This is a genomic window from Actinoplanes sp. NPDC051411 (assembly GCF_040682075.1).
GTDB lineage: Bacteria > Actinomycetota > Actinomycetes > Mycobacteriales > Micromonosporaceae > Actinoplanes.
Genome location: NZ_JBFBAD010000078.1, coordinates 1 through 48,052, shown reverse-complemented (window position 1 = coordinate 48,052; position 48,052 = coordinate 1). Strand labels below are relative to the sequence as shown.

Sequence of the window (48,052 nt, the reverse complement as noted above, 5' to 3'; positions counted from 1 at the left end):
TCGTCATACGACGGCGCGGACTCGGCAGGCACGAATAGTCAACGCTTTCAGAGCCCTCCGCGGCACTGAAAGATCAACGACACCTATCCAGTTACATCTTTTCACCGTTATCCACAGGATGAACCTCGGCACCCGGAGCCCCTAAGAACCCTCGCACCGAACCAAGACGACCGGAGCCGGCGACCTGTGGATAAGCGCGAAAAATGTCAGACCTGATGGGTTCACTTGCCCCCACCCAAACGAGGGCGGGAACGCGGGCTGGCGGGAACGCGGGCTGGCGGCCCGTGAGTCAGAACGAGGATGGGGCTGCAGACGGGCGAGAGCTGGGTGAAAGAGCAGAGACGCCGTGGGACGGAGCGCGGAGGGTGCCTTGAAGACACTGCGCCAGCCTCTGGGGCTGGGAGGCGCACGGAAAGGAAGTGCGACCGACCAGCGGCGCAGGACAGGGCACCGTGGATGCGGCGCCAGGCAGAAAAGAAGGGCAAGACGGGCAGGTGCAAAGCCACGGCGGGAAGGGCCAGGTCAGGAACGGCCAGACAAGGCGGGGCCGAGCCGGCCCAAGCTGGGCGGAGCGGGGCAGGCCGAGCAGGGCGGCGCAGGACCAAGCGGCGCAGGCCAAGCGGCGCGGGCCGGGGGAATGAGTGGCCAAGGTAACGATGCGATGGCGCCGCGGACCGGCTGAAAAGGAGCATGCGAAGCCGGCGGCGATCATCGGGGGTCAGGTGTCGATGGCCAGGCGGGACTCGAGGTGGGTTCGGGTGGCAGGCCAGTCGGCGGCCACTATCGAGTACATCGCGGAGTCGCGTAGGCGGCCCGTCTCGCCTGGGGCCCACGAGCGGGACCAGGAGCGGAGGACGCCTTCGAAGTGGGTGCCGGCCGCGGTCAGGGCGGCCCGGCAGCGGGTGTTGCGGGCGTCGGTTTTGAGGTCGAGGCGGGCTACCCGCCACTGTTCGAAGGCGTGGCGGAAGAGCAGGTATTTGGCTTCGGTGTTGATGCCGGTGCCCTGGGCGGAGGCGGCCAGCCAGGTGAAGCCGACCTCGACCGCGCACAGGTCGGTGCTGTCGGGCCATGGCCGGGGGTCCCAGTAGGCCGTGGCGCCGACCGCTTGGCCGGAGGTGAGGGAGATCTGGGCGTACGGCATCAGTGAGCCGGCGGCGGCTCGGCCCAGCTGTTCGTCGATGTAGGCGGGAACCGAGGCGGCGGCGGGGACCCACGTGAACTGGTAGGTGTCTCGGTTTTCGGAGGCTGCCAGAGCCAGCGCCGGGGCGTGCTGGTGGGTGAGCGGCTCCAGGCGGACCCGGCGGCCCTGGAGGACAGGCGCGGTCAGGGTGGAGGGAAACGGCACGGGCTTGCTCCAGGCGGTCGCGGCTTGCCCGAGCGCACCTCGCGCCGGGCCGCGTCTTTCACCCGGGGCACCCCGCCCACGACGCGGAGGGTTGCCGGCCAGCAAGCCGGGGCTTGTTGCTGGCACTCATGACGCCCCACAACCCTAGCGGATAAACCTCATGAACCCGGCCCCGCCGCCGATCGGGCGAGAGCGAAGCCGAGGAGGATCATGCGGATACGCCTGTTGAGTGACTCGTGCGCCAAGGGCTGGGCGGGCTGGGGCCACGGCGAGTTGTGGCTGACCGAGGACGCCCTGGTCCGGGTCGGTAAGCGGGCGCCCGCCTCGGCGATCATGCGGGCGCTCACCACCGGGCCTGAGGAGATGGACGTGCGGTGGGATTCGTGGGCCCACTATCTGGCCACGCACGACGACGTGCAGGTGCTGGCCTTCGACCAGATCGTCGGGGCGAGGCTCACGGCAGGGCTGGCCACCAGCGGCCTGGCCGTCCGGCTGCGGCACGGCCCGAGGATCCGGCTGTTGTGGAAGCGCCGGCCGGGCACGCTGCAGACGATCCGGGCCGTGTTGCCCGCTTGACCGGCCGGCCGGCGGAAGAACGCTGAGAGGAGATCTAACCCGCGCTCAAGGCGTTGGCCACGATGGCGTCGACGATCGGCGGCCAGGCGCCGCGCGGCAGGTCGTGGCCCATGCCGGGGATGACGAGCAGGGTGGCGCCGGGGACGGCGGCCGCCGTGGCCCGGCCGCCGCTCACGTCGATCAGCGGGTCGCCCTCGCCGTGGACGACCAGCGTCGGGGCCGTGACCGCGCCGAGGGCCGCCGTGCGGTCGGTCGAGGCGGCGATCGCGCCGTACTGCCGGGCGGTGCCGGCCGGGTGGAAGGCCCGGTCGTATTTGGCGGCGGCCTTGCGGACCATGTCGTCCTCGGGGACGTCGAAGACGCCGAGGGACCCGGACCCGATCGCCTTGGAGCCGGCGACCGCGCCCGCGATCGCGTCGTCGCGGTTGGTGGCGGCCGGGCGCATCAGTGCGGCGGCGGCCTCGGGCGTGGGGTGCCCGACCGTGCGGTCGCCGGTCGTCGACATGATCGAGCACAGGCTGGCGACCAGGTCGGGGCGGTCGATCGCCAGCTGCTGGGCGATCATGCCGCCCATCGAGGCGCCGACCACGTGCGCCCGCTGGACGCCCAGTTCCTTGAGCAGACCGGCGGTGTCGGCCGCCATGTCGCCCAACTGGTAGGGCACGGTCGTGAAGTCGCCGGCGAAGATCTCGCCCAGGTCGGGGAGCGGCAGGTCGTCGAGCCAGGTCGACAGCCCGATGTCGCGGTTGTCGAAGCGGATCACGTGGAAGCCGCGGGCGGCGAGCAGGTCGCAGAACTCGTCGGGCCAGTCGACCAGCTGCGCGCCCAAGCCCATGATCAGCAGCAGGGCCGGATCGGACGGATCGCCGAGCGTCTCATAGCTGATCGTCATCCCGTTGGAGCGCACCTCAGGCATGCGGCCAACCTATATCACCGGATCAGGCGCAGCGTCCGCCGGCCGGACAGCACGGCGACCAGCGCGAGCACCAGGAACATCACGACTCCGGCGGCCGCCAGCACGAGCGGGTGCGGCGAGCCGGGCAGCGGGATCGGCGGCGGGTCGAGCCCGGCCAGCGGTAGCGCCCATCCGGTCAGCAGCCAGCCGAGCCGGGCGATCAGCACGCCGGCCACGACCGCCACGGCGACCAGCACCGGGTAGGTCCACAGTGTCGCGGTGCGCAGCGCCGACCGGCTCAGGCCCTGGCCGCGCAGCGCCGACAGGTCTTCGACCCGGCGGGCCCGGTCGACCGCGGCCGACAGCACGAGCGCGCCCGCCGCCAGCGCCGTCGCGAGCACGGCCACGATGACGTAGAACCAGAGCGCCAGGGCCGGCCCCTGTTCGTCGAGCTGGCGGCGCACCTGGGCCGAGGTCAGGTCGTCGGTGATCACCAGCCCGGCCTTGGCGAGCCCGTCGCGCACCGACGGCGGGGCGTCCGAGGTCAACCAGACCTCGGAGATGCTCTGCGCGCCGTCGTCCGCCATCTTGGCGAGGTAGTCGAGGTCGACCAGGGTCGCCGGCGCGCCGAGGCCGGGCACGGCCGGGATTTGCGCGACGTGGCTGATCGGGACGTCGCGGGTGTCGAGCCCGGAGGTGACCGGGCCGTCGCTGTTCCCGGCCGAGGCGACCGGCAGCGGCAGCGGGGTGTCGGCCGGCTGCACGTGCATGCCGTCCGGGAGCCCGTTCAGCGAGGTCACGTTGAAGAGCACGCCGCCGGTCGCCGGCTGGACGGTGCCACCGGCCCCGCCCCACCACCGGCCGGGCGCGGTCATGGGGCCGGCCGGCGTGCCCGACATCCCGTGCAGTGTCAGCTTTCCCGAGACGTCGGTCGACCCCTCGCCGCCCTCGATCTGCATCGAGTTGAGGTAGCAGCCCGGCGCGCACTGCGGCAGTTCGTACGAGTACGTGTGCCGGCCGGCCCGCATCACCCCGAGCCGGACGAACTCGTCGGACAGGTCGCCGATCGGCGAGACGACGGCGGTGACCGTGACCTCCTTGCCGTCCGGGAAGCCCTCGGTGGTGATGTCGAAGCTCAGGTTGTCGCCCTTGAGCAGCGGCGCCGGGGCGACCGCCGGGTGCAGCAGTCTGGCCGCCTCGGCCACGCGGGGACCGTCGGCCGGCCAGTCGGCGACCGCGGCCAGCCGGGTGCTGTCGACCGCGAGCACCGGCGGGTGCCGCTTGTCGGGGGTGACCCGGACGACGCCCATGGCGTACCGGCCGGTGGGGTCGGCCGTGCGAACCGCTTCGAGCAGGGCCTGACGCCCCACCGGCGCGACGGTCAGCACCCGGTCGGCGCCGGTGCCCAGCCCGGCCTGCACGCCCCGGCCGCGGTTCGCCACGTCGACCGCCCCGGCCGCGTAGCCGGCCACCGCGACCGCCGCGACGAGCAGCGCGAACAGCCGGATCGCGCCGGGACGCCGGGAGAGCTGGAAGCCGGCCAGGCCGGCCCCGAGGCGGCCGTCGCGCAGGGCCCGCCGGGCGATCACGGTCGCCCAGGGCAGCAGCAGGCGGCCGGCGACCAGCGCGGCGGCGAGCACGACCAGGCCGGTGGCGAACGAGCCGACCCCGGTCAGTTCGCCGCCGGTCAGCGAGAGCTGGACCACCGCGACGGCGGCCAGCAGCACGACCACGACCTCGGCCGCGATCGCCCGGCCGGTGCGGGCGGCCAGCGGCACCCGGCGCAGCAGCTCGGCGACCGGGGTGGCGAGCTGGCGGCGTTCGGCGGCGAGCGCCGTGAGCAGCGCCGCGCCCGCCGCGACCGGTGCCCAGCGCAGCGACGAGAGCCCGGCGTCGGCGCCGACCCCGGGGAAACGCCAGGCCGCGAATACATTGACCACGAGCTGGCCGGTCAGGCAGCCGACGATCGAGCCGATCAGGATCGCGACCAGGTTTTCGCCGGTCGCCAGCCACCAGCGCTGGCCCCAGCGGGCGCCGCGCAGCGCGACTACGGCCAGCTCGGGCCGCCGGCCCTCGGTGCCGTAGCCGACGGCCAGGAAGATGGTCAGGCAGGTGAGCAGCACCAGGCAGACGGCGAGGACCGGGACGATGCTGTGCGCCGCGGTGCGGCCCTGGTCGATGCGGGTCATCAGCGTGCTGAGGCCGGACGACAGCTGCAGCCCCGGCCCGAGCTGGGTGGCGTTGGCCCGCAACTGGACCAGCCCGGCGCGGATGGCCGGGAGCCGGTCGACCGACAGGGCGCCCGGGCCGGCGTACCCGTCGAGGGTGGTCTCGACGCCGCCCTTGTCCATCGAGGTGAGCGAGGCCGAGCCGGCGAAGGCCGGCTCGCCGCCGGCGGTGAAGTAGTCGTGCGGGCCCCAGTAGACGTCGTCCGGGTGGGCCACCTTGTAGATGCCGGCGACCAGGAAGCTCTTCGGCGCGCCGTCGGCGACGAAGGCGGGCGGTGGGCCCTTGACGTGGACCGCGAAGGACAGCGCGATCGAGTCGCCGGCCTTGACGTGGAGTCTGGCCGCCGTCTCCGCGCCGATGACCAGGTCGGACTCGCCGGCCAGGCAGCGCCCGGCGACGATCGTCACGTGCTCGCAGACCTGCTGGCGATAGACGAAGCGGGTGCGGTTCTGGTCGTTGGGGTCGAGGCCGACGGTCGGGTATTCGACCGCGTAGACGTACTTGAATCCCGGCATATTGGTCAGCGCCGCGCCGGTGTTGGGCAGGCTGACGTCGGAGGTCGGCGTGCCCGGCGCGTCGTGCCGGTGGTCGAGCTGCTGGGAGAGGATCTCCAGGCTGAGCTCGGACGGCTGGGCGTTGGCGACCTGACCGGCCGCGACCGCGCGGTCGGCGGCCCGCAGGAAGGCCGGGGCGGCGACCGCCGCGGTCACCCCGAAGAGCGCGAGCAGGGCGAGCACGGTGGCCTGGCCGCGGCGGTTCCAGACCATGGTGAGGACGAGCGCGATCATCGGGCGGTCTCCCGCATCTGGCGCACGAGCGGGCGGACGGAGATCACGGCGACGATGGCGAGCGCGACCGCGGCCACCGCGGCGGCCAGACCGAGCGCACCCGGGCCGAGCGGGTCGGGCGGCGGGATCAGCCGCCAGTGGTCGGGGAACGCTGGCGCGGTCACGCCGACGATCACCCGGGCCAGGAGGGCGGCGAGGAGACCGGCGAGGAGACCGGCCGCGACGAGCGCGGCCACCCCGGCGTACGCGGAGGTGACCGCGACCCGCCGATCGAGGCCCTGCACCCGCAGCGCCCGGAGCTGTTCGGCCTGCGGCTCCCGCTCGACGATCGCCACGACCGCGACCATCGTGGCCGCGACCAGCACCGCGAGCAGCACGGTGAACAGCTCGAACGGCGCGCTGATCACGTCGGCCTGGGCGGCCCATCGGGCGGCCAGCCCGGCCGTGGTGCGGTCGGCGAGCACGGTCAGTCCCTGCTTCTCGAGCGCGTCGACGATGCCGGGCGGGGCGTCGGCCGTCAGCCAGACCTGGGCCTGGCCGCCGAGCTGGGCGTCGGCCGCGATCCGGCGCACCGAGTCGAGGTCGGCCAGGATGCCGAGGGTGCCGAGCACGGGCAGGACGTGCGGCTGGTCGGCGAGCGTGATCGGCACGGTCTGGCCACCGAACCGGTTGGTCGACGCGTCCTCGAACCGCCAGTCGGTGATCGGATCGCCGGCGAAGGCGATCGGCAGCGGCAGCGGGGTGTCGACCGGATAGATCTTGGTGCCCGAGACCTGGGCGGACTGCTCGGCGACGACCGACCGCGCGACCAGCCCCTTCGGGGTCGCCTGGAGGCGCAGGGCGAGGCCGCCGAAGTCGCCCCGCCAGCGCCGGACGTCGCCCAGCGACGACCCGTCGAGGATCGTCGCGGCCGGGCCCGACTGGGTGAGCGACTCGATGGTCAGCGGGTCGGTCACCGGCTCGCCGTTGACGTCGGTGGTGGTGAACAGCTCGAAGCTGACCAGCCGGCACCCGGGGGCGGTGGTGCAGCCCTTCAGGGGCAGGGTGAGGCTCTGCTCGCCGGTCCGGATCTGCTGGAACTCGAGCCGGGTGACCGCGCCGGTGGCCTCGTTCTGGACGGTGAGGCCGAGCAGCGACTCCTGGGTGCGGGCACTGTCGACGCGCACGGTCACCGCGTTGCCGGTGATCGCGGGCAGCGGCCGGGGCGGCGCCAGATCGCCCGGCCCGAGCGCGGTCACCGGGCCGTATTCGGGGCGCCAGGTCGCGACCGAGGCCAGCCGGGTGCTGTCGACCGCGAGCAGGGGCGGGCTGCTGGTGCTGTCGAGCAGCACGGCCATGGCGTAGTGACCGGACGGGTCGGCCTGGCGGACGGCGTGTTCCAGGGCGGTCGCGGTGGTCTGCTTGACGTCGAGCACGCGCGGCGCGCCGAGCTCCACCTGGGCCCGGTCGGTCCGCTCGACGCGCCCGGCCGACAGGCCGCCGGCCGCGATCGCGACCATCGCGACGGCGACGGTGACCAGGGCGAACGCGCGGTCGGCGCCGGGCTGCCGGGAGATCTGCACCGCGGTCAGGCCGGCCCGCAGCCGGCCGGCCCGCACGGCGGCGCCGCCCGCGCGGTCGGCGGTCCAGCGCAGCAGCCGGGCCAGCACCAGCCCGATGGCCAGCGCGACCAGGGCCGGGGCGACCACGCCGAGGCCGCTGCCGGAACCGCCGGTGCGGGCCTGGTAGACCGCTCCCCCGGCGAGCGCGACGAACGCCAGGTCGACCACGCCGGACCGCCAGTCGCGGCGGGCCGACGGCACCCGGCGCAGCAGCGTGGCGACCGGCGCCCGCTGGGCGATCGCGTCGGCGGCGACCAGGGCGGCCAGCGCGCCGAGCACGACCACGGCGGCCGCGCCGACCGAGAACAGCAGGCCGGGCCACCACTCCGAGCGCACGGGCAGCCGGCCGGCCACGATCCAGGCGCCGGCGACGCCCAGCGGCAGGCCGGCCACCGCGGCGATGAGCAGCGGGATCAGGTGCTGTCCGGTGACCAGCCGCAGGATCGCGCCGCGGGACGTGCCGCGCAGCTTGAGCAGGCCGGCGTCGGCCCGGCGGTCACGGCCGGTGAACCGCCCGGCCAGCCCGATCGCGAACCAGCCCAGCACGACGAGTTGGCCGAGGGCGATCAGGACGTCCTTGAGGACGGTGGCGCGCTGGGCGCGTACCCGGTCGAAGAGCTTGCCGGCCGGATTGCCCATCTGCAGCTGGGCGGCGGCGAAACGCGGCTCGGCCGCGTTGAGCACGCCGTTGAGGTCGTAGAGGTCGTCGCCGCGCAGCAGCGGCGCCGGGATCGGCAGGTCGTAGGAGAGGGTCGGCTGGGCGAGCGCCGGGTCGCGGAAGGTGTCGAGGGTGGTGAACGCCGGGTCGAAGTCGCCGTGGGACAGGAACAGCTTGTCGGTCCAGTAGATGCCGGCGGGGTCCTTCACCGTGTAGACCGCGGTGATGCGCAGCGGCACCGCGCCCGCGCCGGCGGCCGGGTTGACGACCATCCGGTCGCCCGGCTTGAGCTGGGTGCGCTGGGCGACGTCGGCGCTGATCGCGGTGTCGCCGGTGGCGGCCGGGCAGGAGCCGGTCAGCCGCACGTGGGCACAGAAGTCGTCGCGATAGGTCAGCGGCAGCCCGGTGAAGGTGCCCGCGGTGTTCTTGCCGGCCTGGGTGTACGTCATGTCGGCCTCGAGGCCGGTCAGCGGCACCGCGCCGGGAAGCGTGAGCAGGCCGCGGATCTGGGTGCCGAACGCGTCCAGCGCGGCCCTCGGGTCGCCGGCCGTGTCGGCCTGCTTCTGGGCCGAGACGACGCGCTCGGCGGCCGGCGCCGCGTCGACCACTGCGCCCGCCGCCCGTGAGGCGATCGCAAGCGCGTACCAGCAGGCGGCGACCGAGGCCGTCGTCAGAATCGCGGCCAGCACCGCCACCAGCACGGCCTGGCCGGTACGCCGGCGGACCGCGCCGAAGCTCACGTAGTACATCTGCCCCCGTCCAGTGCCTGAATCATCAGACAGCCTGTCGTGGGCCGGCCCGCAAAGGAAACCCCGTTGCCAGACCGTTATGTGAGACGGGCGGCCCGCATGGTCAAGTACCGCCTTTCCGGAAGGCTGGTGGTCGCCGCCGCGGCCGCCCGGTAGGCCTCGACCGCCGCCCCGGTCTCGCCGGCCCGTTCGAGCAGGTGCGCGCGCACGGCGTCCCGGCGGTGCCCGGCCGCCGCCCGATCGCCCAACTCGTCGAGCAGCTTCAACCCGGCCCGCGGACCGTCCACCATGGCCGCCGCGACGACCCGGTTGAGCGCCACCACCGGGTTGCCGGTCATGCGTTCCAGCAGCTCGTAGAGGGCGTGGATCTGCCGCCAGTCGGTCTCGGCGGCGGTCGGGGCCCGGTCGTGCAGCGCGGCGATCGCCGCCTGGAGCTGATATTCGCCGACGGCGCCGCGGCGCACCGCGGCGTCGATCAGGGCGGTGCCCTGGGCGATCAGGTCACGGTCCCATTTCGTACGGTCCTGCTCGTCGAGCGGGATCAGGTCTCCGCCGGCGTCGGACCGGGCCGGCCGGCGCGCGTCGGTGAGCAGCATCAGCGCCAGCAGCCCGGCCGCCTCGCCGTCCTCGGGCAGCAGCCGGTGGACGAGACGGGCGAGCCGGATCGCCTCGGCCGACAGTTCGACGCGGTGCAGGGCCGGTCCGGCGCTCGTCGCGTACCCCTCGTTGAACAGCAGGTAGAGCACGTGCAGTACCGATGGCACCCGGGCCGCCGACGGCCGGCCGAAGGGCCGGCCGGAGTCCTTGATCTTCTGCTTGGCCCGGCTGATCCGCTGGCCCATGGTCGCCTCGGGTACGCCGAAGGCGGCCGCGATCTCGGCCGTCGTCAGGCCGCCGACCGCGCGCAGGGTGAGCGCGATCGCCGAGGCCGGGCTGAGCGCCGGATGGCAGCAGAGGAAGAGCACGGTCAGCGTGTCGTCGTGGTCGCCCACCCGGGCCGGAACGGAGAGCCGGGCCGCCGTCTCCTCCCGGCGGCGCCGCGCCTCGTCGCCGCGGGCCTGGTCGATCAGCTTGCGGTGGGCGGCCCGCAGCAGCCAGCCCCGCGGGTTGTCCGGCACGCCCTCGGCCGGCCAGTGCCGCGCGGCGGCGAGCAGCGCCTCCTGCACCGCGTCCTCCGCCGCGGCGAAGTCGCCGGTGCGCCGGGCGAGCGCGCCGAGCACCGGCGCGGCGCACTCCCGCAGGACGTCCTCGATCACTCGCCGGCCATCAGCCGGTCGAAGTCACCCGCGTCCATCACCCGCCGCACGGTGATCGGCTGCTGGAGCGGCACCCCGCCCGGCCCGGGCACGGCCGAGACCCGGGCGGCGATCTCGAGCGCGCGGGCCTCCGAGTCGACCACGACGGTCTGGAAGCCGGCCAGCATCTCCTTGAACTCGGCGTACGGGCCGTCGGTGACCACCGGGGCGGTGCGGCCGTCGGCGGTGACCACCTTGGCGTACTCGGGGCCGGTGAGCGCCTCGCCGCCGACCAGTTCGCCGCTCGCGGTGAGCTCGGCGTTGAGGGCGTCGTAGTAGTCCATGTGCGCCTTGATCTCGTCCGGCTGCCATTTCTCCATCGGGGTGTCGATGACGCCGGGCTGGTAGTCGACGATCAACAGGTAACGCGGCATGAGGGACATCTTCCTTCCCGGGGTGTGGGTCTCTCTACTTGGGGACGACGCGGCCGCGAGGTTTTCGACATGCTTCGCGGGTTAAGTTGTTGACCATGAGCGTGCGCTTCGGAGTCTTTGTCCCGCAGGGCTGGAAAATGGACCTGGTCGAGATCGCCGACCCGGTCGAGCAGTACGAGGCGATGACCGCGGTCGCCAAGGCGGCGGACGCCGGGCCGTGGGACTCGATCTGGCTCTACGACCACTTCCACACCGTGCCCGAGCCGACCCCCAACACGACCTTCGAGTGCTGGACCGCCACCGCGACCCTGGCCCGCGACACCCAGCGGATCAACATCGGTCAGATGGTCGGCTGCAACGGCTACCGCCAGCCCTCCCTCTACGCCAAGATCGCGTCGACCGTCGACGTGGCGAGCCACGGGCGGCTCTACGCCGGCATCGGCGCCGGATGGTACGAGCACGAGTGGAAGGCCTACGGCTACCGCTGGACCGACGTGCCCGAGCGGATGGCCGAGTTCAAGGAGGCGGTCCAGATCATCAAGAAGATGTGGACCGAGGACGAGCCGGTCTTCCAGGGCCGGCACTACTCGATCGACAAGCCGATCAACGAGCCCAAGGGCGTCCGCCAGCCGCACCCGTCGTTCTGGATCGGCGGTGGCGGCGAGAAGGTCACCCTCAAGCTGGTCGCGCAGTATGCCGACGCGGCCAACATCGGCGGCGGCGACCCGGAGCTGCTCGCCCGCAAGTGCGCGGTCCTGCGCGAGCACTGCGACAAGCTGGGCCGCGACTACGACAGCATCATCAAGTCGACCAACATCGACCTCGACCTGGCGGCCTCCTCGGCCGACAACATCGCCCGGGTCGAGAAGCTGGTCGAGGCCGGCGCCGACTACGTCAACTTCTACATCCCGCGGGTCGCCTACGACCACGACCCGATGCTGAAGCTGGCCGCGGAGGTCCTCCCCCAGTTCGCCTAGAGAGCTGCCAGTAAGCGCTGATGAGCGGCGTCCAGGTCGGCCGCCGGGACGCCGCTCTGCACTCTCCGGAAGTCGAAGTCGGCCATCTCCCAGGCCGGGAAGACGTGCACGTGGGCGTGCGGCACCTCGAAGCCGGCGACGATGAGCCCGGCCCGCGGCGCGTCGAACGCCTTGCGGACCGCGGCGCCGACCACGCGGCTCACCTCCATGACCCGGGCCCACAGCGCCGGGTCGAGCCGGGTCCAGTCGTCGACCTCGATGCGCGGGACGACGAGCGTGTGCCCGGCGGTCAGCGGGGCGATGGTGAGGAACGCGGCGACCTCGTCGTCGGACCAGACGATGCGGCCCGGCAGGTCCCCGTTGATGATCTGCGTGAAGACGGTTGGCATGCCCTCCATCTTCAGGCAGCGGGCAGGACCACCGTGAAACTGGTCCCGCCGCCCGGCGCCGGGGTGGCCGCGATGCTGCCGCCGTGCGCCTCGACGATCGCCTTGGTGATGGCCAGGCCGAGCCCGGTTCCCTTGATGCCCTTCTGCACCGCGTTGCTGGCCCGGAAGAACCGCTCGAACACCTGCGAGTACTGCTCGGCCGGAATGCCGATGCCGTTGTCCGACACGGTCACCGCGGTGGTCTCGGGCCGCGGTCCGGCGCCGGCTTCCACGCGTACGGCACCCCCGTCGGGCGTGTACTTGATGGCGTTCGCGAGGAGGTTGTCGAGCACCTGCCGAAGGCGTACGGGATCGGCCTGCACCGGCAGGTGCCGCGGCGTTCCGATCGTGACCGTGACCGATTTCGCGGCCGCCGCCGGCCGTTGGGCGTCGACCACCTCCCGGATCATCCGGGTCGCCGAGATCGGCTGCGGGTCGAGGTGGAGCTGGCCGGTCTCCAGCTTCGCCGCGTCGAGCAGGTCGTCGACCAGGTGCTGCATGTGGCCGCTGCGCCGGTCGATCACCTCGGTCAGGTGCCGCTGGTCGGCGGTCAGGTCGGGGTCCTCGAGCAGCGTCTCGGCATAGCTGCGGATGGCCGCCAGCGGGTTGCGCAGCTCGTGGCTGACCAGCGCGACCACCTCGTCCTTGAGCCGGTCGAGGCGGCGCAGCTGGCGGTTCTGGGCCTGCTGGTCGGCGAGCAGCTGGGCCTGCTGCTCGGCCAGCCGGCGGCGCTCGGTCACGTTGGTGCTGATGCCGTCGATGAGCAGCCGGTCCTGGTCGCGGCGGGGCACCGCCCGGGTCCACACCCAGCGGATGCCGCCGTCCGGTCCGATCACCCGCAGCTCGTACTCGGCCGGCTCGCCGCTGAGCACCCGGGCGCAGAAGCCGTCGAAGATGTGCCGGTCGTCGGGGTGCACGCGGCGTTGCACCGCCTCGATCACGTCGCCTTCCAGGCCGAGCGCGGTCTCGCCGAAGACACCGCTGGCGTCCGGGCTGGCGAAGCGGGAGACGACCGCCCCGCCTTCGATCGCCTCGACGGTCCAGACATAGTCCTTGACCTGGGCGATCACCCGGTCGAAGTCGCGCCGCGCGGCGATCAGGGCGAGCGTCAGCTGTTCGGCCCGGCGGCGCTCGATGTGCCGGCCCAGGTGGGCGCAGACGCCGTCGAGGGCGACGATCAGCTCCTCGTCCGGCTCGTCGGCCGAAACCGAGAAGAACAGCAGGACGCCCAGGATGCGGTCGTCCGAGCGCACCGGTACGCCGATCGCGGTGTGCAGCCCGGCCGCCCGCACCTGCTCCTCGCGGACCGCGATGCGCGGGTCGTCGGCCACCTCGGTCGCCCACAGCTCGCTCTCGGCGGCCCAGATGTTGCCGGCCAGCCCCTCCCCGCGGTCCAGGGTGAACGGCCGGTCGCCGGTGACCGCGGACAGGTCGTAGGCCGGGTCGCACCAGTGGCCGACCCGCGAGATCGTCCCGGCCACGTCGTCGACCTGCCAGAACTCGCCGAACGCCCAGCCCATCGCGCGGGCGACCGCCTCGGTGGTGCCGTCGGCCGCCTGCTCGGCCGTGGTCGCGTCGGCCAGCACCCGGGCCACCCCGAGCTGCAGGTCGCGGACGACCTCGGCGCGGTGCTGGCGGGCCAGCGCGCGCTCGCTGAGGCGGGCGGCGGCGCGCAGCTCGATCTCGTTCTCGGCCGCCGCGGCCAGGTCCTCGATCAGCAGCAGGTCGCGGGGCTCCCACTCGCGCGGCCGGCCGTCGAGCACGCAGAACGTCCCCAGCATGTGACCGTCGGGGCTGCGGAGCGGGAAACCGGCGTACGCGATCACCCCGTCGCCGATCGCCGGATGCTCGCCGATCCGCTCGTCGGTGCGCGCGTCGCCGATCAGCACCGGCGCGTCGGCGTCGAGGACCACCCGGCAGAACGTGTGGGCGGGCACCGGACCGGCCGAGCCGGCGATCACCCGGCGGTCGGCGTCGAGCAGGGAGATCAGGGCCCAGTCGGCGCGTAGCTGGTGGGCGGCGGCGCGGGCGAGGCGGTCGAGCGAGGCGTACGGCGCACCGCACAGCATGCCGGTCTCCCGCAGGCGCCGGAGGCGTACGGCGTCGGAGAGCCGGCCGTCGGCATCGGTCACCGCGTGTGTCCAGCTCACTCAAGGCAGTTCGGCCGACCATGCCCCGGACTGAGCGCGATGACGGAAGTCGTGGGTCGGGGGGCTTGTCAGCTACGGAATCAGTGCAAAGATGGGGCCTCAAGTGTCCTTTCCCGCGTCTGGAGCCCCCGGTGCCTGACAACAAAACCGTGCTGCACAACTTCATCGGCGGCGCCGCGGCGGCGCCCGCCGAGGGACGGTACGAGGATCTGGTCGACCCGGCGACCGGCGAGGTGTTCGCAGCAGCGCCCGTGTCCGGCAAGCCCGACGTCGACCGCGCGATGGAGGCGGCCGCGTCCGCGTTCGAGTCGTGGCGCAACACGACGCCGAGCGAGCGGCAGCAGGCCCTGCTCAAGTTCGCCGACGCGGTCGAGGCCAGGACCGACGAGCTGGTGCGCGCCGAGTCGCAGAACACCGGCAAGCCGATCGGGTTGACCACCAGCGAGGAGATGCCGCCGGCGATCGACCAGATCCGCTTCTTCGCCGGCGCCGCCCGGCTGCTCGAGGGCCGCTCGGCGGGGCAATATCTGGCCGGCTTCGAGAGCTACGTCCGGCGCGAGCCGATCGGCGTCTGCGCCCAGGTCACGCCGTGGAACTACCCGCTCATGATGGCGGTCTGGAAGCTCGCGCCGGCCATCGCGGCCGGCAACACGGTTGTGCTCAAGCCGTCCGACACCACCCCGGTCAGCACCGTGATGCTGGCCGAGATCGCGGCCGAGTTCCTGCCGCCGGGCGTGCTCAACGTGATCGTCGGTGACCGCGAGACCGGCCGCGCCCTGGTCAGCCACCCGACCCCGCAGCAGGTTTCGATCACCGGCTCGGTGCGGGCCGGCATGGAGGTCGCCACCGCCGCCGCGGCCGACCTCAAGCGCACCCACCTCGAGCTGGGCGGCAAGGCCCCGGTCGTGGTCTTCGACGACGCCGACGTCGAGGCCGCCGCGGCCGCGATCGCCGAGGCCGGCTACTTCAACGCCGGGCAGGACTGCACGGCCGCGACCCGCGTGCTGGCCGGCCCGGGCGTGCACGACGACTTCGTGGCCGCGCTGGCCGAGGCGGCCCAGGGCACCCGCACCGGCGGTCCGGACGACGAGGACGCGTTCTACGGCCCGCTCAACAACGCCAACCAGCTGTCCCGGGTCGGCGGCTTCGTCGACCGGCTGCCCGACCACGCCGCGCTCAACGCCGGCGGCGCGCGGGTCGGCGACCGGGGCTTCTTCTACGCCCCGACGGTCGTGTCCGGGCTGCGCCAGCAGGACGAGCTGATCCAGGACGAGGTGTTCGGCCCGCTGATCACCGTGCAGCGGTTCACCGACGAGGACGAGGCGGTCCGCTGGGCCAACGGCGTGCAGTACGGCCTGGCGTCCTCGGTCTGGACGAAGGACCACGGGCGGGCGATGCGGATGACGCAGCGGCTCGACTTCGGCTGCGTCTGGGTCAACTGCCACATCCCGCTGGTCGCCGAGATGCCGCACGGCGGTTTCAAGCACTCCGGGCACGGCAAGGACCTGTCGGTGTACGGCCTGGAGGACTACACCCGCATCAAGCACGTCATGCACTCGCTGGGCTGATCCCGCGGGACGGCTTTACGAGAGGGGCCCGGGACATGGCGGTGGCCCGGACCTCTCCCTGCCCCTTGCGAATAAAGCCCCCTGGTGCACGCGGAAACCGTGCCATAGCAGGGTCCCGACGAGTGAAACACTTGTCAAGGTCGGACAACTCTGCGATAAACGCAGGCGTGAACGAGGCCTTGGACGACGTCAACAAGCAGATCATCGAGCACCTGCAGCGGGACGGCCGCATGTCGTATGCGACGCTCGCCAAGACTATCGGTCTCTCCGAGGCTGCGGTCCGGCAGCGTGTGCAGCGGCTGCTCGACGGGGGTCTCATGCAGATCGTCGCGGTGACCGACCCGCTGACGCTGGGCTTCGCCCGGCAGGCGATGGTCGGCCTCAAGGTCAACGGCGACCTGCGGAAGATCGCCGACAAGATCGCGGCGATCCCCGAGGTCGACTACGTGGTGATCTGCGCGGGCGGCTTCGACCTGCTGGTCGAGCTGGTCTGCACCGACGACGAGCACCTGCTCGACCTGCTCAACGAGAAGGTGCGGGCGGTCGAGGGCGTCACGTTCACCGAGACTTTCATGTACCTGAAACTGGCGAAACAGAGCTACGCGTGGGGAACCCGATGAACGCACCGTCCTTCTGGCTCGACTCCCTCGGTGCGATCGAGAAGCGGGCGCCGCTCGGCGGCGACCTGACCGTCGACGTCGCGATCGCCGGCGGCGGCTACACCGGACTGTGGACCGCCTACTACCTGGCGGCCGCCGACCCGACGCTGAAGATCGCGGTGGTCGAGGCCGAGTACGCCGGCTTCGGCGCCTCGGGACGCAACGGCGGCTGGGCCTCGGGTCTCTTCCCGGTGCCCGAGTCCAAGCTGGCTCGCCGCTTCGGCCCGGAGAAGGCCGCCGCGATGCACGCCGGGCTGGCCGACGCGGTCGACGAGGTGGGCCGGCGGGCGGAGGCCGAGGGCATCGACTGCGACTACGCCAAGGGCGGCACGATCACGCTGGCCCGCTCGGCGGTGCAGCTGCGGCGCGTCCAGGGGTCGCCCGGCTTCGTCGACGCCGATGCGGCGCGGGCGATCTGCGGCGCGAGCGACGTCCTCGGCGGCGTCTACAGCCCGGACTGCGCGGCCATCCACCCGGCGAAGCTGGTGCGCGGGCTGGCCGACGCGGCCGAACGGCTCGGCGTGCGGATCTTCGAGGGCACCCGGGTGCTCCGGCTGGCCCGCGGCAGCGTGGTCACCGACCACGGCACGGTCCGCGCGACCACCGTGGTGCGGGCGCTCGAGGGCTACACCGCCCGCCTGGAGGGCCACCGCCGGGCGCTCGCCCCGGTCTACTCGCTGATGATCGCCACCGAGCCGCTGCCGCCCTCGGACTGGGAGCGGATCGGGCTGGCCCGGCGCGAGACGTTCAGCGACGAACGGCACATGATCATCTATGGCCAGCGGACCGCGGACGACCGGCTGGCGTTCGGCGGCCGCGGGGCGCCCTACCACTTCGGCTCCCGCATCGAACCCGGCTTCGACCGGGTGCCGGCCGTCTTCGACAGCCTCCGGCAGACGCTGACCGAGATGTTCGGCATCGACCCCCCGGTCGCGTACCGCTGGGGCGGCCCGCTCGGCATCCCCCGCGACTGGATGCCGAGCGTCGGCCTCGCCGACGGCGTCGGCTGGGCCGGCGGCTATGTCGGCGACGGCGTCGCGGCGGCCAACCTGGCCGGGCGTACGCTGGCCGACCTGATCCGGGGCGAGCACACCGAGCGGACGGCCCTCCCCTGGGTCGGGCACCGCTCACGCCGGTGGGAGCCGGAGCCGGTCCGCTGGCTCGGCATCAACGCGGCGCTGCACGCGACCACACTGCGCGACGCATGGGAGAAACGTGCCGGGTGACATCGTCGTGGCCGCGCTGGGCGGCACGATCGCGTCCGCCCGCCCCTCGTCCGGAGGCGTCGCGCCGAGCCTGACCGCGCAGGACCTGATCGACGCCGTGCCGGGACTGCCACCGCACGTCGAGGCGCTGAGCTTTCGCAGCCTGCCCGGCTCGTCGGTGACGGTGCCCGACCTGATGGCACTGCACGAGTTGCTCGAACAGCGGTTCGCGGCCGGCGCGGCCGGGGCGGTGGTCACCCAGGGCACGGACACGATCGAGGAGTCCGCGTACGCGATGGACCTGGTCCACCGGGGACCGCAACCGATCGTCGTGACCGGAGCCATGCGCAATCCGATGACGGCCGGGCCGGACGGCCCGGCCAATCTGCTCGCGGCGGTGACCGTCGCGGGTTCCCCCCTCGCCCGTGACCTGGGCTGCGTCGTGGTGTTCGCCGACGAGATCCACCCGGCCTCCCGGGTCCGGAAGACGCACTCGACCAGCACCGGCACCTTCGTGTCGGTCGACGGCGGCCCGCTCGGCTATCTGGTCGAAGGCTCTCCCGTCGTCGTGAATCCGCGGGCCGCGCGGCACACGCTGCCGCGCCCGGCCTCTCGGCCCAGGATCGCGGTCTACACCGCGACGCTGGGCGATGACGGAGCTCCCCTGGAGGCCCTGGCCGGGGCGGTCGACGGCCTGGTGATCGCCGGGTTCGGGGTCGGGCACGTGCCGGCCGGCTGGACCCCGCTGATCGACTCGCTGTGCGCGCGCATGCCGGTCGTGCTGGCCACCCGCACCGGGTCGGGGCCGGTGCTGCGGCACACCTACGGCTACCCGGGCTCGGAGTCCGATCTGCGGCGCCGGGGTCTGATCTCCGCCGGTTTCCTGCATCCCTACAAGGCGCGGCTGCTGCTGCAGTTCGCGCTCGCGGCCGGCGCAAACCCGGCACAGTTGACGGCCGCCTTCGATGTCGCCGGGCAGGTAAGCTCCTCTGAGCGGTGGCCGTTTTAACGGCGGTCGATATGGGGAGGTCGGCATGGTTCGCGTCCGAGCCCTTCTCGGGGCGGCGTTGTCCGGTCTGCTGATGGTCACGGCCCCGACCAGCCCGGTGTTCGCCGCGACCGACGCCCAGAGCACGACGTTCACGCCCGCCCAGGCGGTCTACACGGTCGATCCCGGCTCCTACACGACGATCTCGCTGACTCTGACCACGTCGGACGGTGGCCCGCTGAGCGCGCCGGCCACGCTGACCTACAACGGCACCTCGCTGAACTTCGGCGCCGGCACGCCCTCCGGCAGCCCGGTCCAGATCCCGGTCGCCGCGCCCGCCGGCACCGGCCCGGCCACCGCCACCCCGCTGCCCCTCGACCTGCGGGTCGACGGCGCCCGCCTCAGCCCCCGGCCGCTGGTCGTCGTCAACGCGCACGGCCTGCCCTATCTCGACTCCCGCCAGCCCGTCGAGCGCCGGGTCGACGACCTGCTCGGCCGCATGACCCTCGCCGACAAGGTCGGTCAGATGACCCAGGCCGAGCGTGCCTTCGTCACCTCCGACCCCTCGGTCGTCGCGAGCCTGCGGCTCGGCTCCGTCCTCTCCGGCGGCGGCTCCGCGCCGACGCCGAACACCCCGGACGCCTGGGCTTCGATGGTCAACAGCTTCCAGGGGTACGCGTTGAGCACGCCCCTGCAGATCCCCATGCTCTACGGGATCGACGCCGTGCACGGCCACGGCAACGTGCTCGGCGCGACCATCTTCCCCCACAACGTCGGCCTCGGCGCCGCCCGCGACCCGGCATTGACCTTCGACACCTACCGCGCGACCGCCGACGAGATGCGCGCGACCGGCATCCCGTGGGACTTCGCGCCCTGCGTCTGCGTGGCCCGCGACGAGCGGTGGGGCCGGGCCTACGAGAGCTTCGGCGAAGATCCGGGTCTGGTGTCCCGCATGGAGACCTCGATCGACGGGCTGCGGGCCGGCGGGGTGCTGGCCACGGTCAAGCACTTCGCGGGCGACGGCGACACGCGCTACGGCACCGGCGGCGGCGACTACACCATCGATCAGGGCGTCACGGTCACCAGCCGCTCCGACTTCGACCGCATCGACCTCGCGCCGTACGTGACCGCAGTGCGCGACCACCACGTCGGAGCGGTCATGCCGTCGTTCTCGAGCGTCGATCTGACCGGCACCCCGGTCAAGATGCACGCCGACCGCGACCTGATCACCGGCACGCTCAAAGGCAGGATCGGCTTCCCGGGCTTCGTGATCAGCGACTGGGAGGGCATCCACCAGCTGCCCGACTCGTCCGGCGCGGCGGCCCCCACGCCCGCCCAGGTCGACGCCGGGGTCAACGCCGGCATCGACATGTTCATGGAACCCAACACGGCTCCCCAGTTCGAGCAGGTGCTGACCGCCGAGGTCGCGGCCGGCCGGGTGCCGATGACCCGGATCGACGACGCGGTGCGGCGCATCCTGCGGACCAAGTTCCAACTCGGACTCTTCGAACAGCCGTACATCCCGGCGTCGCCCGCCACGGTGGGCGACCCGGCGCACCGGGCCCTCGCCCGGCAGGCCGTCGCCGAGTCGCAGGTCCTGCTGAAAAACTCCGGCGGCCTGCTCCCGCTCCGCCCGTCCACCCACCTCTACGTCGCCGGCCGCAACGCCGACGACATCGGCAACCAGGCCGGCGGCTGGACCCTCGACTGGCAGGGCCGCTCGGGCGCGTCGATCCCCGGCACGACGATCCTGCAGGGCATCCGCCAGGCCGACCCGCACGTGGTCTTCAGCCCAGACGCGTCGGCCCCGACCACCGGCGCCGACGTCGGCGTGGTGGTCGTCGGCGAAACCCCCTATGCGGAGGGCCTGGGCGACGTCGGCGCGCCCGGCTGCGCGTGGTGCGCACCCCCGCAGAACGAGCCCAAGTCCCTCGCCCTGCAGCCGGCCGACCGCGCCGTCGTCTCCCGGGTCTGCTCGGCCCTGCCACGCTGCGTCGTCCTGATCGTCTCCGGCCGCCCCCAGGTGATCCCGTCGCTGGGCTCGGTCGACGCCCTGGTCGCGTCGTGGCTGCCCGGCTCCGAAGGCGCGGGCGTGGCCGACGTCCTGTTCGGCCGCACCCCGTTCACCGGCCGCCTGCCGGTGACGTGGCCGGCGTCGGCCGCCCAGGAGCCGATCAACGTGGGCGACGCGCACTACCGGCCGCTCTACCCGTACGGTTGGGGCCTCAGCACCGACCCCGGCCGCGCCCGCCTGGTGGCCGCCGCCGGACCGCACCCGTCGGGGGCGGTGGCCGCGCTCCTGGCCGCCCGCAACTGGGATTCGTCGGGCGCCCTCCGGGTCTCGCCGGCAACGCTGCGGCTGGCTTCAGCGGCCTTGAAGACGCGCTCCGCCCAGGACGCGGTGCTGTCGGTCGTGCGCGACGCCGCTCAGGAACGGGCGCTGGCGCGCAAGGGCGGCTCGGACTGGGCGACCGAAATCGCCCTGGCCGACCAGGCCCAGCAGGCGGGCTCGGCTACGAAGGCGTTCGCCCACCTCCGCGACCTCCTCTGACCCGCCCCCATTCCGCGCCGGCCATTTGGTCGCCGGCCGAGTTGAAGTAGGCCCGAAAAATCTCCTCCAGCCCATCGGGCCGGGATCGCTGCGCCAAATATCCGCCGGCCCCGATGCGGCCTTTCCTCCGGCCCCTGGTCCATCCCGAGCCGTCAGGTCTGTCTTCCACCGGCCATCCGCCGGGACGCCAGTGGACTCGGCGCAAGGTCTCGCGAGAGGACGCCGCGCTTCGCGCAGTCCGCGAGCCGCCCACCGCGCGTCCGGGGTGCTGGCGCCCTTAGACGGCATCTCGTTAGAGATGCCTGGTTCGCAAGGTCACTCGTCAGATCGGCATGGATGACGTGGTCAAATACTGCCCGGATGCGTTGTGGCAGCTCAGTGAGCCGTTGATTCCCGAACACCCGAAACGGCATCAGGGCGGTGGCCGGCCACGTATCGATGACCGGACCGCGCTGGCAGCGATCCTGTACGTGCGCTGCACAGCGGCTGCGCCTGGGACGCGCTGCCGCCTCGTTCGGGATTTCGACGCCGTCGGCGCACCGGCGGTTCACTGAATGGGTCGAGCACGGCGTGTTCGACGCCTTGCACGGCGCGGTGCTCGACATTCTCGGTTCTGCCGGGCACATCGACTGGGAACGCGCGAGCGTGGACGCGATGCACGTGCGGGCGGTCGAAGGGGGACCTGACCAGGCCCAGCCCGGTAGACCGGGAAGCCCGGCTCCAAGATCCACGCGATCAGCGACCGTCAGGGATTGCCGCTGCACGTCGTGGTGTCGGCTGCCAACGTCAACGACAACACCGTGCTCCACGACGTGGTCGACGGCATCCGACCGGTGAAACAACCCATCGGGCGACCCCGTCAACGGCCGAGGAAACTGCACGGTGACAAAGGCTATGACTACCAGAGCTGCCGGACTCTGCTCGCCCGGCGTGAGATCAAAGCCCGGATCGCCCGCAAAGGCATCGAATCCTCGAACCGTGTCGGCAGACATCGCTACGTCATCGAACGCTGCCTGCAATGGATCACCCGGTTCCGACGCCTGGCCCGACGCTACGAACGCAAGAGTTCCCACTTCATCGCCTTCACCGTCGCCGCATGCGCTGTCATCTGCTACCGCCGCGCAGCAGCCCTCGGACTACTCACCAGCAACAACCCCTAACGAGATGCCGTCTTATGTGAGCCGCTTGCGGACAGGCCAGGATCATGAGGTGGCTGACGTCGTTTCAGGGCCGGCCGGCGCACTGGTGTGGTGCCGAAGTTTCGTGGGACAGGCGCTGGTCCGCTGGCATGGAACCAGCCGCGAATCCGCGGCGTGCGGGCTCCGATTGCGGTAAGCGGGTCGCGGCAGCCGGATCCCGCGGTCGGCCGGCCATCGATTGAGGTCGGCTGGGAAGTAGCCCTTCTCCGCGACGATCAGCTGCCCCGGCCGGGCGGCGAGTAGCTGGGGACCGTCCTGCTTCGGGGTGACCAGGTTCCTGGCGATCGACAGGCCGTAGGGGCAAATTCAACGCGGCGATGATCGGGGGGCGGCTGCCGCTCTCCCCGTTCACGCCACGCGAGCAGGGCCGGGAACGGCTCCTTGCCCGAGTCGGTGAAAAGTAGCGGAGCGGCCGCGAGTCGTAGGGCGCCCGCCGGCCGCTTGGCCCCGGCGCTCCGGCGATCGCCGAGGACGAGGCGGTTCCTAAGCTCGGAGCCGCTCCCGAACAGGGCAAACGCCGAGGCCCGGGCAGGGAGACCTGCCCGGGCCGGCGGGGGGGAGCTCGTGGTGCGTGTTACTTGCAGCGGCCGACCGGGCGCGCCGGACGGGCCACCTCGGTCGACGAGATGTAGCCGCGGGCCGGGGCGACCGTGCGGTACCAGGTGTTGCTGCCGTTCTCGCGGGCGCCGAGGGTGTAGCAGGTCACGGCGACGCGGGAGCCGGGGGTGCGCAGGACCGACAGGGTGCGGCCGTGGCGGTCGGTGGTCGGCGACATGCGGACCTGGGCGTTGCGGACCCGGGTGCGCAGCGTGGTGACCACGTCGTGGTGCGGGGCCGGCTTCGGGTGGTGGTTCACCCTGTGGGACGGCGCCGACGGGTGGTGCGGTTTGGTGTCGGCGAACGCCGAGCCGGCGGTGAGCGGCACGGCGACGGCCGTGACGATACCGGCGACCGCGAGGGTACGGCCGAGTGAAAGCCGAGCAGACATGTCTTCCTCCGTTTATCCGAACGGTGTTGCAGGACGGAACACTACCGTTTCGGAAATGTCGGATTTGAGGAAGAGTTTCGCGTTTGGGCGGGCACAGCCGAAAGCCAGGCCGCACTTAGATCAACCACAGCGAAATCAAAGACACGCCAGGCGCGACACGCGACGACGCCCCACCCTCGCCAGCTGAACCATAGGGTCCTTTCAGGAACTTGCCAGGAAGCAGCACCGCGTGTCCAGCGCAAAGCGGGCGAACCACCCCCGCCAGGGTGATCCGCCCACGTCAAGGACGACTCAGATGCGGTTGGACGCCTCGGTCAGCACCGAGCGCAGGATCTGCTCGATCTCCGCGAACTGCGCCTCCCCCGCGATCAGCGGCGGCGCCAGCTGGATCACCGGGTCGCCCCGGTCGTCGGCCCGGCAGTACAGCCCGGCCTCGAACAGCGCCGACGACAGGAAGCCGCGCAGCAGCCGCTCCGACTCGTCGTCGTCGAACGTCTCCTTGGTCGCCTTGTCCTTGACCAGTTCGAGCCCGAAGAAGTAGCCGTCACCGCGCACGTCGCCGACGATCGGCAGGTCCAGGAGGCGTTCCAGGTAGGAACGGAAGAGCGACGAGTTCTCCCGCACGTGCGAGAACAGGTTTTCCCGCTCCATGATGTCGATGTTGGCCAGCGCCACCGCCGACCCGACCGGGTGCCCGCCGTACGTGATCCCGTGCGCGAACCAGTTATGTCCCTTCAGGAAGGGTGAAGCCAGCCGCTCCGACGCGATCATGGCGCCCAGCGGCACGTAACCACTGGTCAGGCCCTTGGCGACGGTGATGATGTCGGGCGTGTACCCGTACTTCTGGCCGCCGAAGTACTCGCCGAGCCGGCCGAACCCGCAGATCACGTCGTCCGACACCATGAGCACGTCGTACTTGTCGCAGATCTCGCGTACCCGCTGGAAGTATCCGGGCGGCGGCGGGAAGCAGCCGCCCGAGTTCTGCACCGGCTCCAGGAAGACCGCCGCCACCGTTTCCGGGCCCTCGAACTCGATGGCCTCCTCGATACGGTCGGCGGCCCACTGACCGAACTGCGAGGGGGTCATCGACTCGTCGGGACGCCGGTAGTAGTTGGTGTTCGGCACCCGGAACGTCGACGGCACCAGCGGTTCGAAGTCGGACTTGAGCGCCGGGATGCCGGTGATCGACAGCGCGCCCATCGACGTGCCGTGGTAGGCGATCGACCGCGACAGCACCTTGGTCTTCATGGGCTTGCCGGTGTGCTTGAAGTACGACCGGGCCAGCTTCCACGCCGACTCGACCGCCTCCGACCCACCGGTGGTGAAGAAGACCCGGTTGAGGTCGCCCGGGGTGAGCGAGGCCAGCCGCTCGGCCAGCTCGACCGCCTTCGGGTGCGCGTACGACCAGAGCGGGAAGTAGGCCAGCTCGCCGGCCTGCTTGGCGGCCGCCTCGGCCAGTTCCTGCCGGCCGTGGCCGGTCTGCACGACGAAGAGCGCGGAGAGACCGTCGAGGTAGCGCCGCCCGGCGCTGTCCCAGACGTAGCAGCCGTCGCCGCGGACGATCATGGGTACCGGGTTGTCCTGGTAGGACGACAGCCGGGTGAAGTGCATCCAGAGGTGGTCGCGGGCGGCACCGGAGAGTTTTTCGAAGTCGGGGGACTGAAGGTCGGTCACGAGGGGTGTCTCCTCTTTAAAGAAAAGCCTGCTCGAGCAGGGAAAGCCCGCGGTCGAGCTCGTCGTCGTCGATGATCAGCGGGGGCAGCAGCCGGATGACGTTGCTCCAGGTGCCGCAGGTGAGCAGCAGCAGCCCGGCCTCGTGGGCCGCCTTGGCGACCGCTGAGGCGGCGGCCGGGTCGGGCGCCGGGCCGAACGGGCCCGACTCCCCCGGCTTGACCAGTTCGAGGGCGAGCATGGCGCCGCGGCCACGGACCTCGCCGATCACCGGGTGTTTGGCCGCGAGCGCTTCCAGCCGGGGCCGGGCCAGGGAGTCGATGCGCCGGGCGGCCGCCGCCAGGTCGAGCTCGCGCATCATGCCGATGGTGGCCAGGGCCGCCGCGCAGGCGACGGGATTCCCCCCGTACGTGCCGCCGAGTCCGCCCGGGTGCACGGCGTCCATGATCTCGGCGCGTCCGGTGACGCCGGCCAGCGGCAGACCGCCGGCGATTCCCTTGGCGGTCGTGATCAGGTCGGGCTCGATGCCCTCGTCGAACGAGGCGAACCACGCCCCGGTCCGGCAGAACCCGGTCTGGATCTCGTCCGCGATGAAGACGGCGCCGGTCGACTTCGTCCAGGCGGCGAGTTCGGCCAGGAATCCGGGCGCGGGCACCACGAAGCCGCCCTCACCCTGGATCGGCTCGATCAGCACGGCCGCCAGGTCGGCCGCGCCGACCTGCTTCTCGATCAGGCCGATGGCCTGGGCGGCCGCGGTGGCGCCGTCGAGGCCGCCGTCGCGGAACGGGTACGACATCGGGACCCGGTAGATCTCGCCGGCGAACGGCCCGAACCCCTGCTTGTACGGCATGACCTTGGCGGTCAGCGCCATCGTCAGGTTGGTCCGCCCGTGGTAGGCGTGGTCGAACACCACCACCGCCTGCCGTCCGGTCGCGTGGCGCGCGATCTTCACCGCGTTCTCGACCGCCTCGGCCCCGGAGTTGAACAGCGCCGACCGCTTCTCGAACGTCCCCGGCGTCAGCGCCGCGAGCTCCTCGCAGACCGCCACATACTGTTCGTACGGCGCGATCATGAAACAGGTGTGGGTGAATTTCTCCACCTGCTCCTGGACGGCGGAGACGACCGCCGGAGCCGAGTTGCCCACGCTGGTCACCGCGATGCCGGCCGCGAAGTCGATCCACTCGCGCCCGTCCACATCGGTCATCGTGCCGCCGCCCGCGCTGCTCACGTACGACGGGATCATGCTGCTGACCCCGCGAGCGACGGCCGCGCTCCGCCGTTGGTGCAGTTCGGCCGATGTCGGCATCCCCAACTCCTTCCACCTTTGAGACCCGATCATTTCCACTGATTCCGTGGTGCGCAAGAGGTCTCGCAACTATTTCCGTGCCCTACCCCAGAGTAGGCTGCCGCCGTGATCCTCTTCTACGTCGCCGGGCGCCCGGCCACCAGCGCCGATGTCCTGACTGTCCGTCACCCCTTCGACACGGAGGTGGTGGGCGAGACCAGCCTGGCCACTCCGGAGCAGGTCGAGGAGGCGGTCGCCGCGGCCGCCGCAGCCGCCGGACCGGCCGCCGCGCTGTCGGCCGCCGACCGGGCGGCCGCGCTCGACGAGGTCAGCGCGCGCCTGCAGCGACGGGCCGGGGAGATCGCCGCGCTGATCACCGCCGAGAACGGCAAGCCGCTGAAATGGGCCCGCGCCGAGGTGGCGCGCGCCGTCTCCACGTTCCGGTGGGCGGCCGAGGAGGCCCGGAGATTCTCCGGGGAGCTGCAACGCCTGGACACCGACCCGGCGGCGGCCGGGCGCATCGCTCTCGTACGCCGGGTGCCCCGCGGCCCGGTTCTCGGCATCTCGCCGTTCAACTTCCCGCTCAACCTGGTCGCCCACAAGGTCGCCCCGGCGCTGGCGGTGGGCGCCCCGATCGTCCTCAAGCCGGCCCCGGCCACTCCCCTGACCGCGCTGCTGCTGGGCGAGATCCTGTCCCGGCTCGACCTGCCGGCCGGCATGTTCTCGGTGCTGCCGATCCCGAACGAGCGCGCCGGCGACCTGGTCGCCGACCCGCGGCTGCCGGTGGTCTCGTTCACCGGCTCGGGCCCGGTCGGCGCGCGGATCCGGGCCGCCGTGCCGCACAAGCACGTGACGCTGGAGCTGGGCGGCAACGCGGCCGTACTGATCTGCCGCGACTGGGACGATCTGGACACGGCCGCCCAGCGGGTCGCCACGTTCGGCAACTACCAGGCGGGCCAGAGCTGCATCGCGGTGCAGCGCGTCTTCGTGCACCGCGACCACCTCGCCGAGTTCACCCCGAAGCTCGTCGCGACCGTCGCGGCCCTGCGCACCGGCGATCCGCGCGACGAGGGAACGGACGTCGGCCCGGTGATCGACGAGCGCGCGGCGGCCCGCATCGAGCAGTGGATCGGCGAGGCGGTCGCCAAGGGCGGTCGCGTTCTCACCGGCGGCGGCCGCCAGGGCACGACCGTGGAGCCGACCGTGCTGACCGATGTGCCGGCCGACGCCAAGGTGCACGCCGAGGAGGTGTTCGGGCCGGTGCTGGTGCTGACCCCGGTCGACTCCGACGAGGACGGCCTGGCGGCGATCGACGACTCGGCGTACGGCCTGCAGGCGGGTGTCTTCACCCGCCGCATCGATATCGCCTTCCAGGCGCACCGACGCTTGCGCGTCGGCGGCGTCATCATCGGCGACGTGCCCAGCTTCCGGGCCGATCAGATGCCGTACGGCGGGGTGAAGGCGAGCGGGTCCGGACGTGAGGGCGTGGCCAGTGCGATGGACGACTACACCGAGCCGCGCCTCCTGGTCCTGACCGGCGTCGACCTGTAGCGAGCGGCGATGCCGGCTAGACGAGTAAGTCCTGACTGCGGCTAGGGCGCGTATCAAAGTCATAGCCACTCGTTGATCGCGGCGATGGTTACGGTGGCTTCGTAGCGGACGGCGAGTTTCACGTATCGCCTGGCGACGGCGCGGTGGCGTTTGAGCCGGTTGATGCCACACGCGACCGCGTGCCGCTGCTTGTAGATCTCGGGGTCGAAGGCGGGTGGTCGGCCGCCCTTCGAGCCGAGCTCGCGCCGGTTGGCGTCCTGGTCGGCTTTGCTCGGGATGGTCGCTCTGATCCCACGACGGCGCAGATAGCGGCGGTCGCCGCGCGAGGTGCAAGCCTTGTCGGCCAGGACCCCCTCCGGCCGCACCCGCGGCCGGCCGCAGGGCCGCGGAACGCGGATGCCCTGCAGGACCGGGATGAACTGAGGGCTGTCGCCACGCTGCCCGGCGGTCAGCACGATCGACAACGGCTTCTGGCCTTACTCGCAGCCCAGGTGCAGTTTCGTGGTCAAACCCGCCCCGCGAGCGGCCCAGGGCATGCTCGGCCGGCTCGCACGTCACACCGCCCGGCGGTTCGCCTGAAGACCCCCCTCTTACACGCACCGGCGGCATACTGATGCGCTCGCGCTGCCATCAAGCCGACCGACACGTCCCACACGATCCGGCCAGCCCTATCGGCAATGACCTGCAACGCGGTCAGGATCCGCGTCCAGGTGCCGTCGCGCTGCCACCGCCGAAACAACGCATACGCCGCCGCCCACGACCCATACCCCTCAGGAACGTCACGCCAGGGCGCTCCCACCCCGATCCGCCACCGGAGCCCATCGATCAGCTGCCGTTTCGTCCAGGTCGGCGCACGACCCCACCGACGCCCGGCGGGCAGCAACGGCTCCAACGCCGCCCCCTCCGAGTCGGTCAGAACATGCCGCCCCGTCACCGCAAGGGTGATCACGAGGTCTCCGGTGGTCTCCGGTTTTGCTCGGTCGCTAAGCCATCTACCGGAGACCTCGCTATTTATCGATCACCGCCACGCCGTGAACACCAACCGGCACGACCGACTTCGATACACGCCCTAGTCGTGCGACCAGCGAGCGGATGCTGTGGACACGTGTACAGATGAAGTGTGTCGATGGGCGTGTCAGATGGTTTGTGTACGTGATCAACCTTTGAGTTGAGGAGTACACACGTGACCGTGACTGATCATCGCCGACAAAGGCGACGTTTCGGCCCGAACTCGACCGCCGGCTCACCGACCGCGGAACCCGCCTACTCAGACCGTCACACCGAAACCAGACCCCGCACCCCGAAGAGCACCTGCTCAAACCCGTCCGGCAACTCATCGAGTCGGCCGACGACACGCTGAAAGGCCACCTCGACCTCCAACTGCACAGCGGGCGCAGCATCGAGGGCGTCGGCGCCCACATCGCCCAACGGATCCCGGCCACGACCACCGCGTTCTGGCACAACCGCGCTCCCGCACAGCCAGTGACCAGTTAGGACTGACTCGTCTAGGAGTCGAAGCCGAGGCCGACCGCGTCTAGGGTGCGTAGCCACAGGTTGCGGCGGCCCTCGTGCCGGTCGGCCTGGGCGATCGACCAGCGGGTGAGCTGGATGACGCCGGAGCGGACCGGCTCGGGTGGGAACGGCACCGGCTTGCGGCGCACCATTTTCAGGTCGGTCAGCTCGGTGCGTTCGCCGCCCAGCAGGTCGAGCATGACCTTGGCGCCGAAGCGGGTCGCGCCCACGCCGAGCCCGGTGTAGCCGGCCGCGTAGGACAGGCGGCCGCCGTGGGCGGTGCCGAAGAAGGCGCTGAACCGGCTGCAGCAGTCGATCACGCCGCCCCATTTGTGGGTGAAGCGCACGTCCTCGAGCTGCGGGAACGTCTCCGCGAAGTGGCGGGCCAGCACCTCGAAGGTGGCCTCGCGCTGGTGCTGCTCGGGCCGGATGCGGCCGCCGTTGTAGTAGACCGCGTCGTAGCCGCCCCACAGGATGCGGTTGTCGGCGGTCAGGCGGTAGTAGTGGAACTGGTTGCCGGCGTCGCCGATGCCCTGCCGGTTGCGCCAGCCGACGGCGTCCATCTGCGACGGTGACAGCGGCTCGGTCATCAGCACGTAGTCGTAGACCGGGACGATGAACTGCCGGAGCCGGCGGAGCAGGCGGCCGTGGGCGCCGGTGGCCAGCGCGACCCGGTCGGCGGTGACCCGGCCCCGCCAGGTGTGCAGCGACAGGCCGCCCGGGGCCGCGGTGATCCGCTCGACCGGGGTGTTCTCGAAGATGCGGACCCCGAGGCGAAGGCACGCGGCGCGCAGCCCCCACACCAGACGGGCCGGATCCACGGTGGCGCAGCCGTCCCGGTCCCAGACCGCGCCCTTGTAGGTCGGGGACGCGACCTCACCGCGTACGGAATCCTGGTCGAGAAGGACCACGTCGAGACCGCGAGCCGCCTCGGCGGCGTGCGAGGCGACCAGGTCGCGCCATTGCCAGTCCTCGGTCGCCACGTGCAGCTCGCCGGAGCGGCGGAAGTCGCAGTCGATGCCGTGCCGGGCGACCGTCGCCTCGATCTCGTCGAGGTTCTCCCGGCCCAGCTTGAGCAGGGTGTCCATCTCGTCGGGGAAGCGGGTCAGCCCGTTGTCGAACCCGTGGGTGATGCTGGCGGCGCAGAAGCCGCCGTTGCGGCCGGAGGCGGCCCAGCCGGCCGTGCCCGCCTCGAGGATCACGACGTCGCGGTGCGGGTCGCGTTCCTTGGCGAGCAGGGCCGTCCAGAGTCCGCTGTAGCCGGCGCCGACGACCGCCAGATCGGCGGTCTCGACACCTTCGAGCGGGGCGGCGGGGGCCGGGGCCCCCGCCTGGGTGAGCCAGTACGGCTCGGGTATCGCGTCTTTCAGGGACCGCACGAGTTATCAGGCCCGCTTCGACTTGCGGCGGGAACCGAGGGTCATCGCCAGCGCCACCAGGACGCCGAACGCGAAGATCAGGGTGCCCATGACGTTCACCTGGGGCGGCAGGCCGACCCGGGTGCTGCCCCAGATCCACAGCGGGAAGGTCACCGTGGTGCCGGCCGTGAAGTTGGTGACCACGAAGTCGTCGATCGAGAGCGCGAACGCCAGCAGGACGCCCGCGAACACGGCCGGAAGGATGATCGGGAAGGTCACCTTCCAGAACGTGGTCCACGGGGTCGCGCCGAGGTCGGCGGCCGCCTCCTCGATCGAGCGGTCGAGCGTCAGGACCCGGGCCCGGACGACGATCGCGACGAACGACAGCGAGAACATGATGTGCGCGATCGTGATGGTCACCGCGCCCAGGCCGACGCCGAGCGACACGAACAGTGACAGCAGCGAGGCACCCATGACCAGTTCGGGCGAGGAGATCGTCGCGAACATGATCAGGTTGAGCGAGCCGGAACCGCGGAAGCGGTAGCGGCCGAGCGCATATCCGATGCCGGTGCCCAGTGCGGTCGACACGACGGTGGCCACCACCGCGATCACGAGCGAGGTGATGAGCGCGCTGGTCAGCTCCGAGATCTCGAACAGCTTCCCGTACCACTTGAACGTGAAGCCGTCCCAGGTCTGGTTGTAGCGGCCCTTCGGGTCGTTGAACCCGAACACGATCATCACGAAGATCGGCAGCAACAGCCAGGCGATGACCAGCCAGGTGAAACCGTGCAGCAGCGTGTTGCCGCCGATCCGGCGCGTCTTCCGGGCCGGGCCCGGCCCGGCCTGCGCCGCCGGCCGGGTAAGGGTCGCGTGGCTCATCGCGCCGCCACCTCCATCACGTCCTCGGTGCCCAGCACCCGGGCGTAGATGAAGATGCCGACCAGCATGACCGCCATCAGGATGAACGACAGCGCCGAAGCGGTCGGATAGTCGGAGTTGGTGAGGTACTGCGCCTGGATGACCTGGCCGATCATCGTGGTCGACGAGCTGCCGAGAATGCTCGAGTTGACGTAGTCGGTGCTGGTGGGCACGAACGTCATCAGCGCGCCGGCGAAGACGCCGGGCAGCGACAACGGCAGGATCACCTTGCGGAACGCGAGCGCCGGATTGGCGTACAGGTCGCGGGCCGCCTCGACGACGCGCGGGTCGATCCGCTCGACCGCCACGTAGATCGGCAGGACCATGAACGGCAGGTAGTTGTAGACCAGCCCGCCGATCACCGCGGTGGACGTGCCGAGCAGGTGGTAGCTGTCCGGCAGCAGCCCGATCTTCTTGAGCGGCTCGAGCAGCGGCCCGTTGTCGGTCAGGATCATGCCCCACGAGATGGTGCGCAGCACGAACGAGACGAAGAACGGCAGGAGCAGCAGGAACAGGTAGGTGTTCTTGTTCTTGCCGCCGCGGAAGGCGATCCAGTACGCGATCGGGAAGGCCAGCACGATCATGATGATCGTGCTGATCAGGCCGTAGATCACCGACCGGACCAGCTGGACGTGGTAGTCCCCGATCGCGTCGAGATAGGTCTGGAAGTGCCAGGTCAGCGTGTATCCGGTGACGATGTCGCCCTGCTGCAGCGACAGCGACAGCATGGCGATCATCGGGACGGCGAAGAAAAGGACCAGCCAGAGCCCGCCCGGCAGGACGAGGAAGTACGGCGCGAGGCGCCTCTTCAAGGTGTTCATATCAGCCCAGCACGATCGGTTCGAAAAGCTTGTTGAACGTCTGCGACTCGGTCACGCTCTTGAACTGCACGTAGTAGTGCAGACGCTTGTAGATCTCGTCCGACGGGAAGACGTCCTCGCTGGTCGAAAGGTCCTGAAGCAGCTTCTTGTCGTCGCCCTTGGCCGCCGCGGCGTCCTTGACCATCTGCTCCTTGGACGCCGGCACCGGCGCCACGTAGTCGATGTACTCCGCGAGTGAGGTGGCGTTGTCGAGCCGGTAGAAGAAGTCCATCAGCTCGATGGCGTCGACCGGATTCTTGGCGGTGATCGGAATCGTCATGTTGTCGGTCCAGAGGGTGCCGCCGTCCTGAGGGATCACGAACTTGAAGTCCGTGCCGTCGGACTGGTTCTTCTGGAAGATGTCACCCGACCAGGCCTGGGTGATCCATACCTCGCCGCGGCCCAGGGCGTCGATGTAGCCCTGGTCGTAGTACTTGCGGACGATGCCGGCGTCCTTCTGCTGCTTGAGGTGGTCGGCCGCCTTCTCCCAGTCCGACTCGGTCGACGTGTCGGGGTTGATGCCGAGCGCCATCAGACCGAAGTTGCCGAGCTCCTGCGGGTCGGACATCATGCCGACCTTGCCCTTGTACTTCGTGTTCCAGAGGTCGGCGATCTTGGTCGGCGGTACGTCGACGTGCTTCGGGTCGTACGCGATGCCGGTGATGCCGGACGTCCACGGAACGCTGTAGACGTTGCCCTTGTCGTACGCCTCGGCCTTGTACTTGGGTGCCGCGTTCTTGGCGAAGTTGGGCATCTTGCTGTGGTCGAGCGGAGCCAGGAACCCGGAGTCGACGAACTGGGTGAACTGGGTGCTGTTGGTGATGACCATGAGGTCGTAGCCGATCGACTGGCCGGCCGACAGCTGGGGCTGGACCTTGGCGAACCAGGGGCCCATCTCCTGGATGACCTCTTGGTAGTTGACCGTGATGCCGGTTTCCTTGGTGAACTTCTTCAGCTCGGGGTGCTTCGGGTCCATGTACAGCGGCCAGTTGGCGAAGTCGACGTGGCCGTTCTTGGTCTTGTTGGCCCAGAACTTGGCGACGGCGTCGGGGGCGACGGAGGCGGACGGCTTGCCCTTGCCCTTGACGCCGCACGCGGCGAGCGTCATGCCGAGCGCCCCGAGGCCGCCGGCGCGCAGGAGGTCCCGTCGGCCGAACCGGCTCTGGGTGAGGCCGCGGACCAAGGACGGGTCGGGAAAGTTCGACGCAGACATCAGACTCCGATCGGGTATGAGTGCTGGGGGTCCCAGGTCAGGTGCACACGGTCGCCGCGGTCAGCGAGGTCCTCGGCGTTGGAGGCGTTCTGGTCGAAGACCGTGAAATCAGCTCCGGCCGCGGTCGACACCGTATAGTTCGTCGACGTTCCGTGGTAGACCACTTCGGTAACGACTCCTGACAGGACACTGCCGCCCGTAGCCGACGTCGGCGGTACCCCCCGATGCATGTCGATCTTTTCGGGACGGATCGAGACCTCGACTTTGTCCCCCGCCCGCACGGTGCCCGGGACGGGCACGATGACCCGGTCCTGCACCGTGTACGACAACAGGGCGTAACCGTTCTCCACTCGCTCTACGTGACCCTCGACCAGATTCGACGTGCCGATGAAGCCGGCCACGAAGCGCGTCGCCGGCCGCTCGTAGATCTCCCGGGGCGAGCCCAGCTGCTCGATCACGCCGGAGTTCATGACCGCGATCCGGTCCGACATGGTCAGTGCCTCACCCTGGTCGTGGGTGACGTAGACGAACGTGATGCCGACCTCGCGCTGGATGCGCTTCAACTCGACCTGCATCTGCTGGCGCAGCTTGAGGTCGAGCGCGCCCAGCGGCTCGTCGAGCAGCAGCGCGCGGGGCCGGTTGACCAGGGCCCGGGCGAGCGCGACCCGCTGCTGCTGGCCGCCCGACATCTCCCTCGGCGAGCGCTTCTCCATGCCGGTCAGCGAGACGATCTCGAGCATCTCGGCGACCCGCCGGCGGATCTCGTCCTTGGCGACCTTCTTGCGCTCCAGCCCGAACGACACGTTCTGCACCGTGTTGAGGTGCGGGAACAGCGCGTACGACTGGAACACCATGTTGATGTCGCGCTTGTTGGGCGTGACGCCGGTGACGTCCCGGCCGTCGAGCAGGACCTTGCCGTTGGTCGGCTCCTCGAACCCGGCGATCATGCGCATGGTCGTGGTCTTGCCGCAGCCGGACGGGCCGAGCAGCGAGAAGAACTCCCCCTGGCCGATCGAGAGGTCGGTGGTCTTCACGGCGGCCACCGACTCGCCGTGCGCGAAGTAGTCCTTGTTGACGCCGACGAACTGGATCGCCGGGTGCTCGCCGGTCCGGCCGCTCGGCGGCCGGGTGTTCGCAACGCTCTGCTGGGGGGTGGTCATCTTCGGGTACCTCTTCGCGCCGGGGAAACGTTATTGGGCCGGTCAGCCCAGGTAACTCATCACGTGTTTGATCCGGGTGTACTCCTCGAACCCGTACATGGACAGGTCCTTGCCGTGCCCGGAGTGCCCGAAGCCGCCGTGCGGCATCTCGGACACGAACGGCAGGTGCGTATTGATCCAGACCGCGCCGAAGTCGAGGCGGCGGGAGACCCGCATGGCGCGGCCGTGGTTCTGCGTCCAGACGCTGGCGCTCAGCCCGAACCGGACGTCGTTGGCCCAGCGGACCGCCTGGGCCTCGTCGTCGAACCTCTGGACCGTGATCACGGGGCCGAAGACCTCGTCCTGGATCATCTCGTCGCGCTGCCGCAAGCCGGCTACGACGGTGGGCTCGAGGAAGTAGCCGCGCTCGCCGATCCGGTTGCCGCCGGTGACGACCGACGCGTGGTCCGGGGTCCGCTCGAGGAAGCCCTGAACTCGCGCGAGCTGGGCCGCATTGTTGACCGGACCGAAATATCCGTCGGGTCCGACTTTCAGCGCTTTAGCGGCTGCGGCCAGAGCGGCGGTGAAGTCGTCCGCTATCCCCGCCTGCACCAATACTCGTGTCGCGGCGGTGCAGTCCTGTCCGGCGTTGAAATATCCGGCGCCGGCGATGGCTTCCGCGGTCGCTTCGATGTCGACATCGTCGAAGACCACGACCGGCGCCTTGCCGCCCAGCTCCAGATGCGTCCGCTTCAGGTCGGCGGCGGCCGCCACCGCCACCTCCATCCCGGCCCGCGTCGAGCCGGTGATCGAGACCAGCTGCGGGGCCGGATGAGCCACCACCGCGCGGCCGGTGTCGCGGTCACCGCAGACCACGTTGAGCACGCCCGGCGGCAGGAACTCGGCCGCGATCTCGGCCAGCAGCAGCGTGCTGACCGGGGTGGTGTCGGACGGCTTGAGCACCACCGAGTTGCCGGCGGCGACGGCGGGTGCGAACTTCCACACCGCCATCACCATCGGGTAGTTCCACGGGGTGATCTGCGCGCACACGCCGATCGGTTCGCGCCGCACGTACGACGTGTGGTCGCGCAGGTATTCGCCCGCCGACCTGCCCTCGAGCATCCGCGCCGCACCGGCGAAGACCCGCAGCTCGTCCAGGAGCGGGGCCATCTCCTCGGCCCGGGTCGGCTCGACCGGCTTGCCGGTGTTACGGCACTCGGCGGCGATGATCTCCTCGGCCCGCTCCTCGACCGCGTCCGCGATCCTCAGCAGCGCCCGCTGCCGCTCGGCCGGCGTCGCGTCACGCCACACCTCGAAGCCCGCCTCGGCCGCGGCCATCGCCGCGTCCACGTCGCGCGCCGATGACACCGGCGCCTCGGCGTACGCCTCCCCCGTGCTGGGATCGATCACCGGCGACGTCTGACCGCCCTCGGTGTCGGTGTATTTCCCGGCGACGAAGTTCCGCAGCGAGGTGCTCACGTATAGACCTCCGGTTAGAGGACTGTCTGTGACAGCCCCCACACGACGACGGACGAGACCCTGTCACATGCGAACCACTGAAGACAAGGGAATCCGAAACTATTTTCCAAATTCGAAACGGAATCGGCGTTAAGCGGCCCTTGCGGCCGCGTAATCCTCAGCTGTTGCGCGGAAACCCCAGATCGACGGACGACGTTCCAGGGTCGGGCCAGCGGGAGGTCACGACCTTGGTCCGGGTGAAGAAGTGGATGCCGTCCGGGCCGTACATGTGGGTGTCGCCGAACAGCGACGCCTTCCAGCCGCCGAACGAGTAGTAGGCGACCGGGACCGGGATCGGCACGTTCACCCCGACCATGCCCGCGTCGACGTCGAACTGGAACTGCCGGGCCGCTCCGCCGTCCCGGGTGAAGATCGCGGTGCCGTTGCCGTACTCGTTGTCGTTGATCAGGGCCACGGCCTCGGCATACGTGTCGACGCGGACGACGCCCAGGACCGGCCCGAAGATCTCGTCGCGGTAGACGTCCATCTCCGGCGTGACGTTGTCGAGCAGGGTGACCCCGAGGAAGAAGCCGTCCTTCGGCAGGTCGGCGGCGCGGCCGTCAGCGACGAGCACAGCGCCCTCCGCTTCACCGCGCGCGACATAGGACAGGACCCGGTCCCGGTGAGCCTCGGTGACCAACGGCCCCATCTCCGAGGCCGGGTCGGTTCCGTCGCCGATCCGGAGCTTCGGAAGCCGCGCGGCGATCGCGTCGACCAGCGGTGCAGCCACCTCGCCCACCGCCACCACGATCGAGATCGCCATGCAGCGCTCGCCGGCCGACCCGTAGCCCGCGCTGACCGCCGCGTCGGCCGCCGACTCGATGTCGGCGTCGGGCAGCACGACCATGTGGTTCTTGGCCCCGCCGAGCGCCTGCACCCGCTTGCCGTGCGCGGTGCCGGTCTCGTAGATGTACTTCGCGATCGGCGTCGACCCGACGAAGCTGACCGCGGCGATCGCCGGGTGGGTCAGGATCGCGTCGACCGCCTCCTTGTCGCCGTGCACGACGCTGAAGACGCCCTCCGGGAGGCCCGCCTCCTTCCAGAGCCCGGCCAGGAACAGCGACGCCGACGGATCCTTCTCGCTCGGCTTGAGCACGAACGCGTTGCCGGCCGCGATCGCCGTCGCGCACATCCAGAGCGGCACCATGGCCGGGAAGTTGAACGGCGTGATGCCGGCGACCACGCCGAGCGGCTGCCGGATCGAATAGACGTCGACGCCGGTCGAGGCCTGCTCGGAGAACGAGCCCTTCATCAGGTGCGGGATGCCGGTGGCGAACTCCGCGTTCTCCAGGCCGCGGGCGATCTCGCCGGCCGCGTCGGCGAGCACCTTGCCGTGCTCCCGCGTGATGATCGCGGCGAGGTCGCCGGCCCGCTCGGCCAGCAGCTCGCGGAACTTGAACAGGACCGCCGAGCGCTTGGACAGCGACGCCCGGCGCCATCCCTTGGCCGCCTCGGCGGCTTTCTCTACCGCCCGCGCGACATCGGCCGCCGACGCGAGGGCGACCTCGGCGATCTGCTCGCCGGTCGCCGGGTTGAAGACCGGGCCGACCCGGCCCGAGGTGCCGGCGGCCGGGACGCCGCCGATCCAGTGTTCGATTCGCTCCATGCCCGGAGGCTACGTAACAACCGTAGACGTCACAATCGGCGCTCTGTACTGTCACAAAAATGCTTTCCGACCTCCGCGATCGGCTGGGCTCCCCTACCGCCCGGGGTCTCGCCGACGCCGTCGGGCGAGCGGTCGGCGACGGCGCCCTCGCGCCGGGCGTCCGCCTGCCGCCGATCCGCGAGGTCGCGACCTACCTTCAGCTGTCACCGACCACGGTCAGCGCAGCCTGGCAGCTTCTGCGCCGCGCCGGCACCATCCAGACCGACGGACGTCGCGGCACGATCGTCGCGCCTTCCCGGTCCGGTGGGCCGGGCCGCTACCGGGCCGCCCTGCGGGGCCGGTCGGGCTTCCCGCTGGACCTTTCGACCGGCGTACCCGATCCCGCCCTCCTCCCGCTCTTCGCCGACATTCCGCTCTCGTCGCCGTCGCCCAGCAGCTACCTCGACGAGCCGGTCCTCCCCGAGCTGGAATCGTTCCTCCGAACGACCTGGCCCCATCCGCCCGAGCGGCTGGCGATCTTCGACGGGGCGATGGACGCGATCGACCAGATCGCCTCCGGCCTGCTCCGCCTCGGCGACCGGGCGGTCGTCGAGAACCCCTGCTTCCCGCCGCTGCTCGACCTGCTGGAGGCGCTCGGCGTCCGGGTGGTCCCGGTCGAGACCGACGCCTGCGGCGCCGTACCCTCCTCGCTCGCGTCGGCCCTCACCGAGGGACCGGCCGCCGTCTTCCTGCAACCCCGGGCCCTCAACCCCACCGGCGCGTCGTGGTCCGGCTCCCGGGCCGGGTCACTCGCCGCGGTGCTCGCGCGCTCCGGGGCGTACGTCGTGGAAGACGACTCCGCGGGTGACGTGGCCTCCTCCGGCCTGGAGTCACTCGGCCGCCTCCTGCCGTCCCGAACCTTGCACGTCCGCAGCTTCTCCAAGTCGCACGGGCCCGACCTGCGGCTGGCCGCGGTGAGCGGCCCGTCGACGGTGCTCGACCCGATCCTGGAGCGGCGCCTGCTCGGCCAGGGCTGGACGAGCCGCCTCCTGCAGACCCTGCTCCTGCGGCTGCTCACCCTCCCCGGCCCGGTCGCGGCCGTCCGGCATGCGCGAGACGCGTACGCCCACCGCCGCGCAACGGTTCTCGCCACGCTGAACGACCACGGGATCGTCCTGCCGCCCGGCGACGGCCTCAACATCTGGCTCCCGGTCCGCGACGAACAGGCCGCCCTGCTGACCCTGGCCGCCAACGGCATAGCGGCCGCCGCGGGTGCCGCCTTCACAGTCGGCCCCGGAGCGCCCCATCTGCGCGTCACAACCGGCCTGATCAGCACCGACCACGCCGCGATCGCCGGCCTGCTGGCCGTGGCCGCCCAGGCACCGCCCCGGTCATCCCCCCGTTGACCCCCGTAAGCTAGTCATGCGACCCTCTAGTCATGGCGCACCCCTCGTTCTGGACCGAAGACGCCTTCCAGGTCCTCCAGGCCTCGAAGGACCGCATCGAGCTCTGGGACGGCGGCCTCCACGTCGACCACGGCCTGTGGGTCAACCCGTCCCCCAACAACGCCCACAACCAGATCGCCTGGCTCCTGGCCAACCAGCTCTCGGCGGCGGCCCGCGGCACCGGCCTGCAGACCGTCCAGGGCCCCAACCTCCAGCTGAGCCCCAACCTCATCCTCACCCCCGACGTGGCGGTCGGCCGCTTCGGCCGCGTCACCGCCATCAACCGCGCCCCCGAGGCCACCCTCGTCGCCGACGTCGCCTCCCCGGGCATCAGCGCCGCCGCCCGGGCCCCGTTCTACGCCGAGGCCCGCATCAACTGGTACCTCTTGGCCGAGCCCGACTTCGCCACCTACACCACGGTCACCCTCCACCTGCTGCACCGCGAGGGCACCGCCTACCTCCGCCACACGACGGCCCAGTTCGGCCAGACGCTGACCGCCCAGCAGCCGTTCCCCCTGACCATCAGCACCACCACCCTCCTCGACTTCTGAATGATGGTCGCTCTGTACCGCGCGGCCGAAGCAGCCGGCCTGCTCTACTGGGAGGCCATCAACGTTCGCCTGAACCCGCGGAAGATCGTGATCCCCGACCTTGTCGTCGGCACGATGGACTTCGTCGGAAACCTGGCCGACGCCGCTGACGTTCTCCTGGTCAGCGAGATCCTGTCGCCATCCAACCGGGTCGAAAACTTCGCGACTACGCCTCGGCCGGCATCCCCTGGTACCTCCTGGCCGAACCCGACATGGTCGACTACCGCTCGATCACCCTGCGGCTCTACCGCCTCGACGGTGCCCGCTACACCGAGCAGGCGGTCGCCAGCCACGGCGAGATCCTGAAGTCCGACGCACCGTTCCCCTTCGCGATCGACCCCACCGACCTGGTCCGCCCGTAGCCCGAACCGTCAGCGCCAGACCGCTGCCGACTCAGGCGCTGGGCGAGACCGGGCACAAGAAAGAACTGATCGACGGAGGGCAGAGTGGGAGTCCGCCGGCCGGCAATCCGCACCAGGACGTGGTGACCAAGCCCATCCCGGTGATGAAGCATGCGGCGCGCGCCTCGCCGGGTGACGCGGTCGTTGATCGCGCGGTCTACGCCGACGCGAAATCAACTGGCATCCGCTCGTCGAGCCGAACTTCGCCGACTATCGGTCCGTCACCGTGCGGCTGTTCAACCGACGAGCCGTTCCCGTCCGCGATCGACACCGTGGGGCTGATCGACTTCCAGCGGCAGACGGTTTCCAAGTGGACTGCGAGGGCGCACGCGGTGACGACGGCCAGGGTGAGTGCTGCGGCGGCGCGCGCCGTCACCACGGGCCTGGTGCGGTGGCGCCAGGTGGTGGGAAAAGCCTGCTCCACGGCCACTCTCACGAGCCGATAACAGCTGACGTCGATGCATGGGTGGAGGCTCCCGCGCGCCCACTCCTGATCAGGCGCGGATGGTCATGCGCTCGACCTTGTCGCCCTCGGTGCGGAAGGTGAAGTGCGACGGGCCGTTGAAGCCGTCGCCGCCGACCTGCGCGGTGACCGTGACCTCGTTGGCGTGGGCGTGATGGGTCGTCACGTCGGTGATGTCCAGCGACACGTGGACGCCGATGAACTCGCGGTCGCTCCAGCGGCGGATCGCCTCGTGGCCGCGGAAGTGGCGGCCCCAGTCGTCGACCATGCCGTCGTCCGGGAAGCAGGCCAGGAACGCGTCGGTGTCGCCGGCGTTGGCGGCGTCGAGGGCCGCGCGCGCCGGGGCGGGGAGTTCGGTGGTCATGGACGGCATCATCGCGCGGCCGGGCGGGCCACAGCATCTGTCATATGACGATCACTTGGGGCGGAAGCTGGCGTAGATCAGGGCCAGGTCGTCCTTGTGCGCCGACCATGCCGAGTCGGCGGTCTGCCAGTAGATGGCGTACGCCTGGTGGGAAGAGGCGAGGATGTTGCGGTTGTCGACGTGCTGGCGGGCGCCGCTGCCGTCGAAGGTGTACTCCCAGTCGGCCGACTTCTTGAGGTAGTTGACGGCGACCAGGCGGATCAGATGGTAGCCGGGGAAGTCGCCGTTCGAGACGCGGTAGGCCGACTTCTCGCGCCAGTCGGCGAGCGGGTCGGACTTGGGCTGGTCGCTCTGGTCGATGCCGAGCACCCGGCCGTCGCCCCGGAAGTAGACCATCGTGCCCTTCTGCGAGCGGCTCCAGCCGTTGGGGACGTAGACCTGGAAGCCGGTTTTGTCGTGGTAGTCGTGCCAGCCGGCGGGTAGGGCGGGGCGGCTTGTAGTCGAGCCGGCGGAGGAACCGGTGGACGACGGCGGCGACGACGGGGTGGATGACGACGGGCTCGACGGCGCGGACGAGGGAGAGGACGAGGCCGAAGCCGCCGCGGACGGGGAAACGGTCGGTGCGCGGGACGCCTCGGGGCGGGCCGGACGGCCAGCGGACTGAAGGTTGACGATCCAGAGGGCCGCCGCCGCGACCAGGAGAATCGACAGGACGATCACGGCCATTGCCATCCACTTCCGGCGGCCCGTGGAGAGAGCGGACGGCGCCTTCTCCCCACCCTCGGCGGGAAGAACGTCCGGGGCCGGTTCCTCGTCGGCCAAGGGAAGGGCGGCCCTCGCCGGCTCCACGTAAGCCGGGGGAAGGCCGGCCCTGGCCGGCCCCGCGTCGGCCGCAGGTAGGGCAGCCGCCGCCGACTCCACGTCGACCACGGGCCGGGCAGTTCCTGCGGGCTCCACGTCATCCACGCGCGGAGCCGCATCCACGGGCGGAGCCGCATCCACGGGCTGAGCCGCATCCACGGGCTGAGCCGCATCCACGGGCTGAGCCGCGGGAAGAGCGTCGGGCCGAGCCGCGGGAAGAACGGCCGGCGCTGGCCCCTCATCAGCCGCGGGCCGAGCGGCGGCCCCCGCCGGCTCGGCGTCCGCTGCGGGAAGATCTGCCGGCTGAGCGGCTTCCTTCGACTGTCCTCCGGCAAGAGCCGGGCCGGGGTGCTCCGGCTCCGCTCCGACTGCAGCCGGGCCGGGGTGCTCCGGCTGCCCTCCGACAGCAGCCGGGCCGGGATTCTCCTGCGGCCCTCCGGGAGTAGACGGGCCGGGAACGGGCGCAGCCGGGCCGGGCGCGGTCCCGTCGCGTACATCCGGAGGCGGAATTGACGCCCGGCCGTAGGCGCCGCTCGCGGCCGAACGCAGCATCCGGGCCGCGTCCTTGGCCGAAGGCCGGTCGGCCGGGTCCTTCTGCAGCAGGCTTTCCAGGAGCGGAGCCAGCGGTCCTGCCTGCTGGGGCGGGTCGGGCGGCGAGACGGTGATCGCCGTGAGTGTCGCCGCGACCGTGGGCCGGTGGAAGGGTGACTGGCCCTCGACCGCGGCGTAGAGGGTGGCGCCGAGCGACCAGAGGTCGGAGGGCAGGCCGAGGTGTTCGCTCCTGGTGCGTTCCGGCGGCATGTATTCGGGCGAGCCGATCAACGCGTCGGACGTGCTGTTCGACGGGTCGTCGGCGATCGCGGCGATGCCGAAGTCGGTCAGCATGACGCGCCCGTCGTCGGCGATCAGGACGTTGGCCGGTTTGACGTCGCGATGTTCGACGCCGGCCCGGTTCGCCGCGACGAGCGCGTCGAGCAGGTCGAGACCGATCTTGGCGACCCGGCGCGGCGGGAGCGGCCCCTCGGCCCGGAGCACCTCCTGCAGCGACCGCGACGGCACGTATTCCATGACGATCCACGTGCCGCCGTCGACCTCGAGCACGTCGAAGACCCGAACCACCCCCGGGTGGCTGAGCCGGGCGGTCGCCCGGGCCTCCCGGAGGGTACGCCGGTGGACCGCCTCGGGATCCGAAAGCCCCGGCGGTGGAACGATCTCCTTGACGGCGACGTCCCGGTCGAGTACCTGATCATGGGCACGCCAGACGCGGCCCATGCCACCGCGGCCGACGGGAGCGCCGAGGCGGTAGCGGGCGGCGACGAGGGCGGGCATTTCATCGATGTACCCAGAAGGGCGCAACCTCAGACCTACGGAGCGCCGCCACTCCGCCACACTTGTGTCATACTCGTCAGCCAGGCTCGAAAGTTTCAGCCCGCATCTCGGAACTTAAGCACGATCGTGGAACCTAGGCAGGGAGTGGCGGATGGCCTCCGGCGGACGACGGGTCACCATCGCGACAATCGCGGAAGCGGCCGGGGTCTCGGTTCCCACCGTGTCACGGGTGCTCAACGGGCGCACCGACGTCTCCCCGGAGACCCGCGACAAAATCGAGATGCTTCTCCGTGAGCACGACTACCGTCCCCGTAACTCTCGGCAGCCGCTGCGGGCCGGTCTCATCGACCTCGTCTTCCACGACCTCGACAGCCCGTGGGCGGTCGAGCTCATCCGCGGCGTCGAGGACGTCACCCACGCGGCCGGCGTCGGCACGGTGGTCTCGGCCGTGCACCGCCGCACCGCGTCGACCCGCCAGTGGCTGCAGAATCTGCGGGCCCGCGCCTCCGACGGCGTCATCCTGGTCATCTCCGACGGCGCCGGCCCGGTCCACTCCGAGCTGCACCGCCTCAACGTCCCGATGGTCATTATCGACCCGGCGGGCGGGGCGGCGGCCGACGTTCCGACGATCGGCGCCACGAACTGGTCGGGCGGCCGCACCGCCACCGAACACCTCATCTCGCTCGGCCACCGCCGGATCGGCATCGTCGAGGGCCCGAAAAACCTGCTGTGCAGCCGGGCGCGGCTCGACGGCTACCGGGCGGCGCTCGAGTCGGCCGGCATCCGCGTCGACCGCCGCCTGATCGAGCCGGGCGACTTCCGCCACGAGGGCGGCTTCGCGGCCGCCGACCGCATGCTCGAACGGGAGGACCGCCCGACCGCCGTCTTCGCGTCGAGCGACCAGATGGCGCTGGGCGTCTACGAGGCGGCCCGCCTGCGGGGCCTGCGGGTGCCCGACGACCTGAGCGTGGTCGGCTTCGACGACCTGCCCGAGGCCCGCTGGTCGTCACCGCCGCTGACCACGGTCCGCCAGCCGCTGGCCGACATGGGAGCGCTGGCCGCCCGCACGGTGCTGCGGCTGTCCCGCGGCGAGACGGTCGAGACGCCGCGGGTCGAGCTGGCCACCGAGCTGGTCGTCCGCGAGAGCACCGCCCCGATCAAGCCGTCGTGACGGGTTCGGCTCCGCGACCTCCTCGATCGGCTCGGCACATCGGCGCGCCTCGCGCTTGCGGCTCCTGACGTACGCGCGATCCGCGCCCGACTGGTCGCCAGCTGAGCCCCGCGTCCCGGGTCCCCCTCCCCCGTGGCGGTTCGGGTTGGATGATCTCCATCGCCGGGCCGCCACTCGGGCGTTTCCCAGCCCACTGTCCACTTTGACCGATGTCCTCGGTCCACCCGATCTGACCGGGCCCCATTCCCGGTTGCTCCACGCCGGCTACTACGGGCCCCGGTTCAACGCCATCCTCAACTACGCCGCCCGGACCACGTACTGACGCGGACGGTCCACGTCGCGGCCGGGTGGCGATCCCTGCTCGACCCGCAAGCCGACCTGATCGACCACCCGCTCGCCTTGGTCGTCCTCCGGGGAACGAAGTCGACCAGGTCTCCGCCGTCGGCGTGGGCCTTCCCGGGGACGAGCCGGCTATCCTCGTGCGGCCGGCTTGGACGCGTCCCCGGACCTACCGGACGGCGGTCACCTGAGCGACCGCCGTCATGGTGTTCAACCCAGCGGTGGCGTCGGCGCCGGCAGCGGATTCTTCCGGGCCCGCCACGCGCGCCACACCACGCCCGGGCCGGCCAGTGTGCTCGGGTGGCGCAGCATCTGCGTCACCTCCTGGAAGGCCGCGTTCACCGCGGTGTCGGTGATCGACGCCTGGATGATCAGGTCGACGATCCGGCGGGCCAAGCGGTCGCCGACCGGCGTCCGGGCCCCCTCCTCGGGCCCGGTGCGGTCCTCCGAGGCCGAGATCTGCCACGCGGCGTCGACGATCACGCGCTGGAGGGCGAGGAAGTCCCGGGCCGGGGCATCGAGGTCGGGACTCGACCGCAGGAACATCGACAGCGCCGACGCGTGCAGGGCGGCCGAGCTCATGCCCTGGCCGTACAGCGGGTTGAACGAGGCCACCGCGTCCCCGACCACGGCCAGCCGGGCCGGTAGGCGCTCGCACGCCCAGAAATCGCGGCGGCGGCTGTCCGCCTGCCGGTAGGTGGCCACGTCGCCGACCATCTCGTTGGCCGCGACGTGTCCGAACGGCTCGGGCAGCTCGGTCCGGAATCGCCGGATCATGTCCTCGGCCGTGCTGCCCGGCCGGAGGTCGCCGTACCCGCCCATCATCGCGATCCACCGGTCGCCCTCGACGGCGGAGAAGACGGCTCCGCCGACCTCCTTGCGAAGCAGGTTGCTCGGGATGGCCAGGGCGGTCCCGTATTGGTGCTCGCCCGGTGGACGGCGGAAGAACGCGGTGGCGTAGTTGATCCCGGTGGGCACGCGCACCACCGGCGGCCGTTCCCAGCCGGCCGACTCCAGCCAGGCGCTCAGCCGGCTGGCCCGGCCCATGGCGTCGACCACCAGATCGGCCGGCTCCCGCCCGGCGACGCCGTCCGACTCGTAGCGCACGGCGGTCACCGCCGTCTCGCCGATCTCGAGCCCGGTGACCTGACCGGTGACGACCTTGACGTTCGGCAGCTTCAGCAGCTCGGCGCGGATCCGGCCCTCCAGGAAGGGCCTGGTCCCGCTCAGCAGGCTGATGTCGGCCCCGAGAACCTTGCGGACGCCGTCGGTGTACATCGCCTGCTGGTCCGGCGGTACCAGGCTCGCCCCGGCGGTCACCGCACGCCCGATGAACCCGGGGAAAAAGCGCTCGAGTTGCCGGCTGCCGCCGGACAGCAGCGCGTGCACCTGGAAGCCTTGCGGCACACCGCGGCGCTCGTCGGCGCCCGCGGTCACGGCGTCGCGCTCGATCACCACCACCGTCTCGGCGTGATCGGCCAGCACACGCGCGGCGAGCATCCCCGCCACGCTCCCACCCAGAACGATCGCCGTGCCCATCCCGGCACGCGGGCCGGTCGGCGGCTTGTCCGATCCGATCTCGGCGAACCTCTTCGCGGGTGATCCAGCCATAGGCAGAAGCGTACGGTCGCGCCGGGATCAGGCCGACAGCGGCCCGCGTCTATGGCACAGGGACGGCGGGCGCCCGATCAGGCCGATGGATCGTCCCGAAAAAGATCCTCTTTCAGGCCTCGGACGCCCCAGCGGGTGGCGACGAGTTCGGGCCGGGGCCGGATCGGCCTGGTCCCCCAGCCGCGTTGTCGAGTGTCGGGCGCAGCGCTGTCCCAGTCGGCGAGGAGCGCAAACGGATCGGCGGCGCGATCGACCTGCTCCTCACCTACCTCTCGGACGACCGTCGAAGGGTGGAAGCGTCACGGCCGTGCGCGGCCTCGTCGATGGCGTAGGTGCCGGGCTCCAGCAGCGGCGGGTTCAAGCGACCAGTGCGGCCCGGCCGCCAGCTCGACCAGCCGCATCCGCGTGGATACCCAACACAGCGAGCCTTTTCCACCCACCGCCAGCAGCGCCGATCCCGCTGGCGGCGCCTGAACCCAGGACGACAGGCCTTGCTCGCCCTGGCCCATCTGCGCAACGGCGACACCTACACCCGCCTCGCCGCCGGCTTCGAGATCGGCGTGACTACGGCCAGGCGCTACGCGCAGGAAGCAATCCTGCTGCTCAGCGCCGCCACCGATGACCTTGACACCGCGATGCGGCGCATCCAGCTGCTGGCCTACGCGATCCTGGACGGCACCCTGATCCCGATCGACCGCGTCACCGATCCGAAGCCGTACTACTCCGGCAAGCACCAGCGTCACGGCGTCAACGTGCAGGTCATCGCCGATGCGGCCGGTCGACTCGTGTGGGCGTCACCAGCCCTCCAGGTTCGACCCACGATCTGAGCACCGCCCGCTCTCACGGCATCATCGACACCCTGACCAGCGCGGATGTGATGACCTTCGGCGGATAAGCGATATCAGGGCACGCGCGGTAGCGTGCGCACGCCGTTCAAGCGGCGCCGCTACCGGCCGAAGCTGTCACACCGGCAGAAGGCCGTGAATCGCGCGCACGCGAAGATCCGCGCTCGCGGTGAACGCGCGATCGCCACGCTCAAGACCTGGAAAATCCTGGCCAAGCTGCGCTGCTGCCCGCGCCGCGCGACCGCGATGGTGCAGGCCATCCTCGTGCTGCACCACGTCGAAGCCAACCGCTACGCAGGATGAAAATGGCTCAGCGTTGATCAGATACGGCAACTCGGTGCCCAGGGTCCGATGTCGCGCATCGTCATCCGGCCCGGTCCCGCCGGCACGACCAGATCGACGTCGCCGACCTCGGTAGCCACCGTTTCGGGCTGTGCCCGTTGCCGGAATTCGGGTTGCCTCGCCTCTCATAGCCCAGACGCCCGGTCGACGTTCCCCCAATCAGCGCGGTTGGCGAAACCCACGAACCCGCCGGAAGCCCGCCTACCCCAGCCCCCCACCCAGAGGGACAACCGCAACCGGCACGGTCTCTGCCCGCATGACCCACCACCCAGGCCCGCCCGGGTGAGAACCCAGATGTCCCGCAACCAGAAGCGCGGCAGCCAGACCACAAACCCGACAGGTGACCGCCAAGCCCCACCGGCACCCAGGGCTGGATGGTTTGTTGAGCTGGAGGTTGTGGGAGGCGGCGGATGTCATTCATGAACTGCCGTGCTCCGGTGACACGTTCGCCGATTTCA

35 protein-coding genes, 3 pseudogenes and 1 riboswitch are annotated in these 48,052 nt (G+C 71.1%); of the genes and pseudogenes, 14 read left to right on the top strand and 24 right to left on the bottom strand.

Features of this window, described 5'->3' with window-relative positions:
* Positions 1 to 718: 718 nt before the first annotated feature.
* Positions 719 to 1,345: a GNAT family protein gene (locus tag AB0M88_RS34610; RefSeq protein ID WP_364110007.1), complete on the bottom strand. Its 627-nt coding sequence runs from the start codon at positions 1,343 to 1,345 to the stop codon at positions 719 to 721.
* A gap of 15 nt (positions 1,346 to 1,360) precedes the next feature.
* Positions 1,361 to 1,479: riboswitch (SAM riboswitch) on the bottom strand.
* A gap of 76 nt (positions 1,480 to 1,555) precedes the next feature.
* Here AB0M88_RS34610 and AB0M88_RS34605 point away from each other — a divergent pair.
* Positions 1,556 to 1,921, top strand: a complete 366-nt coding sequence (locus AB0M88_RS34605) for a hypothetical protein (RefSeq protein ID WP_364110006.1) — start codon at positions 1,556 to 1,558, stop codon at positions 1,919 to 1,921.
* A 34-nt stretch (positions 1,922 to 1,955) separates the two neighbouring features.
* Here AB0M88_RS34605 and AB0M88_RS34600 read toward each other — a convergent pair whose 3' ends face one another.
* The 5 genes from AB0M88_RS34600 to AB0M88_RS34580 form a co-directional block, all read right to left on the bottom strand.
* On the bottom strand, positions 1,956 to 2,837 hold the full coding sequence (locus AB0M88_RS34600) for an alpha/beta hydrolase (RefSeq protein WP_364110005.1): 882 nt from the start codon (positions 2,835 to 2,837) through the stop codon (positions 1,956 to 1,958).
* A gap of 14 nt (positions 2,838 to 2,851) precedes the next feature.
* Positions 2,852 to 5,833 carry an FtsX-like permease family protein gene (locus AB0M88_RS34595; RefSeq protein ID WP_364110004.1) on the bottom strand — a complete coding sequence of 994 codons (2,982 nt, stop codon included), beginning with the start codon at positions 5,831 to 5,833 and terminating at the stop codon, positions 2,852 to 2,854.
* Positions 5,830 to 8,841, bottom strand: coding sequence for an ABC transporter permease (locus AB0M88_RS34590; RefSeq protein ID WP_364110003.1), 3,012 nt, complete (start codon positions 8,839 to 8,841; stop codon positions 5,830 to 5,832). Before AB0M88_RS34590 ends, AB0M88_RS34595 begins: the two co-directional genes overlap by 4 nt.
* A gap of 77 nt (positions 8,842 to 8,918) precedes the next feature.
* Complete coding sequence (locus tag AB0M88_RS34585) at positions 8,919 to 10,097, bottom strand: sigma-70 family RNA polymerase sigma factor (RefSeq protein WP_364110002.1); 1,179 nt, start codon at positions 10,095 to 10,097, stop codon at positions 8,919 to 8,921.
* Positions 10,094 to 10,510, bottom strand: a complete 417-nt coding sequence (locus tag AB0M88_RS34580; RefSeq protein WP_364110001.1) for a YciI family protein — start codon at positions 10,508 to 10,510, stop codon at positions 10,094 to 10,096. The genes AB0M88_RS34585 and AB0M88_RS34580 overlap by 4 nt, the downstream gene beginning before the upstream one ends.
* Positions 10,511 to 10,605: 95 nt before the next feature.
* Here AB0M88_RS34580 and AB0M88_RS34575 point away from each other — a divergent pair, with 95 nt between their 5' ends.
* Positions 10,606 to 11,487: an LLM class F420-dependent oxidoreductase gene (locus tag AB0M88_RS34575; protein WP_364110000.1), complete on the top strand. Its 882-nt coding sequence runs from the start codon at positions 10,606 to 10,608 to the stop codon at positions 11,485 to 11,487.
* On the opposite strand, the gene AB0M88_RS34570 is transcribed toward AB0M88_RS34575, so the two are convergent.
* On the bottom strand, positions 11,484 to 11,876 hold the full coding sequence (locus AB0M88_RS34570; protein ID WP_364109999.1) for an HIT family protein: 393 nt from the start codon (positions 11,874 to 11,876) through the stop codon (positions 11,484 to 11,486). The genes AB0M88_RS34575 and AB0M88_RS34570 overlap by 4 nt on opposite strands.
* 11 nt (positions 11,877 to 11,887) lie before the next feature.
* Complete coding sequence (locus AB0M88_RS34565; RefSeq protein WP_364109997.1) at positions 11,888 to 14,065, bottom strand: ATP-binding protein; 2,178 nt, start codon at positions 14,063 to 14,065, stop codon at positions 11,888 to 11,890.
* Positions 14,066 to 14,196: 131 nt separating this feature from the next.
* Here AB0M88_RS34565 and AB0M88_RS34560 point away from each other — a divergent pair, with 131 nt between their 5' ends.
* From AB0M88_RS34560 to AB0M88_RS34535, 6 genes and pseudogenes are all read left to right on the top strand, one after another.
* Positions 14,197 to 15,633 (top strand): gamma-aminobutyraldehyde dehydrogenase, encoded by a 1,437-nt coding sequence (locus AB0M88_RS34560; RefSeq protein ID WP_364109996.1) that lies wholly within the window; start codon positions 14,197 to 14,199, stop codon positions 15,631 to 15,633.
* A 167-nt stretch (positions 15,634 to 15,800) separates the two neighbouring features.
* Positions 15,801 to 16,253 carry an Lrp/AsnC family transcriptional regulator gene (locus tag AB0M88_RS34555; RefSeq protein WP_364109995.1) on the top strand — a complete coding sequence of 151 codons (453 nt, stop codon included), beginning with the start codon at positions 15,801 to 15,803 and terminating at the stop codon, positions 16,251 to 16,253.
* Positions 16,250 to 17,518: an FAD-dependent oxidoreductase gene (locus AB0M88_RS34550; protein ID WP_364109994.1), complete on the top strand. Its 1,269-nt coding sequence runs from the start codon at positions 16,250 to 16,252 to the stop codon at positions 17,516 to 17,518. The genes AB0M88_RS34555 and AB0M88_RS34550 overlap by 4 nt, the downstream gene beginning before the upstream one ends.
* Positions 17,508 to 18,506 carry an asparaginase gene (locus AB0M88_RS34545; RefSeq protein WP_364109993.1) on the top strand — a complete coding sequence of 333 codons (999 nt, stop codon included), beginning with the start codon at positions 17,508 to 17,510 and terminating at the stop codon, positions 18,504 to 18,506. Before AB0M88_RS34550 ends, AB0M88_RS34545 begins: the two co-directional genes overlap by 11 nt.
* A 25-nt stretch (positions 18,507 to 18,531) precedes the next feature.
* Complete coding sequence (locus tag AB0M88_RS34540) at positions 18,532 to 21,036, top strand: glycoside hydrolase family 3 protein (protein WP_364109992.1); 2,505 nt, start codon at positions 18,532 to 18,534, stop codon at positions 21,034 to 21,036.
* Between the two features lie 332 nt (positions 21,037 to 21,368).
* A pseudogene (locus AB0M88_RS34535) lies at positions 21,369 to 22,196 on the top strand (IS5 family transposase).
* A 613-nt stretch (positions 22,197 to 22,809) separates the two neighbouring features.
* Here the strand turns inward: AB0M88_RS34535 and AB0M88_RS34530 are convergent.
* The 3 genes from AB0M88_RS34530 to gabT form a co-directional block, all read right to left on the bottom strand.
* Complete coding sequence (locus AB0M88_RS34530) at positions 22,810 to 23,223, bottom strand: hypothetical protein (RefSeq protein WP_364109991.1); 414 nt, start codon at positions 23,221 to 23,223, stop codon at positions 22,810 to 22,812.
* A 291-nt stretch (positions 23,224 to 23,514) separates the two neighbouring features.
* Positions 23,515 to 24,897: an aspartate aminotransferase family protein gene (locus tag AB0M88_RS34525; protein WP_364109990.1), complete on the bottom strand. Its 1,383-nt coding sequence runs from the start codon at positions 24,895 to 24,897 to the stop codon at positions 23,515 to 23,517.
* A gap of 16 nt (positions 24,898 to 24,913) precedes the next feature.
* Positions 24,914 to 26,200, bottom strand: a complete 1,287-nt coding sequence (gabT, locus tag AB0M88_RS34520; RefSeq protein ID WP_364109989.1) for a 4-aminobutyrate--2-oxoglutarate transaminase — start codon at positions 26,198 to 26,200, stop codon at positions 24,914 to 24,916.
* 105 nt (positions 26,201 to 26,305) lie between these two features.
* Between gabT and AB0M88_RS34515 the strand changes: the two genes are divergently transcribed.
* Positions 26,306 to 27,730, top strand: a complete 1,425-nt coding sequence (locus AB0M88_RS34515) for an aldehyde dehydrogenase family protein (RefSeq protein ID WP_364109988.1) — start codon at positions 26,306 to 26,308, stop codon at positions 27,728 to 27,730.
* Between the two features lie 59 nt (positions 27,731 to 27,789).
* Here AB0M88_RS34515 and AB0M88_RS34510 read toward each other — a convergent pair.
* The 9 genes and pseudogenes from AB0M88_RS34510 to AB0M88_RS34470 form a co-directional block, all read right to left on the bottom strand.
* Positions 27,790 to 28,664 (bottom strand): annotated as a pseudogene (locus AB0M88_RS34510) (IS5 family transposase).
* Between the two features lie 341 nt (positions 28,665 to 29,005).
* Positions 29,006 to 29,149 carry a hypothetical protein gene (locus AB0M88_RS34505; protein WP_364109987.1) on the bottom strand — a complete coding sequence of 48 codons (144 nt, stop codon included), beginning with the start codon at positions 29,147 to 29,149 and terminating at the stop codon, positions 29,006 to 29,008.
* A gap of 86 nt (positions 29,150 to 29,235) precedes the next feature.
* Positions 29,236 to 30,621, bottom strand: a complete 1,386-nt coding sequence (locus AB0M88_RS34500) for an FAD-dependent oxidoreductase (RefSeq protein WP_364109986.1) — start codon at positions 30,619 to 30,621, stop codon at positions 29,236 to 29,238.
* Between the two features lie 6 nt (positions 30,622 to 30,627).
* A complete protein-coding gene (locus tag AB0M88_RS34495; RefSeq protein WP_364109985.1) occupies positions 30,628 to 31,479 on the bottom strand; it encodes an ABC transporter permease in 852 nt (283 codons plus the stop codon).
* Positions 31,476 to 32,339 (bottom strand): ABC transporter permease, encoded by an 864-nt coding sequence (locus tag AB0M88_RS34490; protein WP_364109984.1) that lies wholly within the window; start codon positions 32,337 to 32,339, stop codon positions 31,476 to 31,478. The genes AB0M88_RS34495 and AB0M88_RS34490 overlap by 4 nt, the downstream gene beginning before the upstream one ends.
* Position 32,340: 1 nt before the next feature.
* Positions 32,341 to 33,591, bottom strand: a complete 1,251-nt coding sequence (locus AB0M88_RS34485; RefSeq protein WP_364109982.1) for a spermidine/putrescine ABC transporter substrate-binding protein — start codon at positions 33,589 to 33,591, stop codon at positions 32,341 to 32,343.
* Positions 33,591 to 34,751, bottom strand: coding sequence for an ABC transporter ATP-binding protein (locus AB0M88_RS34480; protein WP_364109979.1), 1,161 nt, complete (start codon positions 34,749 to 34,751; stop codon positions 33,591 to 33,593). The genes AB0M88_RS34485 and AB0M88_RS34480 overlap by 1 nt, the downstream gene beginning before the upstream one ends.
* 42 nt (positions 34,752 to 34,793) lie before the next feature.
* Entirely contained in the window at positions 34,794 to 36,209 is a 1,416-nt protein-coding gene (locus AB0M88_RS34475; RefSeq protein WP_364109977.1) for an aminobutyraldehyde dehydrogenase, read from the bottom strand.
* A 157-nt stretch (positions 36,210 to 36,366) separates the two neighbouring features.
* Positions 36,367 to 37,854: a CoA-acylating methylmalonate-semialdehyde dehydrogenase gene (locus AB0M88_RS34470; protein ID WP_364109975.1), complete on the bottom strand. Its 1,488-nt coding sequence runs from the start codon at positions 37,852 to 37,854 to the stop codon at positions 36,367 to 36,369.
* A 59-nt stretch (positions 37,855 to 37,913) separates the two neighbouring features.
* On the opposite strand from AB0M88_RS34470, the gene AB0M88_RS34465 reads away from it, so the two are divergent.
* The 3 genes from AB0M88_RS34465 to AB0M88_RS34455 all read left to right on the top strand — a co-directional run bounded on the left by AB0M88_RS34465 (position 37,914) and on the right by AB0M88_RS34455 (position 40,230).
* Positions 37,914 to 39,239: an aminotransferase class I/II-fold pyridoxal phosphate-dependent enzyme gene (locus AB0M88_RS34465; RefSeq protein ID WP_364109973.1), complete on the top strand. Its 1,326-nt coding sequence runs from the start codon at positions 37,914 to 37,916 to the stop codon at positions 39,237 to 39,239.
* Positions 39,240 to 39,271: 32 nt separating this feature from the next.
* On the top strand, positions 39,272 to 39,829 hold the full coding sequence (locus AB0M88_RS34460) for a Uma2 family endonuclease (protein WP_364109971.1): 558 nt from the start codon (positions 39,272 to 39,274) through the stop codon (positions 39,827 to 39,829).
* A 179-nt stretch (positions 39,830 to 40,008) separates the two neighbouring features.
* Positions 40,009 to 40,230, top strand: coding sequence for a Uma2 family endonuclease (locus tag AB0M88_RS34455; RefSeq protein ID WP_364110008.1), 222 nt, complete (start codon positions 40,009 to 40,011; stop codon positions 40,228 to 40,230).
* Positions 40,231 to 40,426: 196 nt separating this feature from the next.
* On the opposite strand, the gene AB0M88_RS34450 is transcribed toward AB0M88_RS34455, so the two are convergent.
* The 3 genes from AB0M88_RS34450 to AB0M88_RS34440 form a co-directional block, all read right to left on the bottom strand.
* A complete protein-coding gene (locus AB0M88_RS34450; protein WP_364109969.1) occupies positions 40,427 to 40,699 on the bottom strand; it encodes a hypothetical protein in 273 nt (90 codons plus the stop codon).
* A 64-nt stretch (positions 40,700 to 40,763) separates the two neighbouring features.
* The gene (locus tag AB0M88_RS34445) at positions 40,764 to 41,096 is read right to left on the bottom strand and encodes a nuclear transport factor 2 family protein (RefSeq protein WP_364109967.1); all 333 of its coding nucleotides are present in this window, start codon (positions 41,094 to 41,096) and stop codon (positions 40,764 to 40,766) included.
* Between the two features lie 51 nt (positions 41,097 to 41,147).
* Entirely contained in the window at positions 41,148 to 43,286 is a 2,139-nt protein-coding gene (locus tag AB0M88_RS34440; protein ID WP_364109965.1) for a protein kinase, read from the bottom strand.
* Positions 43,287 to 43,437: 151 nt separating this feature from the next.
* Between AB0M88_RS34440 and AB0M88_RS34435 the strand changes: the two genes are divergently transcribed.
* The gene (locus AB0M88_RS34435) at positions 43,438 to 44,457 is read left to right on the top strand and encodes a LacI family DNA-binding transcriptional regulator (RefSeq protein WP_364109963.1); all 1,020 of its coding nucleotides are present in this window, start codon (positions 43,438 to 43,440) and stop codon (positions 44,455 to 44,457) included.
* Positions 44,458 to 45,006: 549 nt separating this feature from the next.
* On the opposite strand, the gene AB0M88_RS34430 is transcribed toward AB0M88_RS34435, so the two are convergent.
* Complete coding sequence (locus AB0M88_RS34430) at positions 45,007 to 46,407, bottom strand: FAD-dependent oxidoreductase (RefSeq protein WP_364109961.1); 1,401 nt, start codon at positions 46,405 to 46,407, stop codon at positions 45,007 to 45,009.
* A gap of 332 nt (positions 46,408 to 46,739) precedes the next feature.
* Between AB0M88_RS34430 and AB0M88_RS34425 the strand changes: the two are divergent.
* Positions 46,740 to 47,555: pseudogene (locus tag AB0M88_RS34425) on the top strand (transposase family protein).
* Positions 47,556 to 48,052 lie beyond the last annotated feature (497 nt).

Excerpts from the sequence above, each read along its gene's own strand:
- AB0M88_RS34590 (WP_364110003.1), bottom strand. The coding sequence starts at position 8,841 with ATGTACTACGTGAGCTTCGGCGCGGTCCGCCGGCGTACCGGCCAGGCC.
- AB0M88_RS34470 (WP_364109975.1), bottom strand. The coding sequence starts at position 37,854 with ATGGAGCGAATCGAACACTGGATCGGCGGCGTCCCGGCCGCCGGCACC.
- AB0M88_RS34580 (WP_364110001.1), bottom strand. The coding sequence starts at position 10,510 with ATGCCGCGTTACCTGTTGATCGTCGACTACCAGCCCGGCGTCATCGAC.
- AB0M88_RS34445 (WP_364109967.1), bottom strand. The coding sequence starts at position 41,096 with ATGACCACCGAACTCCCCGCCCCGGCGCGCGCGGCCCTCGACGCCGCC.
- AB0M88_RS34435 (WP_364109963.1), top strand. The coding sequence starts at position 43,438 with ATGGCCTCCGGCGGACGACGGGTCACCATCGCGACAATCGCGGAAGCG.
- AB0M88_RS34480 (WP_364109979.1), bottom strand. The coding sequence starts at position 34,751 with ATGACCACCCCCCAGCAGAGCGTTGCGAACACCCGGCCGCCGAGCGGC.
- AB0M88_RS34570 (WP_364109999.1), bottom strand. The coding sequence starts at position 11,876 with ATGCCAACCGTCTTCACGCAGATCATCAACGGGGACCTGCCGGGCCGC.
- AB0M88_RS34485 (WP_364109982.1), bottom strand. The coding sequence starts at position 33,591 with ATGTCTGCGTCGAACTTTCCCGACCCGTCCTTGGTCCGCGGCCTCACC.
- AB0M88_RS34605 (WP_364110006.1), top strand. The coding sequence starts at position 1,556 with ATGCGGATACGCCTGTTGAGTGACTCGTGCGCCAAGGGCTGGGCGGGC.
- AB0M88_RS34530 (WP_364109991.1), bottom strand. The coding sequence starts at position 23,223 with ATGTCTGCTCGGCTTTCACTCGGCCGTACCCTCGCGGTCGCCGGTATC.
- AB0M88_RS34550 (WP_364109994.1), top strand. The coding sequence starts at position 16,250 with ATGAACGCACCGTCCTTCTGGCTCGACTCCCTCGGTGCGATCGAGAAG.
- AB0M88_RS34595 (WP_364110004.1), bottom strand. The coding sequence starts at position 5,833 with ATGATCGCGCTCGTCCTCACCATGGTCTGGAACCGCCGCGGCCAGGCC.
- AB0M88_RS34465 (WP_364109973.1), top strand. The coding sequence starts at position 37,914 with ATGCTTTCCGACCTCCGCGATCGGCTGGGCTCCCCTACCGCCCGGGGT.
- AB0M88_RS34440 (WP_364109965.1), bottom strand. The coding sequence starts at position 43,286 with ATGCCCGCCCTCGTCGCCGCCCGCTACCGCCTCGGCGCTCCCGTCGGC.
- gabT (WP_364109989.1), bottom strand. The coding sequence starts at position 26,200 with ATGCCGACATCGGCCGAACTGCACCAACGGCGGAGCGCGGCCGTCGCT.
- AB0M88_RS34430 (WP_364109961.1), bottom strand. The coding sequence starts at position 46,407 with ATGGCTGGATCACCCGCGAAGAGGTTCGCCGAGATCGGATCGGACAAG.
- AB0M88_RS34490 (WP_364109984.1), bottom strand. The coding sequence starts at position 32,339 with ATGAACACCTTGAAGAGGCGCCTCGCGCCGTACTTCCTCGTCCTGCCG.
- AB0M88_RS34460 (WP_364109971.1), top strand. The coding sequence starts at position 39,272 with ATGGCGCACCCCTCGTTCTGGACCGAAGACGCCTTCCAGGTCCTCCAG.
- AB0M88_RS34540 (WP_364109992.1), top strand. The coding sequence starts at position 18,532 with ATGGTTCGCGTCCGAGCCCTTCTCGGGGCGGCGTTGTCCGGTCTGCTG.
- AB0M88_RS34495 (WP_364109985.1), bottom strand. The coding sequence starts at position 31,479 with ATGAGCCACGCGACCCTTACCCGGCCGGCGGCGCAGGCCGGGCCGGGC.
- AB0M88_RS34600 (WP_364110005.1), bottom strand. The coding sequence starts at position 2,837 with ATGCCTGAGGTGCGCTCCAACGGGATGACGATCAGCTATGAGACGCTC.
- AB0M88_RS34575 (WP_364110000.1), top strand. The coding sequence starts at position 10,606 with ATGAGCGTGCGCTTCGGAGTCTTTGTCCCGCAGGGCTGGAAAATGGAC.